Genomic DNA, 57,671 nt, shown 5'->3' on the forward strand with positions numbered 1-57,671 from the left:
CCAGCCGTGGCGTATCCACGAGACAGCCCAGGGCTTCGACATCGAAGACGTCTGGCAGTTCCACACTCCGGGCGCTGGCCCCGACGACTTCCCCGCCTTCCTCGCGGCGCTCGAAGCCGAGCAGGCCTGGGAACACTCCGGTATCAGCGGCATCCTGTTCAGGATTCGCTGGAAGCTGGGTGAGATCTTCGGCTGGGACGACGAATCCGCGGGCACCGGCGCCCGCGTCACCTCCCTGCGCACCAGGCTCCCCGCCGACCTGAAAGACACCCCCGTGCCCGCCGCCGTCGGCAACCCCCTGACGGGCCTCTACGTCCTCGACAACGAATACGCCGCCGAAATCGCCAACGGCACCGTGCACAGCGTCATGCACCTCGGCTGGGTTCCCGACGACACCGGCTACCACCTGCGGATGGCGGTGCTGGTCGCACCCAACGGTCGCCTCGGCCGCCTCTACATGGCCCTCATCAAGCCGTTCCGGTACCTCATCGTCTACCCCGCCATGACCCGCACGTGGGAGCGTATCTGGCGCAACCTCGCCGCCACGACGCGGTGACGTCGCCGGGCGGCGGTCAGGCGCTGAGGGGGGCGGCGGTGACGCCGTAGCCGAGGTTGGTGAGGACCTCGCTGGTGGCCTTGGCGAAGTTGAGGGTGATGAAGTGGAGGCAGGGAGCGTCTTCGTCGATGAGCCGCTGGGCCATTTCGGTGGCGATCTGGATGCCCTCGGCGCGGACGGCGGCGCGGTCTTCCTCCGGACCGGTGCCCGCGGCACGGGTGAGCCGGGCGACGATGTCGGCGGGCACCGGGCGGCCGGACAGTTCCTCGGCGCGGGCGACGGTGCGCAGGGAGGTGATGGGCATCAGTTCCGGGATGATCGGCTTGGCGCCCTCGACAGGGTCCATCGCGATCACGCGGTCGCGCAGCCGCAGGTAGTGCTCCACGTCGAAGAACATCTGGGTGATCGAATACTCCGCGCCCGCACGCAGTTTCGCGCACAGGTGGCGGGTGTCGTGGTCCAGGTCGGGTGAGCGGTGGTGGCCCTGCGGGAAGGACGCGACGCCGACGTGGAAGTCGCCGAGGTCGCGCACGATGCGCACGAGTTCCTCGGCGTACTCGACACCCTCGGGGTGCTTGCGCCACTCGCCGAGCGGGTCGCCGGGCGGGTCGCCGCGCAGCACGAGGACGTTGCAGATGCCGGAGTCGGCGTAGGAGCCGACCAGCGAGCGCAGTTCGGCGATGCTGTGGCCGACGGCGGTCAGGTGGGCGACCGGCAGCAGGGTGGTCTCCTGCGCCAGCGCGCCGGTGATGCGGACGGTGCGGTCACGGGTGGAGCCACCCGCGCCGTAGGTCATCGACACGAAGGCGGGGTGCATGCGTTCGAACTCGCGCACCGCGCGCCACAGCCTGGCCTCTCCGGCGGCGTCGCGGGGCGGGTTGAACTCGACCGAGAACGGCACGCCCGTCCCCGCATGGGTGCGCAGACTCCGCACCACCGAGGGCGTGTTCGAGACGATCGACTGCTGTTTGGCGGGCCGATCGGGGGTCGAACGTCCCCGTCCACTGTCGAAAGTCACCGGCTCAGTCTAGTGGGACGTCACGGGCCGACGGCGCCGACCGGGGATCTCCGATACCGGACAGCCCATACCCCCTCCGATCACAACACCGCAGGCCCCGGTACCGGCCGAGTGGAAATCCCCTGTTCGGAGCGGAGAATGTCAAGGCGGATGGACAACCGGGCGCGGGAGCCTCGGCCCCGAGGAAACGCCGGGTGTGGGATCGGTCGCAGCGGCCGTGTGCGCCCGCCGACGCCGGACACGGCCCGCGTATCGTTCGAGACGACGCTGTGCACGCACCGCGAGGGTGCGTCATCCGAATCCTGACGCTCGCATTTGGAGGCCGCCCTGTCCGCCGGAATCGGTACCCCGCTCGCCCGGCCCGCCGCCGACGTGTCGACCTCGGTCGACCTCGTGGCGCTCACGCCCGGCACACCGGCCTTCGTCGCGGTGGTCGAACAGGTGCTCACGGAGTTCTTCGCGACCCGACGCGAGATCGTCGAACCGCTCGGTCCGGTGTTCGTCGACGCCGCCGAGGCCCTGGAACAGTTCGTGGTGCGCGGCGGCAAGCGCACCCGTCCCGGCTTCGCCTGGACGGGCTGGCTCGGTGCCGGTGGCGACCCGGCCGCACCCGAGGCGGCCTCGGTGCTCACCGCCTGCGCGGCGCTCGAGCTGGTGCAGGCCTGCGCGCTGGTGCACGACGACATCATCGACTCCTCCCGCACCCGGCGCGGGTTCCCGACCGTGCACATCGACTTCACCGACCGCCACCGCGCCTCCGGTTGGTCCGGCGACGGCGAGGCGTACGGTTGCGCCGTCGCCATTCTGATCGGTGACCTGGCGCTGGCCTGGGCCGACGACCTGGTGCACGCGGCCGGGCTCGACACCGCCGCCTTCGCCCGGTTCGCCCCGGTGTGGGCTCGGATGCGCACCGAGGTGCTCGGTGGGCAACTGCTCGACATCAACGGCGAGGCCGGTGGCGACGAGTCGGTGGCGGCCGCGCTGCGGATCAACCGCTACAAGACCGCCGCCTACACCATCGAGCGGCCGCTACACCTCGGAGCCGCGCTGGCGGGCGCCGACGACGCCCTCGTCGCGGCGCTGCGCACCTACGGAACCGATGTCGGCATCGCGTTCCAGCTGCGCGACGACCTGCTCGGGGTGTTCGGCGATCCGGCCGTCACCGGCAAACCCTCGGGCGACGATCTGCGCGAAGGCAAGCGCACCGTGCTCATCGCGGAGGCGCTGCGGCGCGCCGACGCGGAGTCGGCCGCGCTGATCCGCGCCGGGCTCGGCACCGACCTCGACGACGCCGCCGTCGACCGGTTGCGCGCGGTGCTGGTCGACGTGGGTGCCGTCGACGACGTGGAGCGCCGCATCACCGAACTCACCGAGACGGGCCTGGCCGCGATCGCGCACAGTACCGCCACCCCCGCCGCCAAGCACCTGCTGCACGACATGGCGCTGGCCGCCACTCGCCGCACCGCCTGAGGACCTTGTGAAAACTGTTGTGGGACAACCGAACCATGTCGTCGTCGTGGGGGCCGGGCTGGCCGGTCTCGGCGCCGCGCTCCACCTGCGGGGCGCCGGACTCGCGGTGACCGTCCTCGAGCGCGCCGACCATCCCGGCGGCCGGGTGGGCCGCTACCGCTTCGACGACTACGAGATCGACAGCGGCGCAACGGTTCTCACCCTGCCCGAGACCATCGACGACGCGCTCGCGGCGGTCGGGCGGACCCGCGAGGATGTGGGGCTGCGCATCCACCGCCTGGCACCGGCCTATCACGCCCGCTTCGCCGACGGCAGCGACATCCGGGTCTACGACGACGCCGAGCAGATGGCCGAGGAGGTGACGCGCACCTGCGGCCCCGGCGAGGCCCGCGGGTACCGACGCCTGCGCGACTGGCTCGGACGGATGTACGAAGCCGAGTTCGACGAATTCATGAACGCCGATTTCGATTCGCCGCTCGACATGGTCCGCACACCGGCCGCCCGCTCCGCGCTGGCGCGGGTGGTGCGGCTCGGTGGGCTCGGCAAGCTCGGACCACGGGTGCGCTCCTACCTGCGCGACGAGCGACTGACCAGGCTGTTCACCTTCCAGGCGCTCTACGCGGGGACCGCGCCGGATCAGGCGTTGGCCGTCTACGGCGCCATCCCGCACATGGACACCTGCCTCGGCGTGTACTTCCCCGAGGGCGGGATGCGGGCCGTCACCACGGCGCTGGCCGAGGCGTTCACCACCGCCGGTGGGCACCTCGAACTCGGCACCGAGGTCGTCGGCATCGACTACGCGACGGGCAAGGGCACCGCGTCGCCGGGCGCTCGGCACGCCGAAGCCGTCCGCACCGTGGACGGCCGGAGCATCGCCTGTGACGCCGTCGTCGTCACCGCCGACCTCGGCTCGATCCGCCGTTTCGGGTTGCGCAACCGACGCGGGCTGCGGGCCTCGCCGTCGGCCGTCGTCGCGCACGGCACCGTGCCCGCCGAGGTCGCCGCGCGGTGGCCCGTGCAGGCCCATCACACGATCGAATTCGGGGCCGCGTGGGAGCAGACCTTCCGCGAGATCGCGGCGGGCAAGGGCCGGGGCACGCTGATGAGCGACCCCTCGCTGCTGCTCACCCGCCCCGCGCTCAGCGACCCCGGCCTGTTCGTCGACCGCGTCGACGGCCGCTGGGAGCCGCTCTCGCTGCTCGCGCCGTGCCCGAACCTCACCTCGGCGCCGCTGGATTGGGACCGGATCGGCCCGGCCTACCTGCGTGAACTGTTCGCCACGCTCGAACAGCGCGGCTACACCGGCATCGGTACCAACTTCCGCGTCGACCGGTTCGATACCCCGGCCACCTGGGCGAGCCAGGGCATGATCGCGGGCACACCGTTCTCGGTGGCGCACCTTTTCCGGCAGACCGGACCCTTGCGTCCACGGAACCTGCCAAGGGGCGTGGACAACGTCGTTCTCGCAGGTTGCGGCACCACTCCTGGGGTCGGTGTACCCACCACACTGCTGTCGGGCAAGTTGGCGGCGGCGCGAATCACCGGTAGCCGGGCGCACACCGGGGGCGACCACCGGGTTAGTGTTCGGAACTGAAGCCGTAAACTGGCGGCCGACTTATCACTCGCGGTTGCGACCGCCGACCATCCGGGGGGACCGACCGAAGATGCCGCCCCCCGAGACGACCGTAGGCCCCATGGACACCACGCGCACCCTCGAACCGCAGCGCCATCTGCCCGCCGGGACCGATCCCGGGGTGCGGACACGGCTGCGCACGGCGGGCGATTTCGTCCGCAGCCCGGAAGGCCACGCCGCCCTCATGGGCTTCGTGGGCGCCATCCTGATCACTTTCGGCGGTTTCGGTGCGGGCGCGGTCCGCAAGCGCGATCCGTTGCTCGAGGCGCTACACCTGTCCTGGTTGCGGTTCGGGCACGGCTACGCGTTGTCGACGATCATCATCTGGGCCGGTGTGCTGATGATGATCACGGCCTGGGTCCGACTCGGCCGCAACACGATCGGCAAGGGTGAATCGACGGTCACCCTCAACGAACTACGGGCCATCGTCGGCATCTGGACCGCACCGCTGCTGTTCGCGGCGCCGATGTTCAGCCGCGACGTCTATTCCTACCTCGCCCAGGGCGCGCTCCTGCGCGACGGGTTCGACCCCTATCAGGTGGGCCCGGTCGCCAATCCCGGCATCCTCCTGGACAACGTGAGCACGGTGTGGACCACCACCACCGCGCCCTACGGTCCGATGTTCCTGCTGATCGGACGCGCGATCACCTCGATCACCGGCGACAACGTGATCGCCGGAACCATCGCCCTGCGCATCGTCATGCTGCCGGGGCTGGTGTTGATGATGTGGGCCGTGCCGTACCTGACCAAGCACCTGGGCGGTAAGCCGACGGTGGCGCTGTGGCTGGCGGTGCTCAACCCGCTGGTGCTGATCCACCTCATCGGTGGCGTGCACAACGAGATGCTGATGGTCGGGCTCATGTGCGCCGGTATCGCGCTGGTGCTCGAGCGTCATCACGTGGCGGGCATCGTCGTGGTCGCCATCGGCGTGGCGATCAAGGCCACCGCGGGCGTCGCGCTGCCCTTCCTGGTGTGGATCTGGATCCTGCACGAGAAGGAACGACGAGCGGCCGAACGCCGGGACCGCGCCGACTCCGATGCGGCGCTGTCGGAGGAACAGAAGCATCCCGACGCCGCTCGCCCGTCGGCGGACATGCCCCACCCACTGCTGGTGTTCGCCAAGATCGCCGGGATCGGCGTCGGTGTGTTCGCGGCGGTCTTCGGGGCGGCCTCGGTGATCGCGGGTGTCGGGTTCGGGTGGGTGACGGCCCTGCAGGGCTCCAACAAGATCATCCAGTGGCTGTCGCTTCCGACGCTGTTCGCCGAGTTGGTCGCCCTGGTGACCCCGCTCGACTTCGACTCGGTGCTGTGGCTGACCCGTAAGTTGTGCCAGGTGGCGCTGGTCCTGCTCCTGGTGGCGACCTGGTGGCGGTTCCGGCACAGCGAGCGCGAGGCCGTGATGGGCATCGTCATCGCGTTCGTGGCGATCGTGGTGCTCTCCCCCGCCGCGCTGCCCTGGTACTACTCCTGGCCGTTGGCGCTGGCCGCGGCCTTCGCGCTCTCCACCCGCACCCTGATGTGGTTGGTCGGCATCTGCACCTGGCTGATGCTGGTGTTCCACCCGGACGGTTCGAACGGCCTCTACAGCATCGGGCACGTCGCCGTCGCGACGTTCGCCGCGGTCGTCGCCGCGGTGTCGCTGCGGCACGTCGACCCGCTGCATCTGCGGTCGGCGGGTTCGCGCGCGGTCGCTCAGCAGCACGCGCGCTCCCTGTCCGCATGAGCGGACCGGTCGTTCCCCGGAGATCCGAACTCGACGAGGCCTACGCGACCTGTCGCCGCATCGCCGCCGAACACGGCCGCACCTACTACCTCGCCACCGCCCTGCTGAGCCCGCGGCGACGCCGGGCCGTCCACGCGCTGTACGCGTTCGCGCGGATGGTGGACGACATCGTCGACCACGCCGACGACCCCGGGCGGGTCCTCGACCCCGTCGACCGCACAGCAGCACTCCCACCGAGCTTCGCCCCGACATCGGGGGCCGAGACACCGATGGCCGGGGACGCGGCGCGATACTCGACCGCGCGGGCAGCGTTCGGGCCCGCGGGCGACCACAGCACATCCCCCGCTCAGCACCTCGATCTGGTCGAGAAGCAGCTTCGCCTGGCCATCGAGCAGGGCGATGTCGACACCACCGATCCGCGGCGTCGCCAGATCATCGCCGCGACGGCCGAGACCATCGCTCACTACCACATCGCGCACGCGCACATCTGGACGTTTCTCGACGCCATGCGCATGGATGTCCCCGGCACCACCGTCCACCGCACGCACTACGCGAGCATGGCCGAACTGCGCGGCTACATGCGCGGGTCCGCGGCCGCCATCGGTCTACAGCTGCTGCCGGTACTCGGCACCGTGGTCCCGATCGAGGAGGCCGAGCCCGCGGCCGCCGCCCTCGGCGAGGCGTTCCAGGTCACCAACTTCCTGCGGGACGTCGCCGAAGACCTCGATCGCGGCCGCGTCTACCTACCGGCCGACGAACTGGCCGCCTTCGACGTGGACGAGGCGCGGCTGCGGGCGTGCCGGGCCGCCGGGCGAACCGATCAGCCGACGCGGCGCGCCCTGGCGCATCTGATCGCCGTCAACCGCGACATCTACCGCCGCGCGCTCCCGGGCATCGACCTGCTGGCTCCCCGGGTCCGTCCCGCGATCCGGACCGCCGCGGTGCTCTACGCCGAGATCCTGGATCGGATCGAAGCGGCGGATTTCCAGATCTTCGCCACCCGCGCCACCGTCCCGAACCACCGTCGGATCCTGGTGGCCGCCAAGGGTTTCGCCGTCCCACGCCGCTGATCGAGGGTCGGCGGAGAGCTCAGAAAGGCTCGGCGGCGGCGCGGCGGACGACCTCGCGGGCCAGCGGGCCGTGCAGGGCGTCGACCGGACGGCCCGGCAGCGAGTCGTCCTCGGTGTAGATCCAGCGCAGGATGTCCTCGTCGCTGTACTTGCCGTCACGCATCACCGTGATCAGGCCGGGCAGCATGCGGACGATCTCGTCGTTGTCGTCGAAGAAGCGGGACGGAATGCCCGCGACACCGCCCCGGCGCACCGCGAGGAGCTGGTGATCGCGCAGCAGTTGATGCACCGCGGTCACCGGGACACCGAGTATGTCGGCGGCCTCGGGCAGGGAGACGAGGGTTTCGGTGTCGGGCAGCACGTCGTCGCTGCAGGGGAAGGCACTCACCCATACAACGGTAGTACGTGACGCGACGCATCCATCGGCTGGCATGCCGTCACACCCGGTTACCATCGTGGTGGCCGCACCACCGTGGCCAGTTCGTCGTACGCCGGAGGACACCTGTGATCGGCCAGATGCTGGAAGGGCGCTATCGCATCGATGCGCCGATCGCTCGCGGCGGAATGTCGATGGTGTTCCGAGGAACCGACACCCGGCTCGACCGCCCCGTCGCCATCAAGGTGATGGACCCCAAGTTCGCCGGCGACCCCCAGTTCCTGAGCCGCTTCGAGTTCGAAGCCCGTGCGGTGGCCAAACTCAAGCACCCCTCGCTGGTCGCGGTGTACGACCAGGGCATCGACGGCGAATACCCGTTCCTCATCATGGAACTGGTCGAAGGCGGCACCCTGCGCGAACTGCTGCGCGAACGCGGCCCGATGCCGCCGCACGCCGTGCGCGCCGTCGCCGAACCGGTGCTGCGCGCCATCGGCACCGCCCACGACGCGGGTCTGGTGCACCGCGACATCAAACCGGAGAACGTCCTGATCTCCGACGCGGGCGAGGTGAAGATCGCCGACTTCGGCCTGGTCCGCGCCGTGGCCGCCGCCAACACCACTTCCGCCAGCGTGATCCTCGGCACCGCCGCCTACCTCTCGCCGGAGCAGGTCACCTCGGGCACCGCCGACGCACGCTCGGATGTGTACTCCTTCGGCATCCTGATCTTCGAACTGCTCACCGGCCGGGTGCCGTTCACCGGCGACAACTCGCTGTCGGTGGCCTATCAGCGGGTGGAGAACGACGTGCCCGCGCCGAGCCAGTTCATCGACGGTGTGCCCGCCGAGTTCGACGCACTCGTCGCCGAGGCCACCTCCCGCGACCCCGCGAAACGGTTCGCCGACGCCAACCAGATGGCGGCCAACCTGCAATCGGTGGCGATGAGCTTGCAGCTGCCGCCGTATCGCGTTCCGGCGCCACGGGATTCGGCCGAACACCTCAGCGAGGCCTTCCGCCCCGACCCGGCGGCGATGAATCCCGTGACGCCCCACCGGGAGCCGGTGTCGCCGCGCCCGGTCGCCCAGCCACAGCACACCCGGGTGGTCACCGCGCAGCGGCCACGGCTCGACGATCCGGCCGATCCCGTGCACAACCCGTTCGTCCCGGCCGAAACCCATACCCGCCGTACCGGTCTGGTCTGGGTCGGCATCGTCACCGCACTCACGCTGCTGGTCGGTATCGGCGGCTGGTGGGTGGGTGTCGGCCGCTACACGGCGGTGCCACCGATCGCGGGGATGGACACCGAGCGGGCCGTCGCCGTGCTGGAACAGGCCGGATTCGAGACGGTGCTGCGGCAGAAGGCGTCCGACACGATCCCGGTGGGCGGAGTGGTCGGCACCGATCCGTCGGCCGGTTCGCGGGTCACCAAGAGTTCCACCATCGCGGTGCTGATCTCCAACGGCAAACCGCGCGTACCCGAGGACATCAAGCCCGGCGACCAGATCAGCGCCGTGAACGCCGCGATCCGCGACATGGGTCTGCAACCCATCGACAGCGGTGAGGCCGCCAGCACCGCACCGAAGGGTTCGCTGGCCAGGGTGGAACCGGCCCCCGGCACCGTGCTGCCGATGGGCGCGCAGGTGAAGGTGTACCGCAGCAAGGGTTCGCAGCCGGTGAACGTGCCCGACGTGCGCGGCAAGACCACCGAGGAAGCCAACCAGGCCCTCACCAAGGCCGGTCTCACCGTCCGCGAGGTGACGGTGCAGTACGACAAGAGCATCGAGGGCGACAAGGCGATCGGCACCGACCCCGCCGTCGGCACCACCCTGCAATCCGGCGACAGCGTCACCCTGCTGGTCTCCAACGCCGTCAAGGTCCCCAACGTGATGGGTCAGACCGTCGGCAACGCCCGCGCCAAACTGCAGCAACTCGGCCTGCGAGTAGAGGTCAAATCCCTCACCGACTCCGACAACTCCCTGGTGATCGGCCAGGTCCCCGGCATCAACACGAATGTCGAAGCAGGCACCGTCGTCTCCCTCACCGCCCTACCTTGAAGAGATCGCGCCCCGGAGAAGGACGACAAGCCCGACAAGGACGACGACAAGGAAAAGCCCGGTCGCGGCGGTAACCGCTGACCGGTCAGGATCCGATCTTCGGGCCGATCCAGGCGATCCGCACGGTCCTGTCCTCGAAGACCACCCGCAGGTGCAGGCGGCCCGCACCCGGTGTGAACCGCAGATGGGTGTCGAAGAGTCGAGTCACGCCGTCCAGATCCTCGAACCAGCAGAGATCGCGTCGCCCATCGTGCTCCGGGCTGACCTTCGACCGCCATCGCGGTTCGGTCGATCCGTCGGTCCGCCACTCCACCACCATCTCCTGCAGCTCTTTCAAACGCCCGAAGACCGGCTGTACCCAGCGCGGATCGAGTGCCGTGAGATGCTCGGCGACACCGGGCAGAAAGGTCAGCGCTGGAAAGAGCTCGGCGTGCCCGCTCCACAGTTGCGATCCCTCGGTGATGGCCGCCCGGTAGCGCACCTCGTCGAACCACGCACGGTGGACCGTCAGATGCTCTGTCGCGGACAGGTGCCGGACCTCGACCACTTCCTCGCCCACCGCATCGGCCGCCTCGTCGAACCACGTCCGATCGATCGGGATCTCGGTGCGATCCCACCGGTGAGCCGTCGGCAGACTCACGGCAAGCCCGTCGTGACTGTGCGCCAGGCCGAGCCCTTCCGCCCGCGTGCCCTCGAGGTGGTACTCCACGTCGCGGTCGCGTTCCGAGACCAGTTCCGCGTACGAATACGGGGCACGATCCTGCAGCATGCGCAGGGCGCGCCACAGATCCTTGTTGCGATCGGCCCACCTGGCCATCGGATACCCGGGAGCGAGCTCGATGTGCGGCAGTTTGAGCGGAGTCACCAACGTCGCACGCGGTTGTATCGCGCGGACCGCTGTGACGAACCGGCGCATCGCGGCGGTCACTTCGTCCTCGCGCAACTCGTGCGTGCACGAATGCTCGTTGAGGCACAGCAGCACCGACATCGTTCCCCCACCGTGTTCGTGTCAGTCGATCAGCACATCCAGCGCATGATCCCACTCGTCGAAGAAGCCGGGCGGCCAGTTCTCGATCGAACCACTCGGCCGGACCTCGATCGGGTCCACATGCTTGACACCGACGTCGTCGGTGCGAAAGTACAACAGCTGCAAGTCTTTCGGCGTGAGAATCGCACGTTTCACCGCGATCCGCAGGCCGTTGAGAACGTGGTCGCTGTGCGATTCGACGATCAACTGCGCGCCCGAGGCAGCCGCGCGGGCGATGAGCTGTGCCATCGCCGACTGCCCACGCGGATGCAGATGAGCTTCCGGGTTCTCCAGCAGGATCAGGCTCCCCGGTCGCGCGGTGAGGCAGGCGATCACGATCGGCAGCGCGTAGGTGAGCCCGAAACCGACATTGGTCGGTCGGTACCTGTTCGACGACGACAGGCCGCCCGTGCCCTGGCTGTAGGACAGACGCACCGCGTCCGTGCCATCGATACCGGTGGCCTGCAGGTTCACCCCGGGGCACAGGTAGCCCAGCCAGGCCTCGGTCTGGCGCAGCAGTGTGTTCGACACCGCCTCGCTGTGCCGCAGGTCCTCGGCGACCTCGTCGTCCTGGTGGATACGCAGGTAGTTCACCGCGTGTTCGCCGCGCGCACCGAGGAAACCGTGCTGAACCGCGGTCGAGCGCAGATAGCTCACCGCTGGGTTGATCCGGTCGGCACGCAGGTACTGGAAGAACGCCGCGCGGTCGATCGTTTCGTGTGCGCGGAAATCCCGGTCGAGCTCGCGGCGCAACTTCTCGTCCCGTCCCAGCGCATCTCTGTCCAGCCGACGATCGTCGCGATCGATGAGCGAACCGAGGTCGAAATTCCGCGAGATCCGCAGGAGGTCTTCCTCGGCCGCGTACTCGGCGGACCAGAAGGCCCGTCCGCGCAGTTCGTTGTCCGGATCGTTCAGATCGCTGCGCAACTCGATCTCGATGGCCCCCGGTGTGGTCGTCCCCTTGATCCACGCCTCGTGCCGGACATCACGGCCGAGACCGAGCTCCACGAACTCGCCGTTCAGCGCGAAGGCGAACTCGACGCCGGGCCCGAACTGCGCTTGCCGAAGCAGCGCCAATGCCTGCAACACCGTGCTCTTGCCCGAGGAGTTGAGGCCGGTCAGCAGGGTGAGTCTGCTCAGCGGGATCTCGATCTCGGCGAACGCCTTGAAGTTGCGCAGCAGAATGCTGGTCAGCACCTCTCATCCCCGATCGTAGTCGGCGAGGAGCGCGTCGATCATCGCGAACCGGTACCGGATCGATGCCGGGTCACCCGTGCTCACCGAGATCGCCCGATCGAACCTCGGGTTGTCGCTCAACAATTTCCGGAAGCCCTTCACGAACGACCGCGGTGAGTTCTCGATTCGGCGCGCCGCTCGCGGACGAGCAGCGAAGCCGACGGCGAGAACCTCGAACAGCGCCTTGTTGACCGGGTATCGGGCGGCATTCGACTCGTACTGCTTGCGGAATGCGTATTTTCCGAAGACGGCGAGGTTCGTGTTCATCGCCATCGTGAAGGCGGTGCGCAGTTGCGCGACCCGCAATTCGCCCAGGTGGTTGATCCGGTGCATCGAATCCCGGAGGAACTTGTCGAAATCCTTCTCCCGGTATTCGAGCGGGTCACTGATCGAGAAGGCCAGGAACCGCAGCACCATTTCCCGATCCGCCATCCGACCCTTCGCCACCGAACCACTGGTGGCCGCGCGGAATTCAGCGGAGTCCGCGAGTTCGCCGAGCAGCGTTCGGGCCCGGCCCGGAATCAGTGCGTGTCGCAATTCCTGGGTGGTCAACGGCAACCCGCCGGTATTGAGGCGGGCGAAGATGTTGAACTTCGCTTCGTCCGGTGTGCCTTTGCGGATCAGGTGCAGCACGATCTCGGTTTCCTCGAGCCGGGTCTGCAGTCGTCCGGGCAGATCGTCGAAGCGTTTGCCGTTGAAATCCAGATAGTTCAGGCCGCGCAGTGTCAACGGGGAGAACTCCGACGACGGTGCCATGAACCGCACGATGGCAGTGAGCCGCTGAATGCCGTCGACGATCGCCCACCGATCGACGCCGTCGTCGTCATCGGGCACCTCGGCGGCGTAGAACGCGGGCAAGGGGATCCGCAGCAGGATCGACTCGATCAGGCGGCTCTGATTCTCCTCGCTCCAGATTCCGGCCAGCCGCTGGAAATCGGGTTGCAGGTCGATGGTTCCTCGGCGCAGACGGGAGAGCATGAGCGCCACCGTCGGGGTGCGGGTCACGACGTCGATACGCTCCGGGTCGTACGGCTCCCCGTTGGCTGTCCCGACATCCTCGCGCTCGATGTCGACCAGTTCGCCCCCGGCGCTGAGGTCGCGTGTGACCGTCGCGCGAGCGTCGACCCCGTCGTTGTCCATCAGACTGACCACTCCCCTGTCCGCGTCGGCCGGTAGGCAACTGTACCGGGTCGCCCCGGGCTTCGCGGGCGCCACTACGTTTCGGGCGAGGCGCGAAATCAGCAGCGCCGCAGCGCTATCGCAGCATCTCGGCGACCAGGAAGGACAGTTCCAGGGATTGCTGGGTGTTGAGGCGGGGGTCGCAGGCGGTTTCGTACCGACCACCGAGATCCAGATCGGAGATGTCCTGCGCCCCACCGAGGCATTCGGTGACGTTCTCGCCGGTGAGTTCGATGTGCAGGCCGCCGGGGTGGGTGCCCAGGGCGTGGTGGACCTCGAAGAAGCCCTGCACCTCGTCGACGATGCGATCGAAGTGGCGGGTCTTGAACCCGGTGGACGACTCGTGGGTGTTGCCGTGCATCGGGTCGCACTGCCAGATCACCTGGTGGCCGGTGGCCTGCACCTTCTCGATGATCGGGGGCAGCACGTCGCGCACCTTGCCGTTGCCCATCCGCGCCACCAGGGTGAGTCGACCGGGCTCGTTGTTCGGGTCGAGCCGCTCGACGTATTCGACCGCCTGGTCGGGGGTGGTGGTCGGGCCGATCTTGAGGCCGATGGGGTTGGCCAGCAACTCGGCGAAAGCGATGTGGGCACCGTCGAGCTGACGGGTGCGCTCACCGATCCACAGGAAGTGCGCGGACAGGTCGTAGAGCAGCGGTTCGCCGGTCTCGCTCTCGCTGAGCCGGAGCATCGCGCGCTCGTAGTCGAGGACGAGCGCCTCGTGCGAGGCGTAGATGCGAGCGGTCTTGAGGCTCGGGTCGTTGACCTGACAGGCCGCCATGAACCGCAGGCCCTTGTCGATCTCCTCGGCCAGGGTCTCGTAGCGCGCACCCGCGGGCGACTGGGCGACGAAGTCACGGTTCCAGTCGTGCAGGCGGTGCAGGTCGGCGGTGCCCGCGCTGGTGAGAGCGCGGACCAGGTTCATCGCGGCGCTGGCGTTGGCGTAGGCGCGGACCAGGCGCGACGGGTCGTGGCGGCGCAGCTTCTCGTCGGCGACCAGGGAGTTGATCATGTCGCCCCGGTAGGACTTCAGCCCGAGCGCGTCGACATCGGCCGATCGCGGCTTCGCGTACTGCCCCGCGATGCGGGCCACCTTCACCACCGGCATGCTCGCGCCGTAGGTGAGCACGACCGCCATCTGCAGCAGCGTGCGGATGTTGCCGCGAATGTGCGGTTCGGTGTTGTCGGCGAAGGTCTCGGCGCAGTCGCCGCCCTGCATGAGGAACGCTTCGCCGCGCGCCACCTGCGCCAACTGGGCCTTGAGGTCCTCGACCTCGGCGGGCAGGCAGATCGGCGGCACGCTCTCGAGCACGGTGCGCATCGTGGTGGCCTCGTCGGCGTCCCAGGACGGCTGCTGCAGGGCGGGGCGAGCCAGGGCGGCGTCCAGCCGACTGCGCAGCTCGGCAGGCAGCGGCGGCAGTTCCGGCAGGCGGTCAATCGGTACGTCGACGGTCCAGGTCACCAGTCAAGGATACGGACTCGCGGATGCCGGGGAATACCCGGCGTACCTGCGACGGGCCGGGCGGCACCCCTGCGCGCTTCGCGCGAAGTGCCCGCATAGGGTTTCACTCAATTCATCGTGGGCCCACCCGCCTCGTCGCGTCGGACGGGACGGACACCCACCGGCACGAAGAGGCGATCTCCCTGCGATATTTCTACGATTCGGAATTCGTCGAGGACGGCGTGACGATCGATCTGATCTCGATCGGCGTCGTCTGCGAGGACGGACGTGAGTACTATGCCGTCTCCACCGAATTCGACGCCGGACGGGCCGGGCCGTGGGTGCGCCGCAATGTGCTGCCGAAGCTGCCACCAGTCGGTTCGCCGCTGTATCGCACCCGCGCCCAGATCCGCGACGACCTGCTCGCGTTCTTCCTGCCCCGGGCCGGGATATATCCCGAGCTGTGGGCCTGGGTCGGGGCCTACGACCATGTGGCGCTGTGCCAACTGTGGGGTGACATGACCGCCCTGCCCAAGAACATGCCGCGCTACACCAACGAACTGCGTCAGCACTGGGTGGCCCACGGCAGTCCTGAACTGCCGCCCATCCCCGACGACGCGCACGACGCCCTCGCCGATGCCCGCCACAACCTGGCCAAGTTCGAGGCCATCGAATCCCACCGCCGCACACCGCGCCTCTGAGATACGACGAAGGCCCCGAGTCGGGAACGACTCGGGGCCTTCGTTGTTCGCGGAATCAGTGACCGCTGTGGTCACCGTCGCCGGTGCGTGCCTGGTGCTCGGCGAGGGCACCGAGCATCTTGTGCTCCTCCGCCTCGTCGATCTCGGCCCAGGCCTCGCCCTCGGCGCGCGGGTCGGGGCGCAGGAAGCTACCCGTGCCCGGCTTGCCCGCCGAACCGAGGCGGTTCATCTTCTTGGGCACCGGAGCGCCCTGGTACTCCAGCGGGATGGCGTGGCCGTGTGCGTCGACCCCGCCCAGCGGCTGGTGCACCTCGATGTACTCACCGTGCGGCAGACGCTTGATCACACCGGTCTCGATGCCGTGCTCGAGCACCGCGCGGTCGCTGCGCTGCAGGCCGATGCAGAACCGGTAGGTGATGAAGTACGCCAGCGGCGGCAGCAGCAGCAGACCGATGCGGCCGATCCAGGTGGTCGCGTTCAGCGAGATGTCGAACTTCAGCGCGATGATGTCGTTGACACACGAGAGCGTGAGCACCACGTAGAACGCGATGGCCATCGCACCGATCGCCGTGCGCACCGGCACGTCGCGCGGACGCTGCAGCAGGTTGTGGTGCGCGCTGGTGTCGCCCGTGAGGCGCTTCTCGATCCACGGGTAGGCGATCAGCAACGTGAACACCAGGCCCATGACCAGCGCGACCCAGAACGCCGCCGGGATCGTGTACCGGCCGAGGTAGAGCTCCCAGGCAGGCATCAGACGTGCCATACCGTCGGTCCACATCATGTAGAAGTCGGGCTGCGAACCCGCCGACACCTGCGACGGGTTGTACGGACCGAGGTTCCACACCGGGTTGATCTGCAGGACACCGCCCATGATGCCGACGATGCCGAGGGTGAAGGCGAAGAACGCGCCCTGGTCGGCGGCGAACACCGGGACGATGCGGGCACCGACAACGTTCGTCTCCGTGCGGGCCGGGCCGGGGAACTGCGTGTGCTTCTGGTACCAGACCAGCGCCACGTGGGCACCGATCAGCGCCAGGATGATGCCGGGCAGCAGCAGCACGTGCGCGATGTAGAGACGCGGGATGATGATGTCGCCGGGGAAGTCGCCGCCGAACATCAGCCAGTGCAGCCAGGTACCGACCACCGGGACACCGATGGTGATGCCGGAGAACGCGGCACGAAGACCGGTGCCCGAGAGCAGGTCGTCGGGCAGCGAGTAGCCGAAGAAGCCTTCGAACATCGCCAGGATCAGCAGCAGCGAGCCGATCACCCAGTTCGCCTCACGCGGCTTGCGGAACGCGCCGGTGAAGAAGATACGGAACAGGTGGATGATGATCGACGCCGCGAACAGCAGTGCCGCCCAGTGGTGGATCTGGCGGACGAACAGACCACCGCGCACCTCGAAGGAGATGTTCAGCGTCGTCTCGTAGGCCCGCGACATGCCGACACCGCGCAGCGGCTGGTAGGCACCGTCGTAGACGACGTGCGCCATCGACGGGTCGAAGTACAGCGTCAGGTAGATACCCGACAGCAGCAGGATGATGAACGCGTAGAGCGCGATCTCACCCAGCAGGAACGACCAGTGGGTCGGGAAGACCTTGTTGATCGAGCGCTTCACGAACGCGGCGGCGCGATACCGCTCGTCCATCTCGTCGGCCTGGTTGGCCATGATTGTTCCGACACTCATGAACGACGCTCCCAGAAGGCCGGGCCGAGCGGCTCGATGAAGTCGCCCGCGGCGACCAGGAAGCCCTCGGAGTTGACGGTGATCGGCAGCTGAGGCAGCGCGCGGGCGGCCGGACCGAAGACCGGCTTACCCCACTCGGTCGCCGAGAACTGCGACTGGTGGCACGGGCACAGGATCCGGTTGGTCTGCTGCTCGAACAGCGAGGTCGGGCAGCCGAGGTGGGTGCAGATCTTCGAGTAGGCGAAGTAGTCGCCGTAGTTGAAGCTCTCCTGGCCCTTGCGCTTGATCGCCTTCTCGGCGTCCTCGGTGCGCAGCCGGATCAGCATCACGGAGTTACGGATGCCGCGCAGCGACTGCAGGGTGGCGTGCGAATCGCCGCGCCACTTCTCTTTCCAGGGGAAGACGGTTTCCATCGCACCCGCGTCGAGATCCTCCGGGCGCACCAGGACGATGTCGTCGGGGCGGCCGGTGTCGCGGCGGATGTAGACGGTCTCGCCCTCGTAGTCCGGGGTCCAGCCCGACACCCACAGCGGCGACTTGTCCTTCTTCGCCCACGGGTTCTTGATCATCCCGCCGATGAACACCATCGCGGCACCGAGTCCGAGCACACCGACACCGGCACCGGCGGTGCCGAGCATCATCTTGCGCCGACCAAGGGTGGAGGTCTCGAGCGCGTCCTGCAGCTCGGCGGCCAGGGTGCGGCGCTCGACCTCGTCGGACGGGCCGTCGTGGCGCTGCTGGATGGAGATCTCGGCGGGGATGAACCGCTTGCGGATCAGCACCACCGCGATACCGATGACCAGCACCGAGATACCGAAGGTGAGACCGATCAGCGGGGTGAACAGCGAGTAGGCCTCGTGGCCTTCGTCGCCCTTGCCCTTCCACTCCCACGGCCAGAACAGGAAGACACCGATCAGCGCGGCGGCCGCGAGACCGGAAACGGCGAACCAGAACGTGACGGCACGCTCGGCACGCTTCTCGGCGCGGGTACCGGCCACCGGCCAGCGCTCGCCGCGGTACACGACCTCGACGTCGTCCCGCGCGGTACCGAGTTCGACGAGCTCCGCACGCGACATCGCGTCCAGTTCGTCTTCGGTGGGTTCGCGACCCATGTCGCTTCGCTCCTGTCCACTCATGACTGTGTCCTATCCGACGCGCCAAGCGCGACCTGCCCGATCACGTGCGGGAACCGATCCACATGGCCGCACCGACGGTGGCGGTGATGCCGATGACCCAGATGGCAAGACCCTCGGTCGCCGGACCGAAACCGCCGAGATCCCAGCCGCCGGGCGACTTCTCCTCCGCGGCGTTCTTGACATAGGCGACGATGTCGCGCTTCTCGTCCGGCGTCAGCTGCCGGTCGGAGAACTTGGGCATGTTCTGCGGGCCGGTGAGCATCGCGTCGTAGATCTGCTGCTCGTTGGCCGGCTCGAGCGGCGGAGCGAACTTACCGCCCGACAGCGCGCCACCACGACCGGTGAAGTTGTGGCAGGACGCGCAGTTCATGCGGAACAGCTCCGAACCGCGACCGATGTCGTCACCGCGCAGGGATTCCTGGGCGATCTCACCGTTGGCGTCGCGGATCACCGAGGGGCCACCGCCGTTGGCGGCGACGTAGGCGCCGAGCGCGTCGGTCTGATGCGCGTCGAACTTCTCCGGCTTGCGCATGGCCTGGGCCTCGTTGCGCACCATCGGCATACGGCCGGAGGACACCTGGAAGTAGACGGCGGCCTCGCCGACACCGATCAGGCTCGGGCCGCGATCCGGCACACCCTGCAGGTTCGCACCGTGGCAGGTGATGCACGAGGTCTCGTAGAGCTGCTTGCCCTCGCGGATCAGCGCCGACTGGTCCTCGTGCGCGGTGGCGATCTGCGGCTCGGGAGTGAGCGCGCTCGCCAGGAAGCCGGCTCCGACGAGGCCGACCATCAGCGCGAGCGCACCCGCGATACGACGGCGGGCGCGACGCTGCTTGCGCGTCTTGGCAGCCTGACCGGCGCCTGCGGGCTCGGGGGCCGACGGGGGAGATGAACTCATCTGTAGTCCCTTTGGAGTAGACGGAACCGACTTGTGCAAAAGCTTGTGTGCCCGCGGGCTAGCTGACGAAGTAGATCGTGGCGAACAGCCCGATCCAGACGATGTCGACGAAATGCCAGTAGTAGGACACCACGATGGCGGCGGTGGCCTGCGCGGGGGTGAACTTGCTCAGCGTGGTGCGGATGAGCAGGAACACGAACGCGATCAGACCGCCGATCACGTGCAGACCGTGGAAGCCGGTGGTGATGTAGAAGACCGAGCCGTAGGAGCTGCCCGCGATGGTCGTGCCCTCGTGCGCCAGGTGGTAGTACTCGTACGCCTGACCGGCGACGAAGAAGGCACCCATCAGCAGGGTGATCGTGTACCAGCGGCGCAGGCCGAACACGTCGCCCTTCTCCGCGGCGAACACGCCCATCTGGCAGGTGAACGACGATGCGATCAGCACGGCCGTCACCGGAACAGCCAACGCGAGGTTCAGCTCGGTGGGCTCCGGGGGCCAGTTGCCGTGCGCCTGCGCGCGCGCAACGAAGTACATGGCGAAGAGGCCGGCGAAGAACATCAGCTCGCTCGACAGCCAGATGATGGTTCCGACGCTGACCATGTTGGGCCGGTTCAGCGAATGCACACGCTGAGTAATGGCCGATCCTGGGGTGCCTACTGCGGTCGTCACGGGGTAAGTATGACTCTTCGTAGTACGACAGCTGTACCCGGGTACGAAAGTTTGTCGCGCGGACCGGAAAACCCACGTACAGAGGGGGTCCGGCGGAGCTGTCGGCGTGTTGGCGACGAGCGCGTGACAACTCATTGTGACAGCGTTGGATGTGGATAGGCTGAGACGAGGCGTGGGGACGAGGAGGCGACGATGGTCGTAGTGCGGATGTGGCGGCGGCTCTTCGGTGGGCAACCCGGTGGGCTCGATCCCACGCGCGCGGATCTGGTCGTGGTCGCGTCGAGTTTCGACGACGCCGAGGCGTCCTCGGTCGCGCTCGACCGGGCCGTCGACCTGGATCGCGGCGCGCAGGCGGTGCTGCGGCATCATCTGCGGCTGCCCGCCGAGCGGATCGACGAGGCCTGCGAGATCGCCGGATACGACGGCTACGAGCGCGCGGAGGCGGTGCGCGGGGTCTCCGACGATCTGGTCCCGGTGGTATTGCAGCGGGTGCAGATGCTCGACCCGCTCACGATCTCGCAAGAACGCTCACGGATGGCGGGGCTCGCGCAACGCCACGACGGCGTCGCCGACGGGTGGGACGCGCTGCAGCCGCCACGTCCGGCCGCCTAAACTGGCCGATCGAGCGCTACTCGGTAGCGCAACCTGGTAGCGCCACTCGGTAGCGCGACTCGGTTGCGGTTCGGTCCGGTTGCGCACCTTGTATGCGCAACCCCGTTGCGCCCGTCGTCGAAACGGAGATGCAGAGCAGATGAGCGTGCGCAGCTGGCCCCAGGTGCTCGGGACCCTCGCCGATGGCGGCGACCTCGGCGCCGACGACACGGCCTGGGTGATCGACGAGATCTTCACCGACAACGCCACCGCCGCCCAGATCGCGGCCTTCGGGGTGGCCATGAAGATCAAGGGCCCCACCCCGGCCGAGTTGGCGGGCATGGTGTCGGGGATGCTCGGGCACGCACGGCTGGTGCACGTGGACGGCGACGCGGTCGACATCGTGGGCACCGGCGGTGACCGGTCCGGCTCGGTGAACATCTCGACCATGTCCTCGGTGGTCGTTGCCTCGGCGGGTGTGCCGGTGGTCAAGCACGGCAACCGCGCGGCCTCCTCGAAGGCCGGTGGCGCCGATGTGCTCGAGGCGCTGGGGGTGAAGCTCACGCTCGGCCCGGAGTCGGTGGCGCGCTCGGTCCGCGAGGCCGGGATCGGGTTCTGTTTCGCGCCGCTGTTCCATTCGGGCTTGCGTTTCGCGGGGGCGGCGCGCAAGGAGATCGGCATTCCGACGGTCTTCAATGTGCTCGGCCCGCTGACCAACCCGGCCCAGCCCCGGGCGGGTCTGATCGGATGCGCGTTCGCGGATCTGGCGCCGGTGATCGCGGGCGTGTTCGCCCGGCGCCGCTTCGCCGACCCGGCACCGGGTGCGACGGGTACGCCGGATGAATACAGCGCCAGCGCGCTGGTGGTGCGCGGACGTGACGGGCTCGACGAGATCACGACCTCGGACCTGACCGACGTGTGGGTGGTCAGTGGCGGTCGGATCAGGCAGACCGTGCTCGACCCGACCGCGCTCGGCATCGCCCGCGTCGATCTGGACGAGTTGCGCGGCGGCGACGCGACCGAGAACGCGCGGATCGCGCGGGAGGTCTTCGCGGGGACACCGGGTCCGGTGCGTGACGCGGTGCTGCTGAATTCGGCCGCGGCGATCGTCGCCTACGACCTGTCGCGCGGGGTCGGCGACGTCGATCTGGATCTGGAGGCCGCGCTGTCCACGGCGATGGGACGCGCCGCCGCCGCGGTGGACAGCGGCGCGTCCGCGAAGTTGCTGCAGACCTGGGCCGAACTCACCCAGGTCCTCGACGAAAGCTGAAAGCCCTACTCCCCCAGGGAGAATCCGGCTTCCACGTCGGCACTGGAATACGACTTGAAGGCGATGTGGGTGGTGGTGCGCACCACCCCGTCGACCTTGTCGATGCCCTCGGTGACGACCTCGGCGATGCGCGCGTGGTCGCGCACCCGCACGATCGCGATCAGGTCCACATCGCCCGCGCAGGAGTACACCTCGGCGACTCCAGCGGTATCGGCGAGCGCCTGCGCGGTCTCGGGGATACGGGAGTTCTCGGCCTGGATCAGCACGATCGCGGTAATCATGGGATCAGCCTAGAACTTCGGGTCGCTCGGTGGCCGCTTTGAACCGTCGCATGAGGTCGTAGCTCTTCACACCGGGCGCCGTTTCCAGCGAACTCGACACATCGACGCCGTAGGGGCGGTGGCGGGTGATGACGTCGGCGACATTGTCCGGATCGAGGCCACCGGCCAGCACGACTCGGCCCGGCTGGGCCCGCACCCAGTCGGGGAATTCCTCGAAGACGCCGCTGCCCACGCTGGCGTCGTAGAAGAAGTACTCGCTGGTCTGATCGGGTGCGGGCGGGGTCGAGGAGCAGAAGGCCAGGTTCGGCAGGTCGGCCCAGGTGTAGAGCTGGACGACGTCGAAGGCGTCGGCCACTTCGGCGACTTCCGCGTGTTCCAGGGCCACCGCGAAGGTGGTGATACGGCCGCGCGCGTAGTCGGCGAGGGCACGGGCCTGCTCGGGCGTGCGGTACCGCTTGCTCTTGGGCGTGACCATGACACCGATCGCCGAGTAGCCGAGCTCGACCGCCCAGTCGATCTGTTCCTCGGTGGTCAACCCACACACCTTCACGAACACCGCAACCAGTCCTTTCCACCGTGAACGTCACCGACCATGATCCAGGACTGCCGAGGTACGTCTCGGCCAGGTTGATGTGACACCGCCGGTCGCTCCGCGTCGTTCCCGGACTGTTCGGCGCACAACGTGCGCCCGCTGCGGTTTCGGGCGATCACCGCTGCGCCAGATACTGCTCCTGCTCGGACCGCACTTCCGCCGCCTCCCGCGCCAGCTGCGCCCAGGCGACCCAGCGGGCGGCACCGTGCAGCGGTTCGCAGTAGCCGTCGCTGGTCCGGACGATTCGGGCACCGGGTTTGGCGAGCCACCGCGCGATGACGCCGACCTCCTCCGGCGGCGCACCGAGGAGCGGGGGTACGTCGTGGGCGAACATGGGTGGCCTGTCGGCGCGCGACCCGGCGGGCTCGGCAAGCGACGGAGCCATGATCGGCGACGCGGGAGGCTCGGACGGATCGGTTGTCGCCGGGGCGTCGACGATTCCCGGGATCGGCATCGCTGCTCGGGACGGTACGCGTTCCTTGCTCGGTGCCGCGTCGCCGAGATCGGGCACGACTGTTTCCGCGGCGGCCACGATCTGGTCTACGACGGCCATGGGTGGGGTGCCGCGACGGGCGACGCCCGCGGCGGCGAGGCGGCCGTGGCGGATGACGGAGAATTCCCAGCCGCCCGCACCATCGGGGAGCGCGATGATCAGTTCGGCGAGGCGGGCCAGCGCCGAGAGGCGTTGGGTGCGAGCCAGTTTGGTCACGACCGCGACAGCACGGTCGCGCAGGCGCGCTGCGGCCTCGAAATGTTCTGCGGCCGAATAGGTTTCGATACGATCAAGCATCGCGCGCACGAGGGCGTCGGACCGGCCGGTGAGCAGGTCACGCACCGAATCGCAGGCAGGTGTGTACCCGGCCGCGTCCACGCCGTCTTCGCGGGCGGCCGGGCACCCGCCGACCAGCGCCGGTTGACAGGTGTGTTTCGCGGCGCGAGTGAGCCGGGTGGCGCAGGTGCGCAAGCGGGCGAACTCGGCGATCGTGAGGCCGACATCGACGGCATCGGTCCGAGAGTTGAAGGGGCCGAGGGCAGTTCGGGTGGGAGTACGCACCGCCACCAGACGCGGGAACGGTTCGTCGGTCAGGCTGAGCCACCAGCCGCGCTTGGGGAACTTCGAGCGGCGGTTGTAGGGCGGGGCGTGGGCGGCGAGCAGGCGCAACTCGCGCACACCGGCTTCGAGGCCGTGCGCGCAGTCCACATGGTCGACCCGTTGCGCCAGGGCGACCATCTCTTTCATCCGGCCTCGCGTCTCCGACCCGGTGAAGTAGTTGCGTACGCGGCGGCGCAGATTCACCGCCGTCCCTATGTAGAGGACTTCGTCGGACGGGCCACGGAACAGATACACGCCGGGGGCAGCGGGCAGATCATTGGCGAAAGTACGCTTCGCGCGCTGCGTTCCGGTGACACCGGGCAAGTAGTCGAGCAGCTCCGTCAGGCTCTGCACACCCTGGTTACCGACGCGGGCGATCAGCGCGTGCAACACGTCGACGGTGGCGCGGGCATCGTCGAGGGCGCGGTGCGTCGGCGTGGTCGACGCACCGAGGATCTGTGCCAGCACCCCCAGCCGCGCCGACGGCGCCTCGTCGCGAGTGAGCACCCGCCGCGCCAGCTTCACCGTGCACAACACCTGCGGATTCGGCCACGCAATGTCCTGGCGCGCGGCCGCGGCTTTCAGAAACGCCGTGTCGAACCGGGCGTTGTGCGCCACCAGCACCGCCCCCGCCGCGAACTCGAGAAACCCCGGAAGCACCGCCTCGATGCGCGGTGCGGCATACACCATCGCCGTGGTGATCCCGGTGATCCGCACGATCGCGGGCGGAATCTCGTACCCCGGATTCACCAGGGTCGCGAACTCCCCCAACACCTCTCCCCCACGCACCTTCACCGCCCCGATCTCGGTGATCGCGTCACCGTCGGGACTGGTCCCGGTGGTCTCCAGATCGACGACGACGAAAGTGGTGGCATACAACGGCGTATCGAGCTCGTCGAAGGCCAACTGCCGCGCGGTCGGGAGTACAGGGTCGGGCACGGACAGCAGAGTAAGGAAAGGGTCCGACAGTGTTGGTTGGAGCGCTGGCGCGCTCGAGTCGGCGGCCCCTGCGGTCCCGACGATCAGGTGCCGGTGCTTGCTCCTTCGTCGCGTACGCACCGGCACCTGATCGTCGGGACGGCCGCCGACCGCCGCTGCGCGGCGATCCCTCCTCGAGGTCGGGATGTGCGGGACCGGATCGGTGGTTATGGGCATGACTCGAGTAGCTCTGGTCGAAGGGCGCGCGAGCGTGACGACGGTAGGTGACGCACGCTGCGTCGAGTGGGCCCGGACGTGGTGGCGCTGTGGGGTGCGGCAGATTGTTCGGGGGCTTCGGGTGTATGACTCGTTGCCTAGCCAGGAGGTTGCCTCGGCGAAGGGTGCGCGGGTTCAGCGGGGCACGTGCTGTGGCCAGTCGGGGAGGGGAAGGGGTGGGGTGGGGTGGGACGAGCCGTCAAGTAGCGGCTCCACTGTGGGAAGGTGGGCAGCGGCTGCGGCTTGTAGTAGGTCAGTGGTGGGCGCAGGGTGGTGGTGGGGCGGGTCGAGGCGTCGTCGGTGTCGACTCCCGACACAGCGCGGGCCAGTCCGACGACGAACAAGAAGACGAGGACGGCGATCGTGCGTGTGCTCGATCGTCTGGCGCCGCCGGTGCTCGGACCGCCGAGGTGCTCGCGGCGCACCGCCGGGTCGCGCAACGAGCCGGAAGGATCGGGTACCTGTCGCAGCAGTTCCCGCGCCGCCGGCCCGTGGGCCGGGTCGAGTTCGGCGGCCCGCAACAGCCACCGCTCGGCATCCGCCCGCCGCCCCGACCGCGCGGCATCTGCGCCGAGCAGATACATCGCCTCGGCATTGTCCGGTTCCAACCGCAACGCCTGCTCGAGCGCCGCACGGAACGCCACGGCGTCGGCCTCGCCGCCGTGCCACAGCACGCGGGCACGCGTGAGGTAGAGCAGGGGCTCCTGCGGGTCGAGTTCGATGCCCGCGTCGACGGCGGCCAGCGCGGCCTCGCGATCCCGCGGCGCCAGCACGACCGCGAGTACCCGGTGACACTCGGCCGCCCACGGGTTCAGGTCCACGCAGGTGTACGCCGCGCGCACGGCTTCGTCCTGATGAGCGAGCGCGGCGATCCGATCGGTGTCGGTGAGCCGGTCGAACAATCCGTGTTCACTGAGCGCGAGCAGGATCCACGCGAACAGGTGCTCGGGGTCGTGGCGCAGCGCCGTGCGTGCCGCCGCGCTCGCGGTGGCGAAGTCCGCGGACCTCAGCCACGTGTGCGCGACGTGTGCGTGGGCATCGGCGTTGTCGGGTTCGACGGCCAACACACCGGCCAGTTCGGCGCGGGCCGCCTCGAGCCGGTCCAACTCGATCAGTACGACGGCCCGGTCGAGTCGCGGTTCGCTCATCGGTGCCGATTCAGCGCTTGACGCGCTTGAGATACCGAGCGAGATCGTCATAGCTCCCGTCGCCGTTGGCGAATTCGACCACATTGCGGGCGGATTCGAACCAGGCACCGGTACTCGGCCGAACCTGGGCCAGCGCGGCCCGCACATCTGCCATGCCGACCGGGCGCACCTCACCCGTGCGCATCGAGTCCGCCATCGCCAGCTGGGTGGCCGAGGTGCAGATGTGGGCGAGGTCGGCGCCGGACAGGCCCTCGGTGTGCGCGGCGAGGGCACTGAGATCGATGCCCGCGATCGGACGGTCACGCAGGTGGTAGTGCAGGATCGAGCGGCGCGCGGCCGCGTCCGGCAGGCCGACGAAGATCATCCGGTCGAACCGGCCGGGCCTGCGCAGCGCCACGTCCACGTCCCACGGGTGGTTCGTCGCGCCGAGCACGAACACGCCCTCATTGCTGTGGGTCGCCGAATCCATCTCGGTGAGCAACTGGTTCACCACCGTGCGCATCGCCGAGGAGCCGTGCATCTGGCTGCGCTTGTGTCCGAGCGCGTCCACCTCGTCGAGGAACAGCACGCACGGGGCGTTTCGGCGGGCCATCTCGAAGATGCTGTGCACATTGCGTTCGCTCGACCCGGTGTAGATGTCGAGGATGTCGGCGATCTCGATCGGGTAGAAGTTGGCGCCGAGTTCTCCCGCCACCGCCGAGGCGATGAAGGTCTTGCCACAGCCGGGTGGACCGTAGAGCAGCAGGCCGCCGCGGGCGGAGGTGCCGAACGCCTTGGCGAGCTCGGGATTGCGCAGCGGACCGAGCAGGGTGAGGTCGAGTTGCCGCTTCACCTCGTCCATGCCACCCACATCGGCCAAGCCGAAGTGAGGGCGTTCGAGGGTGGCCGCGTCGTCGTCGGTGACGAACTCCGTGGGTGCATCGACGAACGCGGGGGCGATGATGTCGCCGACCTGGCTCTCGGCGGCCGCCCAGTCGTAGCCGGTCGGCACGGCAGCGGGCGGGGCGGCGGGCACCGGTTGCGGCGAGCCGCCACTCAGTGCGCTACTGCACCGCGTCATCAGGGCGAGGACCTGCGCGTTCCCCGGCTCTTCGCCGAGTGCGACACCGCAGTGCGCCAGTGCGTCGGCATACCGTTCCCGCTCGATCAGCAGCTCGATGACGCACACGCGCAGCGCGAGCACCCCCGGACTGCGGTCCAGCATCGTCAGCATGTCGGCGAGTACCTGGTCGTCGGCCACCTCTCCCCCTTCGAACCGCGAACATTCGACCGTACCGTAACCGGCGCAACGTATTTCGCTGAATCGGGCCGGAGTCCGGTCCCACCCACCGGAACCGGGCCCGCCTGCATGGCGCCCGACCCGATGCCGATCATTCGCCGCGAATGTTTCGCACCGATGCGAACAAAATGCCCGCGCGCAAACCCAATTGAGACCGGGCTCACAGATATTCCACTTATGCATCACCGTCGGCGAATCCATCGGATAAGCGATGTTTCCAGTTTCCGAACGCGACGACGGACGGCACGCCCGGTGTGTCGACCAGGCACCGACCGGCGGGTCGCGCCCGAGCCCCACTCACCCAACCTGGGACTTCCCTGAGAATTCGCGGCGTGTCGCACAGACACGCAGACCGCATAGCACGCCCGGCGACGATGACCGGGCCCGACGAATTCGACCTGGCGTTATCGTTTCGTGATTCGATGTGACCCACGTCGCACACTCGTTCCGGTCGAATCGACGAATTCCCTTCCAGGACGCATGTCCGACTTTACAAACCACCGTGATTGGTTCGTAACCTTTTCGAGACCTCACGGAGTCCGCCAGGCCGACCGGCCCGGCGCGAGGAGTCCGCCCCGTCATACGGACGGGACGTCGTGGGGCAGATTGGAAGTACCGCATCATGGCGAACAACACCGTCAAGCGTCAGGCGCAGCGTGCCGTTGCCGCCGGAGCCGTCGGCGCTGCCACCATCGGCGCGTTCCTCCTGCCGGCCGCTCCCGCGTCGGCGACGCCCGTCACCGTGCCCGGCATCGGCACCTTCGAGGTGCCCAACGAGATCCCGATTCCGGCGGGCATCCCCGGCATCGAGACCCCGGCCGCGCCGCAGGTGTTCACCGCACCGCGCGCCACCGCCGCCGACATCGCCCTCGACGCCGCATTGAGCAAGGTCGGCTCCCCCTACGTCTACGGTGCCGCCGGTCCGGACGCCTTCGACTGCTCGGGCCTGGTCCAGTGGGCCTACCGCCAGGCGGGCGTCGAGCTGCCGCGCACCAGCGACGCCCAGCTCGGCGCGGGCACCCCGGTCGGGATCGCCGATCTGCAGCCCGGCGACCTGGTGTCGTTCTACGGTGGCGGCCACTCGGGCCTCTACGCCGGTGACGGCAACGTCGTGCACGCCGCGACCTCGGGTTCGCCGGTGCACGTCGCGTCCCTCGACTCGATGCCGTTCGCGGGCGCGCGCCGCTTCTGATCCCACGGCCACGGTGCGTCGTTCTCGGGGAAGGGCGCACCGTGACCCTTTCGTGCCCCACTGGACACGAACCCTCACCCTTCCGTAATCTGATCGAGACCTTCGTGGCGGACGAGGAAGTCCGGGTTCAGGTAAGGCGCTTGGCATCGTCGGATATCGAGAGAACGGGGCACGGGGCACTGTGAGACCACAACACCGGAGATTTCACGCAGCGCGTGGATTGGCCGGGGCCCTGTCCGCGACCGTCCTGGTGTGCACCGCCGCCGTAGCGGGCCCCTCCGCCGCCGACCCGGTCGCCCTGCCGACCACCGCCGGTGACGCGATCGCCCGCATGGTCGACCTGTCCCGGCAGGCCGAGGCGGTCAATCAGCAGTCCCTCACCGCACAGGCCGAGCTCGACGCGAAACTGGCCGTCCAGCGCGATGTCGACGCGAAGCTGGCCGCCGCCACGGCGGTGGCCGATGCCGCCCGCGCCGAAGTGCGCAAGTTCCAGCCGATGATCGACCGCGCCGCCGTGGCCGCCTACACCGGTGCCCGCACCGACCGCATGTTCGCCGTGCTGTCGAGCAACTCGCCGCAGCAACTACTGGACAAGATGTCGACCCTCGACGTGCTGTCCCAGCAGACCGCCGACTCGGTGCGTGAATTCAAGAAGGCCGCCGACGCGGCGACCGCCGCCGAGACCACCGCCCGCACCGCCGCCGACACCGCGCGCGCCGCGACCGCCGCCGCCGAGGCCGTACGCGCCGACGTCGACCGCAAACGCGCCGACCTCGCGGCCGCGACCACCCAGGTCGTCGAGGCGTGGGGCGCGCTGTCGGCGCGCGACAAGTCCACCCTCGCCGGTTCCCCCTTCCCACCCGGCTTCGATCGCGACAGCCTGCTCGCGGGCCTGGTCCCCGGCAGCGGGACGAGCGCGCTGGCCGCCGCCCTCACCCGGGTGGGCGACCCGTACGTGTGGGGCGCCACCGGCCCCGACCAGTTCGACTGCTCCGGTCTGGTGCAGTGGGCCTTCAAACAGGTCGGCAAGAACGTTCCGCGCACCAGTTCCGCACAGGCCGGTTACGGCACGCCCGTGGCCAAGGACGACCTGCAACCCGGCGATGTGGTGCTGTTCTATCCCGAGATCTCGCACGTCGGGATCTACGCGGGCAACGGCATGATGGTGCACGCCTCCACCTTCGGTGTGCCGGTCGCCGTCGCGCCCATCGACACCACCCCCTATCACTCGGCCCGGCGATACTGAAGCCGTGAACGTGCGCACCTGGCTGTCGGCGCGTGGCCGACTCGAATTCTGTCTCACCCTCGCCTCGGTCACCCTGCTCACCGGGGCGTGCGCCGCCCTGATCCTGGTGCCGCGCAACGCCGGACCACTGCAGCTGGCCACCGACCAGGCCGAGGTGCTCGGCACGACCGTCGGACTCGACGACCCGCGGCTGGCGCCGGTCCGGCGGGAGGTGCAGCCATTCGGCCCGATTCTGGTGCGTCAGGTCGACGCGGGGGCCGTCGACACCGCGCTTGTGGTCGCCCATCCCGGTCACGAGGCCGACCTCGAGGTGCTCGAGGCCCAACTCGCGCCCGCGATCGCCGAGGTGAGCGCGGTCTGGGGCACCGAGTGGAACCGGGCGCCCGTCGTGGTGGTCGCGAGCAACAGCGCCGAGTTCACCGCACTGACCCGCCGAGCCGGGGCCTCGACCACCGCCGACGTGGCCGCGGTGTCGTTGACCGGCTCCTACGCGCCGGGGGCCGAACCCACCGAACAGCGCATCGTCTTCAACCCCGACGCCCGCCGCCGTGTCGGCGACGAGGGCCTGGCCACGCTGCTGCGCCACGAACTCACCCACGTCGCCACCCGCGCGGTCACCCTCGACGGCGCACCGCAGTGGCTGCTGGAGGGGTTCGCCGAGTACGTCGCCCAGCGCGCGAGCGGCCAGACGTTCTCGCAGATCGCACCGACGCTGACCACCCGATTACGTGCGGGCACCCTCCCGTCCGACCTGGTCGCCGACGCCGAGTTCACCGGAACCGACGCTCCCCTCGCCTACGAATCGGCGTGGAGCGTGTGCGCCTACATCGCCGACCAGCACGGTCCCGCCGCGCTCACCCAGCTCTACCGCCTGCTCGCGCAGGGCCCACAGTCGGGCGCCGCGCAGGACGCCGCGTTCGGCACCGTGCTCGACAGCTCCCGGTCCGCGTTGCTCGACGGCTGGCGCTCCTGGCTGCGGGCGCACGCCGTCTGAGCATCGGTCACCTCGCCCGACCGCCGCCCCTCGCCGAGGCCCCGACACATTAGGTTGTTCACTATGGCCCGAACTCTCCTGGTTACCAACGATTTCCCACCTCGGCCGGGTGGAATCCAGTCCTACCTGCAGGCACTGACCCAGCAGCTGCCCCCCGAGGACCTCGTCGTCTATGCCCCCCGCTGGCGCGGAGACAGCCACGAGAAGTTCGACGCCACCCAGAAGTTCCGGGTGGTCCGCCACCCGACGACGCTCATGCTGCCCACCCCGGCCGTGATCCGGCGGGCGAGCGCGCTGCTGCGCGACAACGAGTGCGACACGGTCTGGTTCGGTGCCGCCGCACCGCTGGCCGTGATGGCGCCCGCGCTGCGCCGCGCGGGCGCCGAGCGCATCCTGGCCAGCACCCACGGACACGAGGTCGGCTGGTCGATGCTGCCCGGCGCGCGGCAGGTGCTGCGCGCGATCGGCGAGCACACCGATGTGGTCACCTACGTCAGCAAATACACCCGTGGCCGGTTCGCCTCGGCCTTCGGCCCGCGCGCGGCCCTGGAATACCTGCCGCCGGGCGTCGACCCGTCCGAATTCCGGCCCGATCCCGCCGCTCGCGCCGAATTGCGCGCCCGCTACGGCCTGGGCGACCGGCCGACGGTGCTGTGCCTGTCGCGGTTGGTGCCGCGCAAAGGCCAGGACATGCTCATCGTCGCGATGAGCGAGATCAAGGAACGCGTCGACGGCGCGGTGCTGGTCATCGCGGGCGGCGGTCCGTACGAGAACCGGCTGCGCGCCCTCGCCGAGGCCCTCGACCTCGGCGACAGCGTGGTCTTCACCGGCCGCGTCCCCTCCGGCGAACTGGCCGCCCACCACACCATCGCCGACGTGTTCGCCATGCCGTGCCGCACCCGGGGTGCCGGTCTGGACGTGGAGGGTCTCGGCATCGTGTTCCTCGAGGCCTCGGCGACCGGTGTCCCGGTGATCGCGGGCGATTCCGGTGGGGCACCGGAGACCGTCCGCGAGGGCGAGACCGGTCTGGTGGTGCACGGGCGTTCGGTGCAGCAGATCAGCGACGCCGTCGTCGAGCTGCTCGACGACCCCGACAAGGCCGCGCGCATGGGGGCCGCGGGCCGCGAGTGGGTACAGCGGAACTGGCACTGGGACCGTCAGGGAGCCCGCCTGCGACAACTGCTCGGGTGACACCCCGGACTGTCGCGATGCCACGTCCACTACTCTCAGCGAGGTGAGCAGTATCCAGGTCGCCGATCAGACCTTTCTCGCCGCGCCACCCGCCGCGATCGCCGAGGTGCTCGGTGCCCCGAACAATTGGCGCCGCTGGTGGCCCGACCTGCACCTCGACGTGCGGGAGGACCGGGGCGACAAGGGCATCCGCTGGACCGTGGCAGGCCCGCTGACCGGCACCATGGAGGTGTGGCTCGAGGCCGCCGCCGACGGCGCGATCCTGCACTATTTCCTGCACGCCGAGCCGACCTCGGCCAAACCGCTCGCGCCGCGCGCCCTGGCCGCCGCCAACCGCGCGCGCCGGGTCGCGGGCAAGAACATGTCGTTCGAACTCAAGGCACGGCTGGAAGCAGGGCGCCCCGCGGGCGTCGCGCCCGCCTCGGCGCGGTAACGAAAGGAATCCATGGCCCCCGACCGGACCAAGAGATCGATCGTCATCGAGGCGCCGTCGCAGCAGGTGATGGCCGTCATCGCCGATCTGGAGTCCTACCCGGAATGGGTGGCCGCGGCGAAATCGGTCGAGGTGCTCGACACCGACGCGGCCGGACGGGCCGCGACCGCGCGCTTCGTGCTCGACGCGGGCGTGGTGAAGGACACCTACATACTCAGCTACACCTGGCGTGCCGACGGCAAGGCCGTCAGCTGGCGCCTGCTCGACGGTGACCTGCAGAAAGCTCAGGACGGCAGCTACGAATTGCTCGACCGTCCCGACGGCGGCACCGAGGTGATCTACGAACTCACCGTCGACTTGACCATCCCGATGATCGGCATGTTCAAGCGCAAGGCCGAGAAGGTGATCACCGATACGGCGCTGAACGAACTGAAGAAGCGGGTCGAGGGCTGAGCGCCCCGGGCGTCACCCGCGTCGAACTGTTCGTCGGCAAGGGCGGGGTCGGGAAGACGACGCTGGCCTGCGCGACGGGCATGGCCTACGCGCGCGCCGGTGAGCGGGTGCTCATCGCATCGCTCGATCAGGCCCACTCCCTCGGTGACGCGCTCGGCTTCCGTTTCCCGCACGATCCGGGCACGGTGGCCGGTGTCGCGCGGGTGGCGCCGGGCCTCGAGGTGATCGAGATCGACTCCCTCGCGCTGCTCGAGGACCGGTTCCGCGACGTCGTGCGGATGCTGGACAAGGGCAGCGGTCACGATCACGGCGTCGACCTGGCCGCGCTCGACCCCGCCGAGCTCACCGGTCTGCCCGGTGTGCAGGAACTGCTGATGCTGGTCGAGATCGGGCAGTTCGCCGAGGAGAACGACTGGGACGTCATCGTGGTCGACTGTCCGCCCTCGGCCGACATGCTGCGCATCGTCACCGCCCCCGACACTCTGCTCAACTACCTAGAACGGCTCTGGCCCAAGCACGCCCGCACGATGAGCGCGATCGGCACCGATCTGCGCAGGGCGGTGCTCGCGGCGGCCGTGGAGCGAGTGGTGAACGCCGTCACCCAGGTGCGTGACCTGCTCGCCGACCGCGCCCGCACCGGTGCCCGCCTGGTCACCGGGCCGGAGCAGGTCGCGGTGGCGGAGGCACGGCGGGTGCGATCGGCCGCGGCGCTGCTCGGCCTGCGGTTGGACGCGGTGGTGGTGAACAAGGTGCTGGCCCCGGTGCCGCCGCCGGGCGAGGACGCGCACCCCGCGGTGCACTGGTACCTGAATCGACGCGCCGAACAACTCGAGGTGGTCGCGCGGTTGCACGAGCAGCTCACCGATGTCCCGATCCTCGTCGCCAAGCACGCCGGGGCCGAACCGGTGGGGCTGAGCGCGCTGTCGGCGTTCTCCTATTCGGTCGACACGCTGCCCCGCCCGTCGCTCGGGGCTGCGGAATCGGGGGAACCGATGGTTCGATGGGAGTCGGGCTCCGGCGTCGACTCCGTGTACGCGATGCGGATGCGGCTGCCGATAGTCGATCCCGGCACCGTGCGGCTGGGCCGAGTGGAGGACGATCTGATCGTGGGAGCTGACGGGGTGCGCACCAGGGTGCGGCTCGCGCCGGTGCTTCGCCGCTGCGTGGTGGCGGGCGCCGAGCTCGACGACGGTCATCTCGTTGTCCGGTTCCGACCCGACCCGCAGGTGTGGCCCGCCGATCCGAACTACACGAAGACAGGCGCACATGAGCAGTGACAGGCAGTCCGATCGCCGCCAGCACGACGGTTTCGCCGAGTTCGCCGAGGAGCTGCGTCTGCTCGCCGAGGTGTTGCTCGCCCGCGTCGAACCGGTGTTGCGTCGCACCGCCGCCGACGGCGCGGCCGACCTCGGCGGCTGCGCCTGGTGCCCGGTGTGCGCGGCCGCGGCACTGGTCCGCGGCGACCACCACGACGTCGTGGCCGCCCTCGCCGAACACGGCACCTCGATGGTGACCGTGCTGCGCGAAGCTCTCGCCGGAGTGCCGGTCGAGCCGGTCCTGCCTCCGGAATGGGCCGATCACGCCGCAGGCCATCCCGGCGCGAACCGTTCTGCGGCAGCGCGACACCCGACCGCCGAGTCGCAGGCCACAACTGGCCGCCGAGGCGCACACGGCGCTCAGCCGGATGCCCGGTCGGCGAACGATCCGACCACACACGACGATCGGTCGGCGAACGATCGGACCGCACGCGGCGACCGGCCGGACGCCCGGTCGGTGAGCGGTATGGGTGGCGCGGCAGGCGCTCAGCCGGACGGACGATTCGCGACGTTCCGAGACCACCCGGATTCGCGGCAACCGACCCGTGCCAAGACCACTCACGGCAACCGCCCGACCGGCGGGTCCGGCCCGCACGACGATCCACGCCGGGCAAGCGGCCGGGGCGAGCAACCGACACCACGGCCGCGTCGGGTCGACGAATTCACGGCCCGTACCCCGCACATCTCCCCGGACGCGGACGAATCCCCGTCCGACACAGGGCTGTTCGCCACCGAGCAGGACCCCGAGGCGAACGCACGTCCGGCCGCCGACAAGGAGCGGTCGGCGAACACCCGCGCGCCACGCTCGCGTTATGTCGATATTCCGGTCACGATCCGGGGATGAGCCAGTCGAGTACCCACCCACTGACCGTCGGGGTCGACGTGGGCGGCACGAACATCCGCGCCTCCGTCGTCGACGCCGACGGCGAGGTGCTCGACACCGTGCAGGCGCCGACCCCGCATTCGGCCCGGGCGCTCGAGGCCGCCATCGACCGCTCCGTGCGCGAACTGGCCCGCAGGCATGTCATCGCGGCGGTCGGGCTGGCGGTGGCCGGGTTCATCTCCGCCGACCGCAGCACCGTCCGGTTCGCCCCGCACCTGCCCTGGCAGGACGCGCCGGTGGCCCAGCGGCTCACCGCCCGGCTGGAACTGCCGGTGATCCTCGAGCACGACGCCAACGCGGCGGGGTGGGCCGAGTACCGCTTCGGCGCGGCGGCGGGCGGGCACACCGTGGTGCTGGTCGCCATCGGCACCGGTATCGGCGCGGCCCTGCTCATCGATGGTCGGCTCTACCGAGGCAGTCACGGTGTCGCGCCCGAACTCGGCCACCTGCAGGTGGTTCCGGACGGCCGGGCCTGCCCGTGCGGCAAGCGCGGCTGCTGGGAGCGTTATTGCAGCGGAACCGCGCTGGCCGACACCGCGATCGAGATGCTGGCCACCGATCCGGTGCGTTCGGTGCTCGCACGCGATGTGATCCGCGATCCCGGCTCGCTCACCGGCCGCCGGGTGGCTGGCGCCGCGCAGGACGGTGATCGGCTCGCGGTGCGGGTGATGTCGGACTTCGCCCGCTGGCTCGGGCTCGGTCTCGCCTTCGTCAGCGATATCTTCGACCCCGATCTGGTGGTGATCGCCGGTGGGGTGAGCAGCTCGGCACCGCTGTTCCTCGACGAGGCGAGGGAACACTACGCGAGTGCCGTCACCGGGTCGGGTCACCGCCCGCTCGCCCGCTTGCGCACCACCCAGCTCGGCGAGGCCGCGGGCATGATCGGCGCCGCCGAATTGGCCCGTGCCGCGATTGGCACGCCGCTGGCGGGTACTCCTGGGAGATGAGGGTCACAGCCATTCCCGTCGGCTACCGTCCTGGTTGGTTGTGACCTGCGACCAGCGGTAAAGTCGTTTTCCGACGAGGCTGCACACGACCATCCCGGTCCCCCGGGGAAAGGACGCCATGTTCTACTGGCTGCTCAAGTTCGTACTCGTGGGACCCTTCATCCACCTCTACAACCGCCCGGTGGTGGAAGGCGTGGAGAACATCCCGACCGACGGGCCGGCCATCATGGCGGGTAACCACCTCTCCTTCTCCGACTGGCTGTTCGCGCCGCTGCTGAGCCCGCGCCGGATCAACTACCTGGCCAAGGCCGAGTACTTCACCACCCCTGGTTTCAAGGGTCGCCTGCAGAAGTTCTTCTTCTCCGGCACCGGCCAGTACCCGATCGACCGCAGTGGTGCCACCGCCGCCGAGGACGCGCTCAACGCGGCCAAGAAACTGCTCGACGAAGGCCGTCTGGTCGGCCTGTATCCGGAGGGCACCCGCTCGCCCGACGGTCGCCTCTACAAGGGCAAGACCGGCATGGCCCGCCTCGCGCTCGAGACCGGTGTCCCGGTGATCCCGGTCGCGGTCATCGGCACCGACAAGGTGTCCCCGCCCGGACCGTTCAAGTGGCGTCGTCACCGGGTCACCCTCAAGTTCGGCGCGCCGCTGGACTTCTCGCGCTACGAGGGCATGAGCGGTAACCGTTTCGTCGAGCGCGCCGTCACCGACGAGGTGATGTACGAGCTGATGCGCCTGACCGGTCAGGAATACGTCGACGTGTACGCCCACAGCCTCAAGAAGGGTGTGACGCCGACCGATCACCAGATCGACGCCACCCGCATTCCCGACCGCGCCGCCAGCTGACGCGGACCCGCCTGTCGTGGGGCGGCTCCCGATAAGCATCTCGTAAGGCCAGTCGGCCAGACTGCTCATATGTTCAAGCAATTGCTGGCCGCGGCCGGTGTCGGCGGCGCCGAGGTCGACACCGAATTGTTCACTCCCGGTGTGCAGCCGGGCGGTCTCGTCGAGGGTGTCATCCGGTTGCGGGGCGGGCGGGTCGATCAGGCGGTCGGGCAGGTGGCCGTCGAGTTCATCACCCGCGTCGAGCGCGAATACTCCGACGGTGAGGAGCGCGTCGCCGATCAGGCTTTCGGCCGCGTCGTGGTCACCGGGCCGTTCACGCTCGGCGCCGGTCGGATCAGCGAGTTCCGTTTCGCGGCACCGGTTCCGTTGGAAACTCCGATCACCTTCTTCGACGGCCATCACCTGCCCGGTGCGGCGGTGGCCCTGCGCACGGTGGTCGATCTGCACGGAGCGGTCGACTCCACCGACACCGATCCGATCGGCATCGGTGCGCTGCCCGCTCAACACGTGGTGCTCGACGCGGTGCGGCGCATGGGTTTTCCGCTGCTGCGCACCGATGTGGAGGCGGGCCGGATCAACCGCACACCGCAGCGGCTGCCGTTCTACCAGGAACTGGAATTCGGTCGCTCCCCGCACTTTCCCCGGGTGAACCAACTCGAGGTCACCTTCGTCGCCGCCGAGCAGGGCATGGCGGTGGTCCTGGAAGCCGATATCGGGGGCGGCCTGCTGCGGGGAACCCGCGACGGGATCGGGATGTTCTGGGTCGACTACGCCCAACTGGCGCACCGGGACTGGACCCAGGAGATCCATCACAGCCTGCAGCGGTTGGGCGCCCTCGGCTGACCATCGGTCCGGTCCTCGGTCGGCATCCCCGAGTCCTCCTGCCGCCCGGTCGTGATGTCGGGGACGCCGCGATGCCCGGTTGGTACCGTGTTCCGGACATGGAGCCGACGCGGGCGGGCGCGCGTCGACGGGAGGTGACGATGGCCGCAGATGAATCCGACGGCCGTGTGGTGCGTTTTCCCCGGCGCAAACCAGCAAGCGAAGGCGCCCCACCGACCGGTCGGATCGCCCGCGGCACCCGGCTGGCGGCGGTGCCCGTCGCCTACGCGGGCAGGCGCGTCGCCGGTATCGGCAGGCGGATGGCCGGTCGTGATCCGGCGGCGGTGGAACGCGAGATCCGCACCCGCACCGCCGAGCACCTCTTCCAGGTGCTCGGCGAACTCAAAGGGTGCGTGGCCAAACTCGGTCAACTGCTCGGCCTGCTGGAACTGGGGCTGCCCACCGACCTCGCCGAACCGTATCGCCGAGCCCTTGCGCGCCTGCACGATTCGGCACCGGCCATGCTGCCCGCCGCCGTACACACCGAACTCACCACCCATCTGGGTCCGCACTGGCGTTCACTGTTCCTGGAGTTCGACGACCGTGCCGCCGCGGCCGCGTCGGTGGGTCAGGTGCACCGGGCCACCTGGCACGACGGCACCCCGGTGGCGGTGAAGGTCATGTACCCCGGGGCCCGCCGGGCGGTGGAGGCGGACCTGAGCGTCCTGCGCCGCGCCACTCCCCTGTTCACCGCGCTGCTGCCGGGCGCCGAGACCCGCCCCGTGATCGACGCGCTGTGCCAGGAGATCGGCGCCGAACTCGACTACGCCCGCGAGGCCGCCAACCTCGAGCACTTCCGCACCGCGCTGCGCCACGATCCCGACGTGGTGGTCGGCCGGGTGGTCGCCCAGCGCGGTGACGTACTTGTCACCGAGTGGCTCGACGGAATACCGCTGTCGCGCCTGATCACCCGCGCCGAACCGGCCGAGTTGGACCGCCTCGGAGTGCTCATCCTGCGCTTCCTGTTCTCCGCGCCCGCCCGCGCCGCCCTCATCTACGGCGACCCGCACCCCGGCAATTTCCTCCGCATGCCCGACGGCCGCCTCGGCGTGGTCGACTTCGGCGCGTGCACACCGTGGTCGCCCGCGTTCCTCACCGTCGCCGGTGACGTGGGCGCCGCCGTCGTGGCCGAATCCGTGGCCGACCTCGAAGCCGCGCTGCGCCGCCACGGCTACGTCGCCCCCGGCGGTGATCTCGACATCGGCACCGTCGCCGCGCGCCTTCGTCCCGTTCGCGAGGCGCTGATGTCCCCGACCTACCCCTTGTCGGCGGACTGGTTGCGCGAGCAGGTCCGGCTGGCCACCGATCTGAGCCTGTCGAACATTCTGCGCCAGCTCACCATGCCACCGGCCGACACGCCGCTGCTGCGGTCGTTCCTCGGCGGGGTCGCCATCCTGTGCCAACTCCAGACGGCTGTCCCGTTACGGGCCGAATGCACCCGCTGGTACCCGGAAACCGCTGCGGCAGTGGGACTTTGATACGCGCTCACACCGATGTATCCGCAGGTGGACGAGTCTTTCCGTCCGGCAGCGTTCACCGACTGTTGCCGTACACACGACCGCCTGTTCGGTTGTTGCGGGCACCGTGCAGGGCATGGTCGATTTCACGATGTCCCGCCGCACGGTGCTGCGTGCCTCCGCCCTCGGTCTGCTCACCGGCCCGGCACTGGTCGCGTGCGGCGACGGACCCGGCCTGGTGCGGGCGCGCCCGACGCTGACCCATGGCTTCGCCGTCGGCGACCCGCGCACCGACGGTGCGCTGATCTGGGCCCGCTCGGATCGTCCCGCGACGCTGATCGTCGAAACCGCGGCCACCGAGAAGTTCCACGACGTCCGGCGTTTCACCGGGCCGCTGCTCACCCCCGCCACCGACGGCACCGGTCGCGTCCGGGTGAACGGCCTGCCCGCCGGGCAGCTCGTGCACTATCGGGTGCGGTTGGAAGGCGAGGACGGCGCCACCTCGGAAACTCTGAGTGGTGTGTTCCGCACCGCCCCGACCGCGCCCGCCGATATCTCGCTGCTGTGGTCCGGTGACGTGGCGGGCCAGGGTTTCGGCATCAACCCCGATGTCGGCGGCATGAAGGTCTTCGCGACCATGGCCGGTCGCGACCCGCACCTGTTCCTGCACTCCGGTGACTGCGTCTACGCCGACAACGCTCTGGAGGATTCGGTGACCCTGCCCGACGGCCGGGTGTGGCGCAATATCACCGCCGAGGCCAAGAACCAGCCCGCCGAAACCCTCGACCAGTTCCGGGGCAACTACGCCTACAACCTCACCGACGAGAACTACCGCCGCTTCAACGCCTCGGTGGCCCAGATCGTGCAGTGGGACGACCACGAGACCACCAACAACTGGTCGCCCGGTGGCACGGTCGCCGCCGACAAGGGCTACACCGAACGCGGCATGGACACCCTCGCCACCCGCTCCTGGCAGGCTTTCCACGAGTGGATGCCGCTCGAGCCGCGCGAGGCCGTCGACGGGCGGCTCTACCGCAAGATCGCCTACGGGCCGCTGCTCGACGTGTTCGTCCTCGACATGCGCGCATACAAAGACGCGAACACCGCCAACACCGGACCCCAGGGCCAGGTGCTCGGCGCGGCCCAGACGGCATGGCTCATCGATGGTTTGAAACACTCCACGGCGACCTGGAAGATCGTCGCCGCCGACCTCCCGATCGGTGTGGTTGTCCCCGACGGCAAGACCGCGTTCGAAGGCGTCGCCAACGCCGCACCGGGCGCGCCGTCGGGCCGCGAAACCGAGATCGCCCGGGTGCTGTCGGCGATCAAGGCGAACAAGGTGCGCGATGTCGTCTGGCTCACCGCCGACGTGCACTACACCGCCGCGCACCACTACTCGCCCGCGCGCGCGAACAGCACCGATTTCGACGAGTTCTGGGAGTTCGTCTCCGGTCCGCTCAACGCCGGGGCCTTCGGTCCCAACCCACTCGACCCGACCTTCGGACCCGAGGCCGTGTTCGTGCACGCGCCCCCGGCGCCGAACACCTCGCCGCTCGATCCCGAATACCAGCATTTCGGCGCGGTCCGTATCGACGGCGGCACCGGGGAATTGACGGTGGACCTGTGCGATGCGACCGGAAAAGCGCTGTTCAGCAAGCAACTCGCGCCGTCGGGGAAATAGGTGCGAACTACCCGTCGCCATAATCGCCGCGCTGTGGTTAGCTATGCGGTCATGGGCACGCCGCATACCGTCACCTCCGAAGAATATCTCCCCACCGACACTGCGGATGTCGTTCGCACCGTGCGTGATTCGCGTGATCGCGCCGAACGTCTGACGGTGCGTGGCGGCGAACTGACCGAAGAGTCCTTCGGGTTGGCCGATCAGCGTGCCGTGCTGTCGTTGCGCAAGATGAACTCGGTCCTCGACATCAACCTCGGCCGCCGCACCGTGCGGGTGCAGGCCGGGGCGAAGCTGTCCGAGATCGACCGGCGCCTCGGTGCGCACGGTCTCGGCCTCCCGGTGGTCGGCGACCACCGGGACATCACCGCGGGTGGTTTCGCCTCCGTCGGTGGCGTCAGCACCGCCTCGCACCGCTACGGCATGTTCATCGATCAGATCGTCGACCTCGAGTACGTCGATCCCGACGGCCGGATCGGCACCTGCGGGCGTGGCCACCACACCGAACGCTTCCAGCGCATCCTCGGCGCGGGCGGGCGCGCGGGCATCATCACCGCCCTCACCCTGGACGTGGTCGAGGTCGACAAGGACCACACCTGGCTCACCACCGATGCCGACCGTTTCCTCGACTTCGATTCCTTCGTCGAGCACGCGACCGCCGAGATCACCAACCCCGGCAGCGCGGCGCTGCAGGTGGGTCGCTGGGTCGACACCGCGCCGCTGAAGGTCACCCGTCCCGTCGGCACCGGGCAGGTCACCCTCGGCGCGGTCCGGTTCGGTCAGTGGTCGAGCCTCTACCCCACCGCACCCACCCGCGGTCTGCGGGCACGGCGTGAGGTCGGTACCCGTACCCGCAAGTCGTTGGGCGCCATCGCCTCCGCGGCGGGCGGGCGCGCCGGTATGCCGGTCCGCAACGCGGCGGCGGGCGCGCTGATGTTCGCGCCGAAGGTCCTCACCATGCGCGACGCGGAGTACCTGGCCGACACCGTCATCAACTCCTCCGAACGCGGCCCCGCCTACCGCGTGGGTGTCTTCGCTCCGCTCGCCAATTACGGCTCGGTGTTCTACGGTCTGCACGATCTGTTCGCCGAGCACCGCGAGCGGTCCGGTTGCTTCACCGTCATCTCCGCGATGACCTACGGTGTGCGCTCGCCGTATCTGCGCGCCGAGGCCGCCGCCCGTGGCCTCACCCCCGCCGACTACGGTCTCATCACCTTCACCTGCCGTCTGCGTCCGTCGGCCCTGCCCTCGGAACAGCTGCGCGAGATCGTGGCGGGCATCGATGACATCTGCCGTTCGGAGCAGGCGCTGCGCTACAGCGTCTGACATCGCGGCTCGCGTCAGCACGCCGACCAGCCACCCCAGGCACCGACCGCACAGGTCGGTGCCGGTGGTCGCCGTCGGGCCGCCGCCGACCATCAGAGCGCGCTTCGGGTGGTGTGTGCGAGTGCCCGACGGTCACAGTGGGCGGCGAGCGCGTCGCGACGTCGCGCGGTCCGGTACGCGGCGGGTGTGACACCGTATTCGGCCCGAAAGGCTCGGGAGAACTGATCGGCCGTGCGGAATCCGCAGGTCTCGGCGATCTCGCGGATACTGCGTGAGTTCTCGCCGAGCGCGGTCGCCGCGTCCACCAGCCTGCGGGTGCGGATGAGCCCGGCCACCGACAGCCCCTGCAACTCGAAGGCACGGAACAGCGTCCTTCTGCTCACATGCAGAAGTTGCGCCACCGCGTCGGGGTTCATGCCCGGGTCGGTGAAGCCGCGATCGATGATGTCGATCGCGCGGCGCCGCAGATATTCTTCCGCCGACATCTCGATCGCGGCGCCCGCCAGGTCGCGTTCCAGCAGCGCCACCACGGCCGAACGGAAGACGATCTCGTCGATCCGCGCGGCGATCCCGAGATGCGCGGGACTCGTCGCGCCACAGGCGAGATCGCGAGCGAGCAGCAGCGCCGCCACCGCGGCACCGGACAGGGCCCACACCTGCCCGCCCGCCGCGGCGGGTTCGAGCCCCCACGCGGTCAGCGCGCCGATCGAGACGTAGAGGTGCAGCACGTCGACGGCGGCCGCGTCCCCCCGCGACAGCACCGATCGGAAGGGCCGGTCGAGGCAGATCGCGAATGCTTGCCCCGGCGCCGCGATGGCACGCGAGCCCCGCTGTTCGAGGGCGACCCGACCACCGATCACCAAGCTCAGCTGCAGATATCGCCCATAGTGATCATGGTCGGCGTTCCCCTCCCGCTCGGCGGTGATGTTCGAGGTGCGCAGCCGGGCCGCCAGCACCGAGCCCGTACTCGAGGTCCAGAGCGTGGCGGTGAAGTCCTCGTCGGCCCGCACCCGGCACCCGAAGGCCAGCCGGTTCACGTCGCGTGGCCCGCGCAGTTCGACCCCTCCCCCACCGCCGCGGCCCGCCACGTCGAGCAGGCACGCGGCTTCACGGCGCCGGGGTTCGCCCACCGATTGCCACGTATCGGGCGAACCAGACAGATCAGGCTCCGCGTCACCGGATCGGCCCTCCGCATGTCCGCGTCGCCGCTCGCCGAGCACCTCTCGACCATCGCCCGGCCGCTCATCGGTTTCGTGCACACCAGCATTGATCCGCATACCCCACCTCCGCGCCTGTCCCCGATAGCTCGACCGTGCCGATAACTCCCAAGCTGCGAAAACACAAGCATAACAGGAGAACTCGCGTTCCGATCCGGCTTATCGGGCACCAGCTCACACAACGCACGCACCCTGATCTTCCGTGCCATCTTCACCGGAAAACCGTGCCAAAACCGCACGGACCGACGTGCCGCCCGTACGTCGGCAACCTGCCTTCGGCCTGGCGATTCTGTCTCACACGCGCGGCAGGGCAGCTCGTCGAGGCGATAGCTGGACCATTGCACTGATGGTTGCGCTGGGTCTAACGTCGAGATCGCCCGTCCCCCTTGCAGTTTCGTGACGCTTTCCACCATCCGATCCGACACCGCACCTTCAGCCGCGGCCACTGCCGCCCCGGCGCACACGTCGCCCGGCAGGAATTCGCCTCGGCCCCAGCCGAACTCGCCAGGTATCCGAATTACCACTTGGCGGGAACATCTGCCTGGATCCACTTCCGGTCACATTCGAAACCCGACGAAGGATGTCTGAGACATGCTGTGGGAAGCGCTGCTGTGGGTCGTGTTGATCGCCGGGCTCGCCGGTACGTGCGCGTACTACCTCCGCAGGCGCGGGAAAGGTCACGACGGTGAATCGGTGAACGAGTCGGTGGGCCAGGTGTTCACCCTCGTCGCCGGTTTGCAGGTGGTGCTCGCCTCGTTCCTGCTCATCGGTCTGCTCGACACCAACTCCGCCGCCGAGAAGGCGGTCTCGGACGAGGCCGACCGGCTGCTCGCCCTGCAGTGGGCGGGCGATTCACTGCCGGAACCCGCCCGCAGCACCATTTCCGCATCCGTGCGGCGCTATACCGGCGAAGTGATCGAGGTGGAGTGGCCCGCCATGACGGCGGCCGAGGAGGTCGACGACACCGCCTGGACCGAACTCAGCGAGGTCCGCACCGCCATCGCCGCCACACCGGCGGCCGACGAATGGCAACGTTCCCGCCAGATCGCGGCGGCCGACCGGCTGTGGGAGGTCTACGAGGCCAGGCAGACCCGGGTGGAAGCGGCGGGCAGCACGCTGTCGCCGATGATGTGGGTGGCCTTGATGCTCGGCGCGCTGCTGTCGATCGGGCTGTCGCTGCTGTTCGCGGGTACGAGCGCGCGGGTGCACGTGGTGGTCGTCGCGAGCTTCGCCGCCGTGGTGACCTTCATGATCTACACGATCTATCAGTTGCAGAACCCCTACGGGCGGGCCGCGAAGATCGGTCCGGACGCCTTCACCACGGTTCTGGGTCAGCTCACGTGAGAACACCGATGCGCACGGGATTCTGCGCGATAGCGGTGGGTGCCAGCCTGTGGCTGCCGGGTGCGGTCGACGCCGCACCCGGATTGCCGTTCGTTCCCGGCGCCGATCCGGGCGACGGAATCCGGCCGGACCGACCGTCCACGGACATCCGGATCCCCTCGCCGGTCGACAAGCACCCCACGGCCCCGATCGACGAGCGTCCGACAGCCCCGCCACGTCCGCGGACGCCGCACACACCCGCGGCGCCCGAAGTCGCCGCCCCGGAACCGGACAGTGACGCGCAAGGCCCGCCGGGCCCGAAGGGCCCACGCGCCCAGATCATCATCCCGGGGCCCGCACCCAGACGCGACGCTCCCCCCGCACCTCCGTCGCCACCCCCCGCACCTCCGCCTGCCCCGACCACCACGCCCACGCCCGTTGTACCCGAGCTCGGTCCCGTGCCGGAACCACCGCCGCTCCCGCAACCCGCCCCACCGAACCCTGGCGACCTGCCGGGAATCCCGGTGCCCCCCGAACCCCCGCACCCCGAGCCCGGGATGCCCTTGGGCCCCGTTCCGGTACCCCCTCCCGACCTCCTCCCGCCACCGGCACCCGCCCCACCCGACATACCACCACCGGCACCCGCCCCGATGGACATACCCCCACCCGCACCGGCGCCGTTCGACATCCCGGCCCCGGCACTCCCCCACCCGGACCCACCACCGGCGCCCGCCCCGATACCCCCGCCACCACCGGATGTGCCGGACCCCCCGGCACCCGCGCCACCACAACAGGCACCCGCACTCCCCGCACCACCGGCTCGCGCCGAACCACCCAGCCCCAGCTCCCCGACCAGTCCGCCGCCGTCGACAGCCCCGACAAGGTCACCGATGAAGATCCCGGTCTCGCGAGAACGAGAACCCGAGGTCGTCGACGCGCGCCCGGTCGTCGAGGAGCAACGACGATGGGCGCTGGCGATCCTGCTGCTCGTGATCGGCAGCGCCGGTGCGGCCAGAGCCACAACGCGCCGCTCCTGACCCGGCATCACCGCACAACCCCCGAAACGACAATCGCCGCAATCCTGTTCAACAGGATTGCGGCGATTGTGCGTAGCGCGTCAGTGCTTCTCGACGCCCAGGTAGTACTCGAAGACCAGACCGGCGGCAGCGGCGAGGACCAGCGCCACACCGAGACCGATCAGCCAGAACTGGAAGAACGCCAGGCCAAGCGCCGTCACCGAACCAGCGGCGGCCAGCGTGATGGGCCAGAAGCTGCCGGGCGAGAAGAAGCCCAGGTCGCCCGCACCGTCGACGATCTCGGCGTCCTCGAAGTCCTCGGGCCGCAGGTCGATGCGGCGGGCGACGAACCGGAAGTAGGTGCCGATGATCAGCGACAGGCCCGCGGTCAGCACGATCGCGGTGGTACCGGCCCACTCGATGCCGGTGCGCGACTGCGCGGTGAAGAAGCCGTAGACGATGCCCACCAGGATGAAGAACGCCGTGAGCAGTTCGAAGATCCGTGCTTCGATCCTCATATCAGAATCCTCACTTGCTCTCGTTCACCGAAGCGCTCTTGATATCGCGCTTGGTGTTGAAGGGGTACGTGGAGGTGGCCACCGGGGACTCGCCGATCGCCTCGAGGGCCTGACCGTTGGTCTTGCCGTCGATACGCGCCTGCAGGTACTGGGCGAACTTCTCCGGCGAGACCGCGCGGACCTCGAAGTTCATCATCGAGTGGTAGGTGCCGCACATCTCGGCGCAGCGGCCGACGAACGCGCCTTCCTTCTCGATCTCGGAGATCTGGAAGACGTTGTCGGACTGGTTTTCCTTCGGGTTCGGCATCACGTCGCGCTTGAACATGAACTCCGGCACCCAGAAGGCGTGGATCACGTCGGCGGCGGCGAGCTGGAACTCGATGCGCTTACCGGTCGGCAGCACCAGGATCGGGATCTCGGTGCTGGAACCGACGGTCTCGACCTTGTCGTAGTGCAGGTACGAGAGGATGTCGTTGGCAGGCTTGCCGTGGACCGGGCCCGGCTGCTTGAGGCCGTGCTCGCCCTCGCGCTCCTCGTACGCCCGCAGCTGCTCCTCGTTGACGAGCTCGCGTTCGGTGTCGATGCCGTTCCAGGTGAGGCCGCCCACGTTGGCCACGTTGCGGTAGCCGAACTTCCAGTTCCACTGGAAGGCGGTCACGTCGACGGTGACGTCCGGGTTGTCGGTCTTCTCGTGCACGTAGTTCTGCACGACGACGGTGAAGTAGAACAGCACCGCGATGATCACGAACGGGATCGCGGTGTAGGTCAGTTCCAGCGACACGTTGTAGCCCGTCTGGCGCGGGAACTCCGGGGAGTCCTTGCGCTTGCGGTGCATGATGACGGTCCAGAAGGTCAGACCCCACACCAGCACGCCCATGGCGAGTGCGGCCAGGACCGACCAGGTCCACAGCTCCCGCATCCGGGTTGCCTGCGGCGTGATGCCCGAGGGCCAGCCGAACCGCAGCCAAACATTGTCGATCGAGCAGCCCGAGACCAGGAGAGCAGTCATCCCCAAGGACACCGCCAGCCCGGCCCGCCGAAGGATACGGCCCTGCCGACCCCGAACGGGTCGAGCCCCGATCTCTTCGCTCGCCTTGTGCGCCACGCTCACGCCTTCCTGGTCGCTACACATTCCGACACTTTGCGTCTTCGGGGCCGCGATCCGCCCGTCCGACACGATTTCCAGCACGTTTCGGTCCGTCCCGAGTATCGCCGCCGCGAGGCGTGCACACCTGAGAAGGACCTGAGTACTACGCAGCGTAGACCAAAGCGGGCGCTGTCTTGTCGCGGGGTCGGATTCGACACTCCGCCTTGATCCGACGGGACCGCGCGACCTGCGGTTCTGCTGCCCGGCCGGTCTGATCAATGGACGCGCCAACCGCCGCACCGGCTTTCACCCTCGACCAGGCACGCCCATAACGGGGAGCGAGAGATGCCGTCACCGGGCGACGAAAGTATGGTGAGGACGTTGAAGTACAACGCGATGTCGAGAACTACATTGCATTGCAACTCGGGCGAGAGCCCAGTTCTGATCCCTGCCAGACGCTCGAGCGCACCTACCGCGCTCCATCCCAGAGACGAGGTTGCCGACACCGTGTGCGGACTGCTCGGATTCCTGACAGCTGATGCGGCGACGACCGAGGTGGTCGATCAGGTCTACGACGCCCTGCACTGCCAGCGCCACCGCGGCCCCGATGAGAAGGGCACCTGGCACGACGATCACATGATCTTCGGCTTCAACCGCCTCTCCATCATCGATATCGAGCACTCGCACCAGCCGCTGCGCTGGGGCCCCGCGGACAACCCGCAGCGCTACGCGATGACCTTCAACGGCGAGATCTACAACTACCTCGAACTGCGCGAACAGCTGGCCGCCGAGCACGGCCCCGAGTTCCCCGAGGGCAAGATCTTCGCCACCGACGGCGACGGCGAGTCGATCGTGGCCGCCTTCCACTTCTGGGGCCCTGAGGCCGTACGGAAGCTGCGCGGCATGTTCGCGTTCGCGATCTGGGACACCGAGACCCAGGAGCTGTTCCTGGCCCGCGACCCGTTCGGTATCAAGCCGCTGTTCTACGCCACCGGCCCCGGCGGCACCGCGTTCGCCAGCGAGAAGAAGAGCGTCCTCGAACTGCTGAGCCCGCTCGGCCTCTCCGATGAGCTCGATCCGCGCGCCCTCGAGCACTACACCGTGCTGCAGTACGTGCCCGAGCCCGAGTCGCTGCACAAGAACATCCGTCGTCTCGAATCGGGCACCTACGCCACGGTGCGGGTGGGCCAGGAGCCGAAGGCCACCCGCTATTTCCGTCCCGACTTCCGGGTGCGCCCGTTCGCCCAGGGCGCCGAGCAGGCGCGCTACGCCGAGATCGCCGCTGCCCTCGAGGACTCCGTCGCCAAGCACATGCGTGCCGATGTCACCGTCGGGTCGTTCCTGTCCGGCGGCATCGACTCCACCGCCATCGCCGCGCTGGCCATGCGCCACAACCCGAAGCTCATCACCTTCACCACCGGCTTCGAGCGCGAGGGCTACTCCGAGGTCGACGTAGCCGCCGAGAGTGCCGAGCTGATCGGCGCACGCCACATCGTGAAGGTGGTCTCCCCCGCCGAGTTCGCCGCCGCCATCCCCGAGATCGTCTGGTACCTCGACGACCCGGTCGCCGATCCGGCCCTCGTCCCGCTGTACTTCGTGGCCAAGGAAGCCCGCAAGCACGTCAAGGTCGTGCTGTCCGGTGAAGGCGCCGACGAACTGTTCGGCGGCTACACCATCTACCGGGAACCGTTGTCGCTCAAGCCTTTCGAGTACCTGCCCGCCGGAGTGCGCAAGCTCGTCGGCAAGCTGGGCGACCGCATCCCCGACGGCAAGCGCGGTAAGTCGCTGCTGCAGCGCGGCTCGCTCACCCTCGAGGACCGCTACTACGGCAATGCCCGCAGCTTCAACGATGCCCAGCTGCGTTCGGTGCTGCGTGAGTTCCGCCCGGAATGGACCCACCAGGACGTCACCGCGCCGATCTACGCCCAGTCCAGGGGCTGGGATCCGGTCGCGCGCATGCAGCACCTGGACCTGTTCACCTGGTTGCGCGGCGACATCCTGGTCAAGGCCGACAAGATGACCATGGCCAACTCCCTGGAACTGCGCGTGCCGTTCCTGGACAACGAGGTGATGCGCGTCGCCCAGGGCGTCCCCTACGACCAGAAGATCACCAAGGAAACCTCGAAGTACGCGCTGCGTCAGGCTCTGGACGGCATCGTCCCCGACCACGTCCTCAACCGCGCCAAGCTCGGCTTCCCGGTCCCCCTGCGCCACTGGCTGCGCGGCACCGAACTCTACGACTGGGCCGAAACCCAGATCGCCGAGTCCCAGACCGACCACCTGCTGAACAAGCAGGCCGTCCTCCAGATGCTGCGTGACCACAAGGCGGGCGTCTCCGACCACAGTCGCCGCCTGTGGACCCTTTTGGTCTTCATGGTCTGGCACGGCATCTTCGTCGAAGACCGCATCAAGCCAGAAATCCAGGAACCGACCTACCCCGTCCGGCCCGCCTCCCCGAATATTCAGCCGGACGTAAGTGCGTAACACCTGATCGACCGGGCCGCCGGTCGGGAACGATCACGTCTTGGGCGTTCCCGACGAGTTACCCATGTCGTCACGAAATCAGTTGTTGCGCCTCGGCCCCCGAGGTGCCATCAGCCACCCGGGGGCTCAGCCCTACCGTGCTCTAGAGGAGGACGGACAGGTCGTCGGCGGCCTCGGGGCCGTAGGCCTTGGTGAGGCGTTCGAGGGCGTCCTCGGTGTTGAGAGTCCATTCCTGGGTGCCGGTGGTTTCCAGGACGAGGACGGCGATGAGGGAGCCGAGCTGGGCGGCGCGCTCCAGGCTCAGGCCCGCGCGGTGGGCGGTGAGGAAGCCCGCGCGGAAACCGTCGCCGACACCGGTCGGGTCGACCTTGCTCAGCTCGGGAACCACACCGACGCGGACCTCGGTGCCGTCGGTGTCGACCACGAGCACACCCTCGGCGCCGAGGGTGGTGACCCGGATGCCGACCTTGGCGGTGATCTCGGCTTCGCTCAGCCCGGTCTTGGACTGCAGCAGCGCCCACTCGTACTTGTTGGTGAACAGGTACGCGGCGCCGTCGACGAGTTCGGCGGCCTGCTCGCCGTCGAGGCGGGCCAGCTGCTGCGACGGGTCGGCCGCGTACGGGATGCCCTGCGCCTTGGCCTGGCGGGTGTGGGCGATCATCGCCTCGGGGTCGTTCGCCCCGACCAGCACCAGATCCACCGAGTGCTCGGCGGCGATCGCGGCGATGTCGATCTCGCGCGCCTCACTCATGGCGCCGGGGTAGAACGACGCGATCTGGGCCATCGTCTCGTCGGTGGTGCACACGAAGCGGGCCGTGTGGGACTTGCTCGACACGTGCACGGCCGAGCAGTCGACCCCGTTGTCCTCCAACCACTTCCGGTATTCGGCGAAGTCGGCGCCGACCGCGCCGACGAGCAGCGGACGCTGCTTCAGCAGGCCCATCGCGTAGGCGATGTTGCCCGCGACGCCGCCGCGGCGGATCTGCAGATCGTCGACGAGGAAACTCAGCGACACATGGTCGAGCTGATCGGCGAGCAGCGCATCGGCGAATTTGCCGGGGAAACGCATGAGGTGGTCGGTGGCGATGGACGCGGACACGGCTACAGACACGAGGCGAAGCCCCTTCGGCGCTAGACGGAAACAAAGAAGCCCGGGATCACCCGATCCCGGACCTCAACCGTAGCAAGCGTGACCGCCGGTAGTTCACCTCTTGGTCACCTCGCCGCGTCGCCGCACCGCACGTGAGCGCGGGTTCACGGAGCCCGCAAACCCGCGGCAGCCGACCTCAGTTGAACGAATCGCCGCAGGCGCAAGAACCCGTGGCGTTCGGGTTGTCGATGGTGAAGCCCTGCTTCTCGATGGTGTCGACGAAGTCGATCGAGGCGCCCTGGATGTAGGGGGCGCTCATGCGGTCGACCGCCAGCTTCACGCCGGAGAACTCGACGACGATGTCACCGTCGAGGACGCGGTCGTCGAAGAACAGCTGGTACCGCAGACCGGCACAGCCACCCGGCTGCACGGCGATCCGCAGGGCGAGGTCGTCGCGACCTTCCTGGTCGAGCAGCGCCTTCGCCTTGGCGGCGGCAGCGTCGGTCAGCGTCGCACCGTGGGTTTCGGTGGCGGTCTCGTTCTGCACAGTCATGGACACTCCTAGTTCGGCTCAGCCCGTCAACGGACCTCAGGTGCACAGCGCACGACTGAAATCAACACATCGCACCGGCTGCGTTATTCCATTTTGCCACCCATACCGGCGCGTGTGGACCCGCCCCGGGTGCTCGTGCCCACACTACCCGCCCACCGGGGGTGATCCAGCTCTCATCGGGGTTGCCATGAGACCACCGGCACCGCTGAGGAGACCGAGTTTCCTCCTGTTCGCCCCCATCGAATAGCCTGGTGAACGTGAAATTGTTCCGTCGCGACGAGTCCAGCACCATCGACGAGTCCGTCGACCCCTCGGTGCCCGACGTCGAGAAGACCGCCGCCGCACCCGCATCGTCCACCCCCGGCAAGGGTCGTCCGACCCCGAAAAGGCGTGACGCCGAAGGCAAACGGCGTGGACCGGTGGCGCCCGCCCCGCTGACGGCCAAGGAGGCGCGGGCCCGCCGCAAGGCCACCAAGGGCACCAAGGCCGACCGCAAGGCGGCGGCCGCCGATCGCCGCGCCGCGGTGCAGGAGCGTCGCGCGAGGATGCTGGCGGGCGAGGACAAATACCTGCTGCCCCGCGATCAGGGCCCGGTCCGCGCGTACGTGCGCGATCTGGTCGACGCGCGCCGCAACCTGGTCGGCTTGTTCATGCCGATGGCGCTGGTGCTCATCCTGTCGATGTTCGTGGCGCCGCAGCTGCAGAGCATCGTCACCCTCGCCATGCTGGTGATGATGCTGTTCATGATCATCGAGGGTTTCGTGCTCGGCAGGATCGTGAACAACCGGGTGCTCGCGCGGTTCCCCGACACCACCGACACCGGTTTCAAGCTGGGTTGGTACGCCTTCGTCCGCGCGTCCCAGATCCGGAAGATGCGCGCCCCGAAGCCACGGGTCAGCCCCGGCGACGCGGTGTAGTACCCCCTACCTGCACGAATGCCGTTCCGTCCAGCCGGATGGGACGGCATTCGTCGTTTCAGAAGTGACCGGGCCGCATGTCGGTCGCGTAGCCCGCGATCGCGCGCAGTTCGGCATCGATGCGCTGGGCATCGCGGTCGATGACGCCGGTGGCACCCGCGCTGCCACGTCCGACGAGGACGGCCAGTGCGGTGATGACGGAGAGGAGGATCAGAAAAGTAAGCATGGCAGTAATTTTGCGCGCGTCGTTTTTCAGCCGAAAGTGGCTGTTCTGACATTGTGCGTAAAAATTCGGCCAGTAGCATGGAGTGATGCTGTCCAAGGTCGCGGTCGTCCTCAACGAGAAGCTGGCGATGTTCGAGTTCGGGGTCGTCTGCGAGGTCTTCGGGCTCGACCGCACCGGCGATGGATTGCCCGGTTTCGATTTTCGGGTGTGCGGGGCGGAGCCGGGCAAGCCGCTGCGCTCGACGACCCCCGGCGTCACCGTGACACCCGAATACGGTCTCGACGAGCTGCCGCACGCCGACCTGGTGGCGATCCCGGCCTTCCCGTTCACCACCGAACACGCCTATCAGCCCGGCGTCGTCGACGCGGTGCGCGCGGCCTCCGACGCGGGCGCCACCGTGCTGACCGTCTGCTCCGGCGCCTTCCTGGCGGGCGCGGCGGGCCTGCTGGACGGACGCAAGTGCACGACCCACTGGCGTTATGTCGACACGCTCGCCGCCGAATACCCCGAGGCCACCGTCGACCCCGACGTGCTGTTCGTCGACGAGGGCAACCTCATCACCAGCGCGGGCACCGCCGCGGGCATCGACGCCTGCCTGCACCTGGTGCGTCGCGAGATCGGCACGGCCGCGGCCAACGGCATCGCCCGCCGCATGGTGGTCCCACCCCAGCGCGACGGCGGTCAGCGCCAGTTCATCGAGCAGCCGGTCCCCGAATGCCACGCAGCAGGCCTGTCAGATCTGCTCGCCTGGCTCACCGAGAACCTGGCCCACCCGCACACCGTCGACGAACTCGCCGCCCGCGCCAGCATGTCCACCCGCACCTTCGCCCGCCGCTTCGCCGCCGAAACCGGAACCACTCCGGTCAAATGGCTCACCACCCAGCGCGTCCTGTTCGCCAAACACCTGCTCGAAGCCACCGACCTGCCCCTGGAACGCGTCGCCGACCAGTGCGGTTTCGGCTCCGGCGCCCTGCTGCGCCACCACTTCCAGCGCCAGGTCGGCGTGGCCCCCACCGACTACCGCCGCCGCTTCGGCACCGGAAACTGAACGACCACACCGTTTTCGATGTCCGCCACCGCCCGGTGAGTCGCAGCCCGTCGCCCAGCACCGGCAGTGCCCACGGGATGGATGCGGGAGAGCATGATCAACCCTTTCGGTGGTTACGTGCCACGATCGAGATTGCCGATCGCCCGGGCGACCAAGCGCAGCATGTCTTCCCGATGGGACTCGGAAAATCTTTCTGTCGCAAGGCAATTGACTTCGCGAGCCGCAGCCGTACATCTGCACCTGCGCTCCGAATCACCTGTGACGGCTCACAGTTTGTGAACATATCGGTTCGTCGAGATGCCGTAGCGACTTGACCCGGGGGTGGTGCGCCTGATCAGCTCGGGTGGTGTTTCGTAGCGGGCGGGGAAGTTTCGTGCGGTTGAGGACAGTTCTGGCGGTCGTGACGGCAGCCGTGATGGTCTCGGGAGTCGGTTTCGCGACGGCGAGGGCGGTACCGCCCGGCCCCGTCTTGCGCGCACCCGCAGGCGGTTTCGAGGAGCTGTCCGTCCCGTCGAGCATGGGGCCGATCAAGGTGCAGGTGCAGTGGGCGGCCCGGGGTGGTTCGGCCGCGCTGTACCTGCTCGACGGGCTGCGCGCCCCGGCCGGGCACAGCCAGTGGACCACCGACACCGACGTACTGCGCCGCTTCGCCGGTGACGACGTGACCTTGGTGTTCCCGGTGGGCGGTCACGCCAGCTTCTACACCGACTGGTACCGGCCGAGCAGTACCAACGGGCAGAGCACCACCTACCGGTGGGAAACGTTCCTCACGCGTGAGCTCCCGGATTTCCTCGCGCAGTATGGAGTTTCGCGGACGAACAACGCGGTCGTCGGCGCTTCGATGGGCGGTAACGCCGCCTTGACGCTGGCCGCCCACCACCGCGACCAGTTCCGGTTCGCCGGGGCGTTCTCCGGTTTCCTCAACCCGACCTTCCCCGGGTGGGATCTGACGATGCGCGCCGCCATGCTCGACGAGGGTCGGTTCAATCTCGACGACATGTGGGGCCCGGTCGGCGATCCCGCCTGGCGCCGCAACGACGCGACCGTCCAGGCCGAGCTGCTGCGCGGCCTGCCGCTCTACATCACCTCGGGCAACGGTGTCCCCGGCCCGCTCGACGCGAGTTCCGCCGTGGGGAACACCGTCAACGCGATGGGCATCGAATCGCTGGCGGTGATCGCCGCGAGCATATTCCGGGAACGGACAACGGCCCTCGGCATCCCCGCCCGCGTCGACATCACCGCGGGCACCCACACCTGGCCCTACTGGCAGCAGTCCCTGGCCACGGCCCGCCCCATGATCCTGGCGGCACTCGGCGCGTCCTGAGGCACTGCGGCCCGTTTCGGGACGGCTACGCCGAGGTGGCCCGGCTTTCCGTGGCGCGGCGCCCCCCACGCCGAGACCACGGTCGATCGGCGCCGACGAGCCGGAGGACGGGCCGACCGCGAGGCGCGGCCGGTTGCTACCGTGCTGACATGCCGGTCGACCGCACACCTTCGCGCACGCTCGTTCTCGGGGGCGCCCGGTCGGGAAAGTCCGCCTTCGCCGAGGGACTGCTGAGCGAGGCGCCCGAGGTCCGCTACCTCGCCACCGCGGTGCTCGACCCGGCCGACCGCGAATTCGCCGAGCGGATCGATCGGCATCGCGACCGACGCCCCGACCACTGGTCGACGGTCGAGAACGCCGACCCCGCAACGGTTCTCGCCACCGAAACGCTCGCGACCCTGCTCGACGACATCGGCACCTGGCTCACCGCGCGCCTGGACGCGCGCGAGGCGTGGGAGCAACCGCGCGGCGCCGTCGCCCCGGACTGCGACGCACTGGTGGCCGCCGTCGCGGCCTATCGGCGACGATTGGTGATCGTCTCGCCCGAGGTCGGCATGGGTGTCATCCCGGCGACGCGGTCGGGGCGGTTGTTCCGCGACGAGATCGGCACGCTCAACCAGCGGTTGGCCCAGGTGTGCGACGAAGCCTTCCTCGTCGTCGCCGGGCTGCCGGTCCGGTTGAAATGAGCCGGGGTCGCCCGGCGCCCCGTGGTCCGGGCAAGATGAGCACCGAAGAAACACTTTGTCGAAAGGCTTCCCAGTGACACACGGATTCGGCCCGGTCGCGGCCCCGGACGCGCAGGTGCGTGGCGCGGCCGAGCAGCGCCAGACGCAGCTGACGAAACCGGCCGGTTCGCTGGGACGACTCGAGGAACTGGGCAACTGGGTCGCCGCTTGCCAGGGCGTGTGCCCACCGAAGCAGTTCGAGCGTGCGCGCGTGGTGGTGTTCGCCGGTGACCACGGTGTCGCGAAGCACGGCGTCTCGGCCTACCCCAGCGAGGTCACCGTCCAGATGGTCGCGAACTTCCTGGCCGGTGGGGCGGCGGTGAACGCGCTGGCCGCCGTCGCGGGCGCGACCGTGCGCGTCGTCGACATCTGCGTCGACGGCGACACCGACCCGACCGTCGCCCAGCACAAGGTGCGTCGCGGGTCGGGGTCCATCGACCGGGAGGACGCGCTCACCGAATCCGAGGTCGCGGCCGCGCTCGCCGCGGGCCGCGCGATCGCCGACGAGGAGGTGGACGCGGGCGCCGATCTGCTCATCGCCGGGGACATGGGCATCGGCAACACCACACCCGCCACCGTCCTGGTGGCCACCCTCACCAACACCGAGCCGGTCGCCGCCGTCGGACGCGGCACGGGCGTCGACGACGCGGGCTGGATCCGCAAGGTCGCCGCCATCCGTGACGGTATGCGCCGGGCCCGCCCGGTCGCCGCCGACCCCGTGGAGTTGTTGCGCGTGGCCGCGGGCGCCGACTTCGCCGCCATGGTCGGCTTCCTCGCCCAGGCCGCGACCCGCCGCACCCCGGTGTTGCTCGACGGTGTCGTCGTCACCGCCGCCGCCCTGGTCGCCGAGGACCTCGCCGCGGGTGCCAAGGCCTGGTGGCTGCCCGCGCACCGCTCCACCGAACCCGCCCACGATCTGGCCCTGAAACATCTGCGCCTGCAGCCCCTGCTCGACCTGAGCATGCGCCTCGGCGAAGGCTCCGGCGCCCTGACCGCACTCCCCCTTCTCCGCGCCGCCGTCGCCACCCTGTCGGAGATGTCGACCTTCGCCGACGCGGGCGTGAGCACGGCCGACGAAACATCTGTCGACCTCGTCAAGTGAACGGCGCGGGTCGGCTGTCGTGAACGCGGTGCGGTTGGCGATCTCCTGGCTCACCGTCGCGCCCGTCGGCGGACCGTCGACGGTCGACCGGCACCTCGCGGGCCGGGCCATCACGCTGGCGCCGCTGGTCGGACTGCTGCTCGGCGCGGGCACGGCCGCAGCACTGTGGGTCTTCGATCGGGCCGGACTGACCAGCGCGCTCGCCGGACTGCTCGCCGTCGGCCTGCTCGCCCTCGGCACCCGGGGGATGCACCTCGACGGGCTCGCCGACACCGCCGACGGTCTCGGCAGTTACGGGCCGCCCGAGCGGGCCAGGCAGATCATGAAGTCCGGTGCGGCGGGCCCGTTCGGGGTGGCGGCGTTGATCTTCGCCATCGGGATCCAGGCCTTCGCCTTCGCCGCACTAGTCGACGAGCGACGATGGGCGGCGATCGTGTGCGCCGTCGCGCTCGGCCGGGTCGCGGTGGTCATCGCGTGCCGACGCGGCGTTCCCGCCGCCCCGGAGTCGGGTTTCGGCACGCTGGTCGCCGGTACCCAGCCGCTCGCCCCGGTGATCTGCTGGCCGGTTCTCGCGCTGGCCGGCTGCGTGTTCGCCGTTCCCGGCAACTTCTGGCTCGGTCCGGTCGTCGTCGTGGGCGCGCTCGCCGGGTCGCTGCTGGTCGCCCGCCACTGCGTGCGCCGCTTCGGTGGTCTGTCGGGCGACGTCCTGGGGGCAACCGTGGAGATCACGAGTTCCCTTGCGGCTCTTGGCTTCTCGTCAACGCTCTGAATCCCCGCCGCGCCACCTTGTGAAACCAGCACTGTTCACAACCAGCGTGCGTGGCCATTGTGCGCTCGCACAGACTGCCCGGTCATCGGTACTCGCCTACACCCCCA

At 69.1% G+C, this 57,671-nt stretch carries 53 protein-coding genes (1 of these 53 cut by a window edge); 32 read left to right on the top strand and 21 right to left on the bottom strand.

The window, feature by feature from the left end:
- On the top strand, positions 1–556 hold the 3' portion of the coding sequence (locus NC7_RS20790) for a DUF2867 domain-containing protein (protein ID WP_067985628.1). The gene continues 29 nt to the left of window position 1, outside the view; 556 of the gene's 585 nt are visible here — the last part of the coding sequence; the start codon falls outside the window, past its left edge; the stop codon is at positions 554–556.
- A 16-nt stretch (positions 557–572) separates the two neighbouring features.
- Here NC7_RS20790 and NC7_RS20795 read toward each other — a convergent pair whose 3' ends face one another.
- Positions 573–1,514, bottom strand: a complete 942-nt coding sequence (locus tag NC7_RS20795; RefSeq protein ID WP_157102125.1) for a methylenetetrahydrofolate reductase — start codon at positions 1,512–1,514, stop codon at positions 573–575.
- A gap of 375 nt (positions 1,515–1,889) precedes the next feature.
- Between NC7_RS20795 and NC7_RS20800 the strand changes: the two genes are divergently transcribed.
- The 4 genes from NC7_RS20800 (at position 1,890) to NC7_RS20815 (ending at position 7,470) form a co-directional block, all read left to right on the top strand.
- The gene (locus NC7_RS20800; RefSeq protein ID WP_067985631.1) at positions 1,890–3,044 is read left to right on the top strand and encodes a polyprenyl synthetase family protein; all 1,155 of its coding nucleotides are present in this window, start codon (positions 1,890–1,892) and stop codon (positions 3,042–3,044) included.
- Between the two features lie 7 nt (positions 3,045–3,051).
- Positions 3,052–4,638: a phytoene desaturase family protein gene (gene crtI, locus NC7_RS20805; protein WP_067985633.1), complete on the top strand. Its 1,587-nt coding sequence runs from the start codon at positions 3,052–3,054 to the stop codon at positions 4,636–4,638.
- A gap of 100 nt (positions 4,639–4,738) precedes the next feature.
- Positions 4,739–6,400 (top strand): alpha-(1->6)-mannopyranosyltransferase A, encoded by a 1,662-nt coding sequence (locus tag NC7_RS20810; protein ID WP_067985636.1) that lies wholly within the window; start codon positions 4,739–4,741, stop codon positions 6,398–6,400.
- The gene (locus NC7_RS20815) at positions 6,397–7,470 is read left to right on the top strand and encodes a phytoene/squalene synthase family protein (protein WP_067985645.1); all 1,074 of its coding nucleotides are present in this window, start codon (positions 6,397–6,399) and stop codon (positions 7,468–7,470) included. Before NC7_RS20810 ends, NC7_RS20815 begins: the two co-directional genes overlap by 4 nt.
- Positions 7,471–7,489: 19 nt before the next feature.
- Here NC7_RS20815 and NC7_RS20820 read toward each other — a convergent pair whose 3' ends face one another.
- A complete protein-coding gene (locus NC7_RS20820) occupies positions 7,490–7,858 on the bottom strand; it encodes an Rv2175c family DNA-binding protein (RefSeq protein WP_067985654.1) in 369 nt (122 codons plus the stop codon).
- Positions 7,859–7,974: 116 nt separating this feature from the next.
- Here NC7_RS20820 and pknB point away from each other — a divergent pair, with 116 nt between their 5' ends.
- Complete coding sequence (gene pknB / locus NC7_RS20825; protein ID WP_236573690.1) at positions 7,975–9,897, top strand: Stk1 family PASTA domain-containing Ser/Thr kinase; 1,923 nt, start codon at positions 7,975–7,977, stop codon at positions 9,895–9,897.
- Positions 9,898–9,982: 85 nt separating this feature from the next.
- On the opposite strand, the gene NC7_RS20830 is transcribed toward pknB, so the two are convergent.
- The 4 genes from NC7_RS20830 to NC7_RS20845 all read right to left on the bottom strand — a co-directional run bounded on the left by NC7_RS20830 (position 9,983) and on the right by NC7_RS20845 (position 14,801).
- Positions 9,983–10,885 (bottom strand): hypothetical protein, encoded by a 903-nt coding sequence (locus tag NC7_RS20830; protein WP_067985660.1) that lies wholly within the window; start codon positions 10,883–10,885, stop codon positions 9,983–9,985.
- 21 nt (positions 10,886–10,906) lie between these two features.
- Positions 10,907–12,121: a DUF3696 domain-containing protein gene (locus NC7_RS20835; RefSeq protein ID WP_067985663.1), complete on the bottom strand. Its 1,215-nt coding sequence runs from the start codon at positions 12,119–12,121 to the stop codon at positions 10,907–10,909.
- Between the two features lie 3 nt (positions 12,122–12,124).
- On the bottom strand, positions 12,125–13,300 hold the full coding sequence (locus NC7_RS20840; RefSeq protein ID WP_067985665.1) for a DUF262 domain-containing protein: 1,176 nt from the start codon (positions 13,298–13,300) through the stop codon (positions 12,125–12,127).
- A 115-nt stretch (positions 13,301–13,415) separates the two neighbouring features.
- A complete protein-coding gene (locus NC7_RS20845; protein WP_067985671.1) occupies positions 13,416–14,801 on the bottom strand; it encodes a class II 3-deoxy-7-phosphoheptulonate synthase in 1,386 nt (461 codons plus the stop codon).
- 182 nt (positions 14,802–14,983) lie between these two features.
- Here NC7_RS20845 and NC7_RS20850 point away from each other — a divergent pair, with 182 nt between their 5' ends.
- Positions 14,984–15,481, top strand: a complete 498-nt coding sequence (locus NC7_RS20850) for a polyadenylate-specific 3'-exoribonuclease AS (protein WP_067985887.1) — start codon at positions 14,984–14,986, stop codon at positions 15,479–15,481.
- A 55-nt stretch (positions 15,482–15,536) separates the two neighbouring features.
- Here NC7_RS20850 and qcrB read toward each other — a convergent pair whose 3' ends face one another.
- From qcrB to ctaE, 4 genes are read right to left on the bottom strand one after another with little or no spacing between them, the layout of a single operon-like run.
- Entirely contained in the window at positions 15,537–17,168 is a 1,632-nt protein-coding gene (qcrB, locus tag NC7_RS20855; RefSeq protein WP_067985673.1) for a cytochrome bc1 complex cytochrome b subunit, read from the bottom strand.
- On the bottom strand, positions 17,165–18,304 hold the full coding sequence (qcrA, locus tag NC7_RS20860; protein ID WP_067985675.1) for a cytochrome bc1 complex Rieske iron-sulfur subunit: 1,140 nt from the start codon (positions 18,302–18,304) through the stop codon (positions 17,165–17,167). The genes qcrB and qcrA overlap by 4 nt, the downstream gene beginning before the upstream one ends.
- A 40-nt stretch (positions 18,305–18,344) precedes the next feature.
- Positions 18,345–19,202, bottom strand: coding sequence for a cytochrome bc1 complex diheme cytochrome c subunit (gene qcrC / locus NC7_RS20865; protein WP_084458653.1), 858 nt, complete (start codon positions 19,200–19,202; stop codon positions 18,345–18,347).
- 58 nt (positions 19,203–19,260) lie between these two features.
- Positions 19,261–19,872, bottom strand: coding sequence for an aa3-type cytochrome oxidase subunit III (gene ctaE / locus NC7_RS20870; protein WP_067497399.1), 612 nt, complete (start codon positions 19,870–19,872; stop codon positions 19,261–19,263).
- A 192-nt stretch (positions 19,873–20,064) separates the two neighbouring features.
- On the opposite strand from ctaE, the gene NC7_RS20875 reads away from it, so the two are divergent.
- Both NC7_RS20875 and trpD read left to right on the top strand, forming a co-directional pair.
- Positions 20,065–20,484, top strand: coding sequence for a hypothetical protein (locus tag NC7_RS20875; protein ID WP_067985684.1), 420 nt, complete (start codon positions 20,065–20,067; stop codon positions 20,482–20,484).
- 139 nt (positions 20,485–20,623) lie between these two features.
- Positions 20,624–21,733 (top strand): anthranilate phosphoribosyltransferase, encoded by a 1,110-nt coding sequence (trpD, locus tag NC7_RS20880; protein WP_067985687.1) that lies wholly within the window; start codon positions 20,624–20,626, stop codon positions 21,731–21,733.
- A 5-nt stretch (positions 21,734–21,738) separates the two neighbouring features.
- Here trpD and NC7_RS20885 read toward each other — a convergent pair whose 3' ends face one another.
- The 5 genes from NC7_RS20885 to NC7_RS20905 all read right to left on the bottom strand — a co-directional run bounded on the left by NC7_RS20885 (position 21,739) and on the right by NC7_RS20905 (position 27,281).
- Positions 21,739–22,014 (bottom strand): Lrp/AsnC family transcriptional regulator, encoded by a 276-nt coding sequence (locus NC7_RS20885; RefSeq protein ID WP_067985689.1) that lies wholly within the window; start codon positions 22,012–22,014, stop codon positions 21,739–21,741.
- A 4-nt stretch (positions 22,015–22,018) separates the two neighbouring features.
- On the bottom strand, positions 22,019–22,549 hold the full coding sequence (gene trpF / locus NC7_RS20890) for a phosphoribosylanthranilate isomerase (RefSeq protein WP_157102106.1): 531 nt from the start codon (positions 22,547–22,549) through the stop codon (positions 22,019–22,021).
- A gap of 172 nt (positions 22,550–22,721) precedes the next feature.
- Positions 22,722–24,638 (bottom strand): DEDD exonuclease domain-containing protein, encoded by a 1,917-nt coding sequence (locus NC7_RS20895; RefSeq protein ID WP_067985693.1) that lies wholly within the window; start codon positions 24,636–24,638, stop codon positions 22,722–22,724.
- A 353-nt stretch (positions 24,639–24,991) separates the two neighbouring features.
- Positions 24,992–26,041 (bottom strand): tetratricopeptide repeat protein, encoded by a 1,050-nt coding sequence (locus NC7_RS20900; RefSeq protein ID WP_067985697.1) that lies wholly within the window; start codon positions 26,039–26,041, stop codon positions 24,992–24,994.
- Positions 26,042–26,051: 10 nt separating this feature from the next.
- Positions 26,052–27,281, bottom strand: a complete 1,230-nt coding sequence (locus NC7_RS20905; RefSeq protein WP_067985698.1) for an ATP-binding protein — start codon at positions 27,279–27,281, stop codon at positions 26,052–26,054.
- 661 nt (positions 27,282–27,942) lie between these two features.
- On the opposite strand from NC7_RS20905, the gene NC7_RS20910 reads away from it, so the two are divergent.
- From NC7_RS20910 to NC7_RS20975, 14 genes are all read left to right on the top strand, one after another.
- On the top strand, positions 27,943–28,512 hold the full coding sequence (locus tag NC7_RS20910; RefSeq protein ID WP_067985700.1) for a C40 family peptidase: 570 nt from the start codon (positions 27,943–27,945) through the stop codon (positions 28,510–28,512).
- A 220-nt stretch (positions 28,513–28,732) separates the two neighbouring features.
- Positions 28,733–29,758 (top strand): NlpC/P60 family protein, encoded by a 1,026-nt coding sequence (locus NC7_RS20915; RefSeq protein WP_067985701.1) that lies wholly within the window; start codon positions 28,733–28,735, stop codon positions 29,756–29,758.
- Between the two features lie 4 nt (positions 29,759–29,762).
- The gene (locus tag NC7_RS20920) at positions 29,763–30,752 is read left to right on the top strand and encodes a peptidase MA family metallohydrolase (RefSeq protein ID WP_084458654.1); all 990 of its coding nucleotides are present in this window, start codon (positions 29,763–29,765) and stop codon (positions 30,750–30,752) included.
- 63 nt (positions 30,753–30,815) lie between these two features.
- On the top strand, positions 30,816–31,943 hold the full coding sequence (locus NC7_RS20925) for a glycosyltransferase family 4 protein (RefSeq protein ID WP_067985702.1): 1,128 nt from the start codon (positions 30,816–30,818) through the stop codon (positions 31,941–31,943).
- 43 nt (positions 31,944–31,986) lie between these two features.
- A complete protein-coding gene (locus NC7_RS20930) occupies positions 31,987–32,376 on the top strand; it encodes a polyketide cyclase / dehydrase and lipid transport (protein ID WP_067985704.1) in 390 nt (129 codons plus the stop codon).
- Positions 32,377–32,388: 12 nt separating this feature from the next.
- A complete protein-coding gene (locus NC7_RS20935; protein WP_067985707.1) occupies positions 32,389–32,829 on the top strand; it encodes an SRPBCC family protein in 441 nt (146 codons plus the stop codon).
- Between the two features lie 26 nt (positions 32,830–32,855).
- The gene (locus tag NC7_RS20940; protein ID WP_084458655.1) at positions 32,856–34,106 is read left to right on the top strand and encodes an ArsA family ATPase; all 1,251 of its coding nucleotides are present in this window, start codon (positions 32,856–32,858) and stop codon (positions 34,104–34,106) included.
- Positions 34,096–34,989, top strand: a complete 894-nt coding sequence (locus NC7_RS29745; RefSeq protein WP_174550252.1) for a hypothetical protein — start codon at positions 34,096–34,098, stop codon at positions 34,987–34,989. The genes NC7_RS20940 and NC7_RS29745 overlap by 11 nt, the downstream gene beginning before the upstream one ends.
- Positions 34,986–35,975, top strand: a complete 990-nt coding sequence (locus NC7_RS20950; RefSeq protein ID WP_067985708.1) for an ROK family protein — start codon at positions 34,986–34,988, stop codon at positions 35,973–35,975. The genes NC7_RS29745 and NC7_RS20950 overlap by 4 nt, the downstream gene beginning before the upstream one ends.
- A gap of 118 nt (positions 35,976–36,093) precedes the next feature.
- Complete coding sequence (locus NC7_RS20955; RefSeq protein ID WP_067985710.1) at positions 36,094–36,822, top strand: lysophospholipid acyltransferase family protein; 729 nt, start codon at positions 36,094–36,096, stop codon at positions 36,820–36,822.
- Between the two features lie 69 nt (positions 36,823–36,891).
- Positions 36,892–37,665 (top strand): sporulation protein, encoded by a 774-nt coding sequence (locus tag NC7_RS20960; RefSeq protein WP_067985712.1) that lies wholly within the window; start codon positions 36,892–36,894, stop codon positions 37,663–37,665.
- A gap of 98 nt (positions 37,666–37,763) precedes the next feature.
- Positions 37,764–39,182, top strand: coding sequence for an ABC1 kinase family protein (locus NC7_RS20965; protein WP_255285061.1), 1,419 nt, complete (start codon positions 37,764–37,766; stop codon positions 39,180–39,182).
- 115 nt (positions 39,183–39,297) lie between these two features.
- Positions 39,298–40,842: an alkaline phosphatase D family protein gene (locus tag NC7_RS20970; RefSeq protein WP_067985716.1), complete on the top strand. Its 1,545-nt coding sequence runs from the start codon at positions 39,298–39,300 to the stop codon at positions 40,840–40,842.
- 51 nt (positions 40,843–40,893) lie between these two features.
- A complete protein-coding gene (locus NC7_RS20975) occupies positions 40,894–42,165 on the top strand; it encodes an FAD-binding oxidoreductase (protein ID WP_067985718.1) in 1,272 nt (423 codons plus the stop codon).
- A 92-nt stretch (positions 42,166–42,257) separates the two neighbouring features.
- Here the strand turns inward: NC7_RS20975 and NC7_RS20980 are convergent, their stop codons facing one another.
- Positions 42,258–43,295 (bottom strand): helix-turn-helix transcriptional regulator, encoded by a 1,038-nt coding sequence (locus NC7_RS20980; RefSeq protein WP_159372901.1) that lies wholly within the window; start codon positions 43,293–43,295, stop codon positions 42,258–42,260.
- Between the two features lie 678 nt (positions 43,296–43,973).
- On the opposite strand from NC7_RS20980, the gene NC7_RS20985 reads away from it, so the two are divergent.
- Together NC7_RS20985 and NC7_RS29285 are read left to right on the top strand one after the other, a co-directional pair.
- Positions 43,974–44,726, top strand: a complete 753-nt coding sequence (locus tag NC7_RS20985; RefSeq protein ID WP_067985722.1) for a bestrophin-like domain — start codon at positions 43,974–43,976, stop codon at positions 44,724–44,726.
- Positions 44,727–45,595: 869 nt separating this feature from the next.
- The gene (locus NC7_RS29285) at positions 45,596–45,742 is read left to right on the top strand and encodes a hypothetical protein (protein WP_157102107.1); all 147 of its coding nucleotides are present in this window, start codon (positions 45,596–45,598) and stop codon (positions 45,740–45,742) included.
- Between the two features lie 80 nt (positions 45,743–45,822).
- On the opposite strand, the gene NC7_RS20995 is transcribed toward NC7_RS29285, so the two are convergent.
- Positions 45,823–46,239 (bottom strand): cytochrome c oxidase subunit 4, encoded by a 417-nt coding sequence (locus tag NC7_RS20995; protein ID WP_067985726.1) that lies wholly within the window; start codon positions 46,237–46,239, stop codon positions 45,823–45,825.
- A 10-nt stretch (positions 46,240–46,249) separates the two neighbouring features.
- The gene (ctaC, locus tag NC7_RS21000; RefSeq protein ID WP_067985728.1) at positions 46,250–47,248 is read right to left on the bottom strand and encodes an aa3-type cytochrome oxidase subunit II; all 999 of its coding nucleotides are present in this window, start codon (positions 47,246–47,248) and stop codon (positions 46,250–46,252) included.
- A gap of 585 nt (positions 47,249–47,833) precedes the next feature.
- Here ctaC and asnB point away from each other — a divergent pair.
- Positions 47,834–49,810 (top strand): asparagine synthase (glutamine-hydrolyzing), encoded by a 1,977-nt coding sequence (gene asnB, locus NC7_RS21005; protein ID WP_067985730.1) that lies wholly within the window; start codon positions 47,834–47,836, stop codon positions 49,808–49,810.
- A 142-nt stretch (positions 49,811–49,952) separates the two neighbouring features.
- Here the strand turns inward: asnB and NC7_RS21010 are convergent, their stop codons facing one another.
- Together NC7_RS21010 and erpA are read right to left on the bottom strand one after the other, a co-directional pair.
- The gene (locus tag NC7_RS21010) at positions 49,953–50,879 is read right to left on the bottom strand and encodes a carbohydrate kinase family protein (protein WP_373861266.1); all 927 of its coding nucleotides are present in this window, start codon (positions 50,877–50,879) and stop codon (positions 49,953–49,955) included.
- Between the two features lie 217 nt (positions 50,880–51,096).
- On the bottom strand, positions 51,097–51,453 hold the full coding sequence (erpA, locus tag NC7_RS21015) for an iron-sulfur cluster insertion protein ErpA (RefSeq protein ID WP_067496006.1): 357 nt from the start codon (positions 51,451–51,453) through the stop codon (positions 51,097–51,099).
- Between the two features lie 257 nt (positions 51,454–51,710).
- Here erpA and NC7_RS21020 point away from each other — a divergent pair, with 257 nt between their 5' ends.
- Positions 51,711–52,370, top strand: a complete 660-nt coding sequence (locus NC7_RS21020) for a DUF3043 domain-containing protein (RefSeq protein ID WP_067985894.1) — start codon at positions 51,711–51,713, stop codon at positions 52,368–52,370.
- A gap of 58 nt (positions 52,371–52,428) precedes the next feature.
- Here NC7_RS21020 and NC7_RS29290 read toward each other — a convergent pair whose 3' ends face one another.
- Positions 52,429–52,596, bottom strand: coding sequence for a hypothetical protein (locus NC7_RS29290; RefSeq protein WP_157102108.1), 168 nt, complete (start codon positions 52,594–52,596; stop codon positions 52,429–52,431).
- An 85-nt stretch (positions 52,597–52,681) separates the two neighbouring features.
- On the opposite strand from NC7_RS29290, the gene NC7_RS21025 reads away from it, so the two are divergent.
- The 5 genes from NC7_RS21025 (at position 52,682) to NC7_RS21045 (ending at position 57,564) form a co-directional block, all read left to right on the top strand.
- Entirely contained in the window at positions 52,682–53,644 is a 963-nt protein-coding gene (locus NC7_RS21025; protein WP_067985733.1) for a helix-turn-helix domain-containing protein, read from the top strand.
- Between the two features lie 400 nt (positions 53,645–54,044).
- The gene (locus tag NC7_RS21030) at positions 54,045–54,968 is read left to right on the top strand and encodes an alpha/beta hydrolase (RefSeq protein WP_373861265.1); all 924 of its coding nucleotides are present in this window, start codon (positions 54,045–54,047) and stop codon (positions 54,966–54,968) included.
- Between the two features lie 149 nt (positions 54,969–55,117).
- On the top strand, positions 55,118–55,654 hold the full coding sequence (gene cobU / locus NC7_RS21035) for a bifunctional adenosylcobinamide kinase/adenosylcobinamide-phosphate guanylyltransferase (RefSeq protein ID WP_067985735.1): 537 nt from the start codon (positions 55,118–55,120) through the stop codon (positions 55,652–55,654).
- A gap of 73 nt (positions 55,655–55,727) precedes the next feature.
- Positions 55,728–56,795, top strand: a complete 1,068-nt coding sequence (cobT, locus tag NC7_RS21040) for a nicotinate-nucleotide--dimethylbenzimidazole phosphoribosyltransferase (RefSeq protein ID WP_084458656.1) — start codon at positions 55,728–55,730, stop codon at positions 56,793–56,795.
- Positions 56,796–56,814: 19 nt separating this feature from the next.
- On the top strand, positions 56,815–57,564 hold the full coding sequence (locus NC7_RS21045; protein WP_067985739.1) for an adenosylcobinamide-GDP ribazoletransferase: 750 nt from the start codon (positions 56,815–56,817) through the stop codon (positions 57,562–57,564).
- The last annotated feature ends 107 nt before the right edge of the window (positions 57,565–57,671 follow it).

Origin of the sequence: Nocardia caishijiensis NBRC 108228, assembly GCF_001612825.1 — a bacterium.
Taxonomy (GTDB): Bacteria; Actinomycetota; Actinomycetes; order Mycobacteriales; family Mycobacteriaceae; genus Nocardia; species Nocardia caishijiensis.

Coding starts and splice junctions, on each gene's coding strand:
- NC7_RS20810 (WP_067985636.1), top strand. CDS start 4,739: ATGGACACCACGCGCACCCTCGAACCGCAGCGCCATCTGCCCGCCGGG.
- NC7_RS20815 (WP_067985645.1), top strand. CDS start 6,397: ATGAGCGGACCGGTCGTTCCCCGGAGATCCGAACTCGACGAGGCCTAC.
- NC7_RS20830 (WP_067985660.1), bottom strand. CDS start 10,885: ATGTCGGTGCTGCTGTGCCTCAACGAGCATTCGTGCACGCACGAGTTG.
- NC7_RS20840 (WP_067985665.1), bottom strand. CDS start 13,300: ATGGACAACGACGGGGTCGACGCTCGCGCGACGGTCACACGCGACCTC.
- qcrB (WP_067985673.1), bottom strand. CDS start 17,168: ATGAGTGTCGGAACAATCATGGCCAACCAGGCCGACGAGATGGACGAG.
- qcrA (WP_067985675.1), bottom strand. CDS start 18,304: ATGAGTGGACAGGAGCGAAGCGACATGGGTCGCGAACCCACCGAAGAC.
- qcrC (WP_084458653.1), bottom strand. CDS start 19,202: ATGAGTTCATCTCCCCCGTCGGCCCCCGAGCCCGCAGGCGCCGGTCAG.
- NC7_RS20875 (WP_067985684.1), top strand. CDS start 20,065: ATGGTCGTAGTGCGGATGTGGCGGCGGCTCTTCGGTGGGCAACCCGGT.
- trpD (WP_067985687.1), top strand. CDS start 20,624: ATGAGCGTGCGCAGCTGGCCCCAGGTGCTCGGGACCCTCGCCGATGGC.
- NC7_RS20885 (WP_067985689.1), bottom strand. CDS start 22,014: ATGATTACCGCGATCGTGCTGATCCAGGCCGAGAACTCCCGTATCCCC.
- NC7_RS20900 (WP_067985697.1), bottom strand. CDS start 26,041: ATGAGCGAACCGCGACTCGACCGGGCCGTCGTACTGATCGAGTTGGAC.
- NC7_RS20910 (WP_067985700.1), top strand. CDS start 27,943: ATGGCGAACAACACCGTCAAGCGTCAGGCGCAGCGTGCCGTTGCCGCC.
- NC7_RS20925 (WP_067985702.1), top strand. CDS start 30,816: ATGGCCCGAACTCTCCTGGTTACCAACGATTTCCCACCTCGGCCGGGT.
- NC7_RS20935 (WP_067985707.1), top strand. CDS start 32,389: ATGGCCCCCGACCGGACCAAGAGATCGATCGTCATCGAGGCGCCGTCG.
- NC7_RS29745 (WP_174550252.1), top strand. CDS start 34,096: ATGAGCAGTGACAGGCAGTCCGATCGCCGCCAGCACGACGGTTTCGCC.
- NC7_RS20950 (WP_067985708.1), top strand. CDS start 34,986: ATGAGCCAGTCGAGTACCCACCCACTGACCGTCGGGGTCGACGTGGGC.
- NC7_RS20955 (WP_067985710.1), top strand. CDS start 36,094: ATGTTCTACTGGCTGCTCAAGTTCGTACTCGTGGGACCCTTCATCCAC.
- NC7_RS20960 (WP_067985712.1), top strand. CDS start 36,892: ATGTTCAAGCAATTGCTGGCCGCGGCCGGTGTCGGCGGCGCCGAGGTC.
- NC7_RS20965 (WP_255285061.1), top strand. CDS start 37,764: ATGGAGCCGACGCGGGCGGGCGCGCGTCGACGGGAGGTGACGATGGCC.
- NC7_RS20970 (WP_067985716.1), top strand. CDS start 39,298: ATGGTCGATTTCACGATGTCCCGCCGCACGGTGCTGCGTGCCTCCGCC.
- NC7_RS20975 (WP_067985718.1), top strand. CDS start 40,894: ATGGGCACGCCGCATACCGTCACCTCCGAAGAATATCTCCCCACCGAC.
- NC7_RS20985 (WP_067985722.1), top strand. CDS start 43,974: ATGCTGTGGGAAGCGCTGCTGTGGGTCGTGTTGATCGCCGGGCTCGCC.
- NC7_RS29285 (WP_157102107.1), top strand. CDS start 45,596: ATGAAGATCCCGGTCTCGCGAGAACGAGAACCCGAGGTCGTCGACGCG.
- NC7_RS20995 (WP_067985726.1), bottom strand. CDS start 46,239: ATGAGGATCGAAGCACGGATCTTCGAACTGCTCACGGCGTTCTTCATC.
- ctaC (WP_067985728.1), bottom strand. CDS start 47,248: ATGACTGCTCTCCTGGTCTCGGGCTGCTCGATCGACAATGTTTGGCTG.
- NC7_RS21010 (WP_373861266.1), bottom strand. CDS start 50,879: ATGCGTTTCCCCGGCAAATTCGCCGATGCGCTGCTCGCCGATCAGCTC.
- erpA (WP_067496006.1), bottom strand. CDS start 51,453: ATGACTGTGCAGAACGAGACCGCCACCGAAACCCACGGTGCGACGCTG.
- NC7_RS29290 (WP_157102108.1), bottom strand. CDS start 52,596: ATGCTTACTTTTCTGATCCTCCTCTCCGTCATCACCGCACTGGCCGTC.
- NC7_RS21025 (WP_067985733.1), top strand. CDS start 52,682: ATGCTGTCCAAGGTCGCGGTCGTCCTCAACGAGAAGCTGGCGATGTTC.
- cobU (WP_067985735.1), top strand. CDS start 55,118: ATGCCGGTCGACCGCACACCTTCGCGCACGCTCGTTCTCGGGGGCGCC.